Genomic DNA, 57,318 nt, shown 5'->3' on the forward strand with positions numbered 1-57,318 from the left:
CTGAAGGACAAATTAAAAAGTGGCCAACTTAAGAAACAGGCGCAAGCCGAAGTTTCTGAGTAACCACGATCAGGGGTGGGTCCGTTTTACTTTGGCAGGGTGGGTCACAATTCGATCGGTATTGACAAATAGGCACTTAAAGCCAATTTATTGCGTCCGGAAATTCATACGTTTTACGGACAAAAAAAAGCCCACCGAAGTGGGCATTTCGCGACAAAATGCAGGTCTCAAGGCTCCGAATCAGTCCTTGAGGCGGGGCTTCCTGATTGTCCACTCATCGATCATGTCCGCCCAATCCTGAAGCATTGCCCGGCGCTGATCGCGGTACTCAGCCTTGTTGTAGACGGCTCGAACGCCCTTCTGTTCGTGCGCAAGGCACTTCTCGATCCAGTCAGTGTTATAGCCCGCCTCATGCAGCAGCGTGCTGGCTGTGCGCCGCAAGTCGTGCGGTCCGAACTTGCCAAGCGACTGCCCTTCCTTCTGAGCCAGACGATAGGTCAGTGTGAGCACCTGATTGAGCGTGGCGCTGCTCATCGGCAAGTCCGAGTCATAGCGAGATGGCAGCACATACTCCGAACCGCCTGCGAAGGTTTTCAGGGCAATGAAAATGTCCAGCGCCTGCCTAGACAGGAACACCAAATGGGGATTGCGGCGCTTCATCCGCGCCTTGGGGATTGTCCAGAGCGCCTCGGTGAAATTGATTTCGCTCCATGTTGCGTTGGTCAGTTCGCTTTTGCGTACCATCGTCAGCAACAACAACTTGGCGGCCGCGCGGATCGAAGGTGTGGTGCCAATGCGCTCCATGTACTGGTACATCAAGCCGATTTCATCAGGCGTCAGTGCTCGATCTCGCGGCTCGAACTTTGCAATAGTCGACGGGCGCACCAAATCGGCCGGGTTCTCAACCTTCTGGCCGCGTTCTATAGCCCAACGGAAGACTTGCATCACAATTTCGCGGCAAAGCACGGCCGTTGCCGGTGCCCCGCGCTCCACAATCGCATCAGTCAGCGCCCGTAAATCCTCATGGGTGATTTCTGTCAGCTTCTGATTACCGAACTTCGGCTTAAGCTCGCGCTCGAAGGTAGCTCGACGCATATCGCGGGTAACGTCAGCCATTTGATAGCCGCGTAGCCACTTTTCGCCCCAAGCACCAAAGTTTTCAGCGTCCTTAACGCGGGCTTTGTCCCGCGCCTTCTCTTTGGCTGGAGATTTCCCTGCGGCGATCATCTTCTTGGCTTCGCCCAGCCGTTCGCGGGCTTCCGCTAGCGTGATCCCTCCGACACCGTAGCGGCCGAAGGTGATTGTCTCCTGCCTGCCATGGATCGAGTAGTTGTAGCGGAATGAAATCGAACCCGCTGGCGTGATGGCCACGTAGAGGCCGTCACGGTCATTCACTTTGTAGAGCTTGTCCTTTGGCTTGAGGTTGCGCAGCTTGGTATCAGTCAGCACGGTCGGGTTGGGTTTCCTCTAAAAAATACCATGCTCAAAAAGCCTTGCATTTTCTATAAAAATACCTACAAAACAATAAGTTACAAGAACTTAATACCATGCTCACCCCATCAGGAGCAACATGGTATCGAGCGCTGAACATGGCATCAGGTTCAAATCGTACCATCTACCATGCCATAGAAATCGGGTGCTTGGCGATGCGAAAATTTGCCAGACCGTGCCAAGCCAATAATGAAAAAAGCCCGTAATTACGCGGGCTTATAGGTATTCCAGTGCTCTTTGATGCCGGTCTATGCCGGACGCGGGATCATTCCCACTCAATCGTCGCCGGCGGCTTGCCGCTGATGTCGTACACCACGCGGGAGATGCCGTTCACTTCGTTGATGATGCGGTTGGAGACGCGGCCGAGGAAGTCATACGGCAGGTGCGCCCAGTGCGCGGTCATGAAGTCGATGGTTTCTACCGCACGCAGGGAGACGACCCAGTCGTATTTGCGGCCGTCGCCCATCACGCCGACCGAACGCACCGGCAGGAACACGGTGAACGCCTGGCTGACTTTGTTGTACAGGTCGGCTTTGTGCAGCTCTTCGATGAAGATGGCGTCGGCGCGGCGCAGCAGATCGCAGTACTCTTTCTTCACTTCGCCCAGCACGCGCACGCCCAGACCCGGGCCCGGGAACGGGTGACGGAACAGCATGTCGTACGGCAGGCCCAACTCCAGGCCGATCTTGCGCACTTCGTCTTTGAACAGCTCTTTCAGCGGCTCGACCAGGCCCAGCTTCATCTCTTTCGGCAGGCCGCCCACGTTGTGGTGCGACTTGATCACGTGCGCTTTGCCGGTGGCGGAAGCGGCGGATTCGATCACGTCCGGGTAGATGGTGCCCTGCGCCAGCCATTTCACCTGCTCTTGCTTGCAGGCTTCTTCGTCGAACACTTCAACGAACACGCGGCCGATGATTTTACGCTTGGCTTCCGGCTCGTCCACGCCTGCCAGCGCGGTCAGGAAGCGGTTTTCCGCCTCGACGTGCACGATGTTCAGGCCGAAGTGGTCGCCGAACATTTCCATCACCTGCTTGGCTTCGTTCAGGCGCAGCAGGCCGTTGTCAACGAATACGCAGGTCAGGCGTTTGCCGATGGCGCGGTGCAGCAGCATCGCGGTCACGGAGGAGTCGACGCCGCCGGACAGGCCGAGGATAACGTGGTCTTCACCCACCTGCTCGCGGATGCGCTCAACCGCATCTTCGATGATAGTGGCCGGGGTCCACAGGGCTTCACACTGGCAGATATCCAGTACGAAACGCTCCAGCATGCGCTGGCCCTGGCGGGTGTGGGTCACTTCCGGGTGGAACTGCACGCCGTAGAAGCGTTTTTCTTCGTTAGCCATAATGGCGAACGGGCAGGTGTCGGTGCTGGCAATGGTCACGAAGTCGGACGGGATCGCAGTCACTTTGTCGCCGTGGCTCATCCACACGTCCAGCAGCGGTTTGCCGGCCGGGCTGATGGCGTCTTCGATGTCGCGCAGCAGCGCGCTCTCTTTGACGATTTCCACCTGCGCGTAGCCGAACTCGCGCTCGTTGGAGCCCTGCACATGGCCACCCAGCTGCATCGCCATGGTCTGCATGCCGTAGCACACGCCCAGCACCGGCACGCCGGCGTTGAACACGTAATCCGGGGCGCGCGGGCTGCCGGCTTCGGTGGTGCTTTCCGGGCCGCCGGACAGGATGATGCCGCTTGGGTTGAATTCGCGGATCTGCTCTTCGCTAACGTCCCAGGCCCACAGTTCGCAGTAAACGCCGATTTCGCGCACGCGGCGGGCGACCAGTTGGGTGTATTGCGAACCGAAGTCCAGTATCAGGATGCGATGCTTATGGATATTTTGTGTCATGTGAGGCGAATTCCAGCAACAAGAGAAAAAGAGCGAAAATGTGTGTTTCGGGATGGGGCTTAACGCCCCACCCCGGCCTCTCACTCGGGAGAGGTTAAGGCATTAGCCCATGCGGTAGTTCGGCGACTCTTTGGTGATGGTCACGTCGTGCACGTGGCTTTCCTGAATGCCGGCGCCGCTGATGCGCACGAACTCTGCCTTGGTGCGCAGATCGTCGATGGTGGCGCAGCCGGTCAGGCCCATGCAGGAGCGCAGGCCGCCCATCTGCTGGTGCACGATGGCTTTCAGCATGCCTTTATAGGCCACGCGGCCTTCGATACCTTCCGGCACCAGTTTGTCGGCGGCGTTATCGGTCTGGAAGTAACGGTCGGAAGAGCCTTTGGACATCGCGCCCAGCGAGCCCATGCCGCGGTAAGATTTGAACGAACGGCCCTGATACAGCTCGATTTCGCCCGGGGATTCTTCGGTGCCCGCCAGCATGGAGCCGACCATCACGCAGGATGCGCCCGCGGCGATCGCTTTGGCGATGTCGCCGGAGAAGCGGATGCCGCCGTCGGCGATAACCGGGATGCCAGTGCCTTCCAGCGCTTCCACCGCGTCGGCGATGGCGGTGATCTGCGGTACGCCCACGCCGGTCACGATGCGGGTGGTGCAGATAGAGCCAGGGCCGATACCGACTTTCACCGCGCTCACGCCGGCTTCAGCCAGCGCTTTGGCGCCCGCTGCGGTCGCGACGTTGCCGCCGACGATCTGCAGATCCGGGTATTTGGCGCGGGTTTCGCGGATGCGCTGCAGCACGCCTTCGGAGTGGCCGTGCGAGGAGTCGATCAGCAGGACGTCAACGCCTGCCGCCACCAGCGCGTCAACGCGCTCTTCGTTGCCAGCGCCGGCGCCGACCGCCGCGCCCACGCGCAGACGGCCGTGCTCGTCTTTACAGGCGTTCGGTTTGCGTTCCGCTTTCTGGAAGTCTTTAACGGTGATCATGCCCAGCAGGTGGAAGCTGTCGTCCACCACCAGCGCTTTTTCTACGCGCTTTTCGTGCATCTTCTGCAGCACCACGTCGCGCGCTTCACCTTCTTTCACGGTGACCAGGCGATCTTTCGGCGTCATGACCGCGGTGACCGGCTGGGTCAGATCGGTCACGAAGCGCACGTCGCGGCCGGTGATGATGCCGACCAGCTCGTTGTCTTCGGTGACGACCGGGTAACCGGCGAAGCCGTTGCGCGCGGTCAGCTCTTTCACTTCCTGCAGCGTGGTGGCCGGGGTAACGGTCTGCGGGTCGGTGACTACGCCGCTTTCATGCTTCTTCACGCGGCTGACTTCTTCAGCCTGGCGCTCGATAGACATGTTTTTGTGGATGAAGCCCAGGCCGCCTTCCTGCGCCAGCGCAATGGCCAGGCCGGATTCGGTAACGGTATCCATGGCTGCGGACAGCATAGGGATGTTCAGGCGGATGGTTTTGGTCAGTTGAGTGCCGAGCTCTGCGGTGTTAGGCAGAACCGTGGAGTGGGCTGGAACCAGGAGGACGTCGTCAAACGTCAGAGCTTCTTTAGCGATACGTAGCATGGGCAATATCTCACCAGGGTGGGCTGTGAAAAAGATAAAATATTGCCGCGGCATTATACAGAGCGGAATCGGTTGCCTCCAGCACTTTCTTACAAAAAGTCTTGATTACCTTTTTCAGCCATGTAGTATCGACCAATTAAGTGATTGTTTTGAAATTTGATCTGGGTCACATGTCGCTACCTGTTTCGCCTTCCATTTTTACCGTAAGCCGCCTCAATCAGACGGTTCGCCAACTGCTGGAAATGGAAATGGGGCAGATTTGGCTCTCCGCCGAGATCTCCAACCTCTCCCAACCCGCTTCCGGCCACTGGTATTTCACGCTCAAAGACGACCGCGCCCAGGTGCGCTGCGCGATGTTCCGCAACAGCAACCGCCGCGTCACCTTCCGGCCGCAAAACGGCCAGCAGGTTTTGGTGCGCGCCAGCATCACGCTGTATGAACCACGCGGCGACTACCAGCTGATCGCCGAGAGCATGCAGCCCGCCGGCGACGGCCTGCTGCAGCAACAGTTCGAGCAGCTGAAACAGCGCCTGAGCGCCGAAGGGCTGTTCGATCAGCAATTCAAGCAGCCGCTGCCCGCCCCGGCCAAATGCGTCGGGGTGATCACCTCCGCCAGCGGCGCGGCGCTGCACGATATTCTGCAGGTATTGCAGCGGCGCGATCCGTCGCTGCCGATCGTCATCTACCCCACCTCGGTGCAGGGCGCGGAAGCGCCGATGCAGATCGTGCGCGCCATCGAGACCGCCAACCGCCGCGACGAATGCGACGTGCTGATCGTCGGCCGCGGCGGCGGTTCGCTGGAAGATCTGTGGAGCTTCAACGACGAACGCGTGGCGCGGGCGATCTTCGCCAGCCGCATTCCGATCGTCAGCGCCGTCGGCCATGAAACCGACGTCACCATCGCCGATTTCGTCGCCGATCTGCGTGCGCCGACCCCTTCCGCCGCCGCCGAACTGGTCAGCCGCAATCAGCTTGAGCTGTTGCGCCAGCTGCAGTCGCAGCAGCAGCGGCTGGAGATGGCGATGGATTACTACCTGGCGCAGCGCCAGCAGCAGTTCACCCGCATTCACCACCGTTTACAGCAGCAGCATCCGCATCTGCGCCTGGCGCGCCAGCAGACGCTGCTGTTCAAGCTGCAGCGCCGGATGGAAGACGGCATGCAGCAACAGCTGCGCCTGGCCGCCCGCCGCAGCGAACGCGCCCAGCAGCGGCTGGCGCAGGTGCAGCCGCAAGGCCGCATTCACCGCTACCAACAGCGCGTACAGCAGCAGGAATACCGCCTGCAGCAGGCGATGGAGCGGCAGCTTAACGCCTACCGCCAGCGCTTCGGCGTGGCCTGCAGCCAGCTGGAAACCGTCAGCCCGCTGGCAACGCTGGCGCGCGGCTACAGCGTGACGCAAACCCCGCGCGGCGAGCTGCTGAAAACCACCAAGCAGGCGCAGGTCGGCGAACTGCTGAAAACCCGCCTGCAGGACGGCTGGGTGGAAAGCGAGGTGAAAACCATCACCGTCGCCAAGAAGCCGCGCAAGAAGCGCGCGGCCGAGTAACCCCTACTCCAGCGTAAAACGCTCGCCCGGTTCGCCGTTTACCCACAGCGCGCGCGTCTCGCCTTCCGGCAGGCTGAGCGCCAACGTGCGCCAGGCCGGGCGGTAACGCCCTTCCGTCGCAATATCCAGCATGATGCGCTGATTGTCGCAGCGCATTTCCCAGCGCAGCCACAGCGCATCGCCCTGCCGCCAGCCTTCGCTTTCACCGTCGTCCTCAAACAGCAGCCCGCTGCTTACGCCGCAGCCCTTGAGCGGAAACAGCCGCAGCTCGCGCCGATCGTCGGCGGCCACGTCCACATGCGCCAACCGCTGCGACAGCGGCAGCGCCGCCCCGGCGCGCACCAGCAGCGGCAGACGCTCCAGCGGCGCCGCCAGCGTTACCGTTTGGCCGCCGCCGAACCACTGGCCGCTGTAGAAGCAGTACCAGCCTTCGCCGTTGTCCGGCAGATACACCGAACGCCGGCGCTGCCCCGGTTCCACTACGCTGGCCACCAGCAGATCGCGGCCGATCAGAAAATCGTCGTTCTCGCCGAAGGTGCGCGCATCCTGTTCATGATCGAGAAAGGTCGGGCGCAGCATCGGCTCATCGTCGGCGCAGGCCTGCCACAGCAGGGTGTAGAAATACGGCAGCAGCCGGTAACGCAGGTTGATCGCCTCACGCACCGCCGGGGTGGCGGCCGGGTACATCCAGGGCTCGTTGACCGTGGCGTCGTCGTTCCAGGAATGGATGGTGAAACGCGGATGCATCACGCCGTTTTGCACCCAGCGCACCAGCAGCTCCGCGTCCGGCTTGTCGCCGGAGAAGCCGCCGACGTCGTGGCCAAGGTTATACAGCCCGGACAGGCTCATGCCCAGCCCCATGCGAATGTTGTAGCGCAGCGTCTGCCAGCTGGTACGGTTGTCGCCGCTCCAGGTCTGCACGTAGCGCTGCATGCCGGCGCAGCCGGAGCGCGAGATCAGGTACGGCCGCTTCTGCGGCGCGAAGCGCTGCTGGGCCTCCATCGAGGCGCGCATCATCAGCAATGGCATCACCGGGCGGATGTGCTTGATGGCGATCGGCCGCCCGAAGCCGTGGCAGCGCGCCTCGCCGTCCCACACTTCGTACTCGTTGTTGTCGTTCCAGGTCGAATCGATGCCCATCTCCAGCAGCTGCTGCGTGACGCCCTGCTGCCACCAGCGCACCGCCGCCGGGTTGGTGAAGTCGAGGTGCGATCCCTCATCGTCCCAGAAGCTGGAGCGCTCGGGCGCGTCGCTTTGCGAATCGCGGATAAACAGCCCCTGCGCCGCCACCGCCTGATACTGCGGGTGATCCTGCAGCAGGCACGGCTTGATGTTGGCCGCCAGCCTGAGGCCGGCGTCGTGAAACGCCTGGCTCAATTGCCTGGGCTGCGGCACCTTGTCGTAATTCCAGTTGAACACGTAGCGTTTGTGGTTGATCGAGGTGTAGCCCGACGACAGCTGGAAGGAGTCGCAGGGAATGGCGTGTTGGCGGCACAGCGCGATGAACTGCTGCAGCTGCTGCTGGGCGTCCGGCGCGTCGGTGTAGTGCATGGTCGAACCGCTGTAGCCCAGGCTCCACTTCGGCCCGAAGTGGGTGCGGCCGGTCAGGCGCACGAAGGCCTTGGTGACGTCCACTACCTTCGGCCCGAGGAACAGGTAGTAATCCAGATCGCCCGCTTCGGCCTGATAGCGGCGATAGGCCGCGTGGTAGTTGTCGATCTCGTTGCCCAGATCCAGCCAGCAGCTGCTCAGGTTATCGTAAAACAGGCCGAAGCTCGCCTCCGGCCCGCGGGTGATGGTGAACGGAATGTGCTTGTACAGCGGATCGGTGCTGGCAGCGTTGTAGCCCATCGCGTCCAGGTTACGCATCTCGAAGCGGCGGCCGGTGCGTTCCAGATCGCCGGCTTTCTCCCCCAGGCCGTAATAGCGCTCATCGGCGAAACGGCGCTGATAGTGCGCCACACCGTCGCCGTGCGCATTGAGCAGGTAGGCGCTGGTCGGCCGGTCCGCCGCCAGCGGCCGCCATTCGCCGGCGGCGTTGCAGTACGCCCATTCCAGCCACAGCGGCTGATGCACCGTCACGCGCAGCCGCGGCGTGCTGACCACCAGCCGATCGCCCTCCTGGCGCAGCTGATAGCCCGGCAGGCTGAAGCCGGCGACGCTGAGCCGATCGCGCCCCTCCCAGGGCACATCCTCCTGCGGCGCGATGCTCCAGGTGCGATCCAGCGCCAGCTCGCCCTCACGTTTGATCAACACGCGGAACAGATCGTTTTCCAGCACGTACAGGCAGAAACGGTGGCGTTCATCGACCAGCAGCTCAACGTGGTCGGCATGCTGCGCCGCCAGCGTCCAGTTTTTCAAGGTTTTCATAAGCATTCCACTTAGCTGTGTGAAGGTGTTTTCTTACCGCCGCGTTCGGCGATCAGGGCAATCAGGAACAGGGCGCCGATAAGATCGAAGAAGCCCATGGCGATGAACAGCGGGTTGAAGCCGATAGTGTCGGATACCGCGCCGATCAGCAGCGTGAACAGGAAGCTGGCGATCCAGGCGCTGGAGCCGCGCATGCCGTTGACCGTCGCCATCTGGTTTTTATCGAACGACTCCACCACCAGCGCGCTGAGCATGCAGGAGATCACCTGGTGGCCGAAGCCGCCGATCGAGATCAGCGCGATCGCCACATAGGGATCTTGAGCGATCGCCACGAACGCCAGCGACACCATCAGAAAAGCGCCGGTCACCGAGCTGGCGACCACCGAGTTGACGCGGCTGCAGCCGAACCATTTGCGGTACAGGGTGGTGAGATAGCCGCTGGCGACGCTGCCGATATCCGCCGCCAGGAACGGCAGCCAGGCGAACATCGCGATCTGTTTCAGATCCATGCCACGTTCGGTGGCCAGGTACAGCGGCACCCAGAAGCTAAAGACCGCCCAGGCCGGCTCGGCGAGAAAGGCCGGGATGGCGATGCCGTAAAATTTCTTGTTCTTGCACAGGCTGGCCAGCGAGGTAAGGAACGGCAGCTTCGGCAGCACCGGTTCGTTGTCTTCACGGATCAGATCCAGCTCTTGCTGGCTGAGGTTCGGGTGTTGCTGCGGCGAGTGGTAGAACAGCCACCACAGCACTACCCAGATCAGCGCCAGCCCGCCGGAGAACAGGAAGGCGCCCTGCCAGCCGAAGGAGACGTGAGCGATGACGATGATCGGCGGTGCCAGCATGGCGCCGATGGAGAAACCGACGCCCGCCCAGCCGGCGGCGATCGGCCGCTCCTTCTTCGGGAACCAGTCGGAGATCGCCTTGGCGTTGGCCGGGGTGGCCGCCGCCTCCGCGCCCCCCATGAAGAAGCGCAGAATGGCCAGTTGCAGCCAACTGCCGGCGCCAGCGTGCAGCATGCATACCACCGCCCAAATGCCGGCGCAGATCAGAAAGCCCATCTTCAGGCCGATAACGTCGATCAGCCAGCCACAGATCGGCTGAAACACCGTGTAGGCCAGTTGGAACGACGCCACCACCCAGGCATATTGCTCGGTGCTCATGTTGAGGCTGGTTTTCAGCTCCGGCGCCAGAATGCCCAGCGAGTTGCGGGTGATGTAGTTGACCGTGACGCCCAGCAAGAACAGCGCCAGCATCCACCAGCGCAGCGATTTGAACTTGCGCCGGCCGCTCTGCGCGACCGCCTGATTGATCTCCACACTCATCGGTTCTCTCCCCGCGGCCGCCGGTTACGGCGACACGCGTTTTGGTAGGGTACGTTGTGCTATCAAACAAGGGGCGGTGAAAACGGGTCAGCGCCGTATCGCCAGCCGACAAACAATCACAACCCCATGATTTATTTTTTGTTTTCTTTTTCTTACACCGTTAAAATTGGACTGACAGGTTGCCAAAATTGGTGTGCCAATGCAGACTACTCAGCGAGAGCGCGCAGCGAAACGGGGTTTTTTGCAAAGATTTTCACGGGTGGGTGAAAAAATAATCATAATGACCGGGAAAACCGGTCGAGATGCTGAAAATCGCGGTGAAAATATTCTCATGGACGAATTTGAAGGAGATCACAAAATGAACGGAAAGCTGAAAATCCAGGAGATCGCCCGCCAAACCGGGCTATCGATCAGCACCGTTTCCCGCGTGCTGGCAGGCAAGGCCAACACCAGCGCCGAGGCGCGCCGCAAGGTGCTGGACTGTGCGCAGCAAAACGGCATTCTGCAGGGCATTTCCAGCGGCCGGCTGATGCTGAACAACGTGATGGTGTTCGCGCCGCAGCGCGCGTTCGACGTACGCACCGACATCTTCTACTACAAAGTCATTCAGGGCATCGCCACCGCGCTGATGGAGCACGAGGTGCGCATCCGCTACTGCGGGCTGGAAGAGCAGCACAGCGACGGCGCGCTGTTTCTGGAGAAGATGAGCGATCCGCACACCGAAGCGGCGCTGATCATCGGCATCGACGACGAGCACATCCACACCCTGGCCGCCGACCTGCACAAGCCCTGTGTGCTGATCAACAGCGGCGATCGGCAGATGCGGCTGGACAGCGTCTCGCCGGATCATCAGCTGATCGGCGACTACTCTGCCAGCTACCTGTTCCAGCAGGGACACAGCCATATCCTCAATCTGCAGTGTCTGCGCCGCCACACCATGGAGCTGCGGCTGGCGGGCATCCGGCAGGCCTACGCCCGGCATCATTTGCCGTTCGACGACGGCCGCCATCTGGTCACCACCTCCGGCTTCGGCAGCGAAGAGGCCGAGCAGGCGCTGACCACTTATCTCGACGGCATCCGCGGCCACTCGCCGCTGCCGACGGCGATCCTGGCCGGCGGCGACTATATGGCGGTCGGGGCGGTCAAGGCGCTCAACAAGCGTGGGCTGAGCGTGCCGGGCGACGTCTCGGTGATGAGCACCGACGGTTTCAACCTGGTGGAAATCCACGATGTGCCGCTGACCTCGGTGCAGGTGCCGCGCGACGAGCTGGGCTACGAGGCGATCCAGCTGCTGCAGAGGCGCATGCTGCGCGCCGACGCGCCACCGTGCAATCTGTTGCTGCACGGCCGGCTGGCGGTGCGCGCCTCGGTGCGGCGCATCAGCCCGCACAAGACCGCGCCGGCGGTGAGCACGCATGACCACAGGCTTTATGACGAGTAGACTACACTTAGGCACAGTGCATTCATTCGATGAGGTAAAAATTTTGCCTAAGGAGAGCCACTATGCCAGCCCAGCGCATGCGTTCCGTCATTCCTCCCTACATGCTGCGCCGCATCATTGAACACGGCAACGCCCCGCAGCGCGACTGCGCGCTGCACACGCTGAACCACGTGCAAAGCCTGCTCGGCAACAAGCCGCTGCGTTCGCCGACCGAGAAAAACGCCCGAGCCGGCGAAGCGCTGCGCGATATCTACGACGCCCAAAACGGCACCCAACTGCCCGGCAAACAGGTGCGTAAAGAGGGCCAACCCAGCAACCACGACGTGGCGGTGGACGAAGCCTACGACTATCTCGGCGTCACCTACAATTTCTTCTGGCAGGCCTACCGCCGCAATTCGCTGGATAACCAGGGGCTACCGCTGGTCGGCAGCGTACACTACGGCAAGGAGTACCAGAACGCCTTCTGGAACGGCCAGCAAATGGTGTTCGGCGACGGCGACGGCGAGATCTTCAACCGTTTCACCATCGCCATCGACGTGGTTGGCCACGAGCTGGCGCACGGCGTGACCGAGAGCGAAGCCGGGCTGATCTACTACCAGCAGTCCGGGGCGCTCAACGAGTCGCTGTCCGACGTGTTCGGCTCGCTGGTCAAGCAGTTCCACCTGCAGCAAACCGCCGATAAAGCCGACTGGTTGATCGGCGCCGGGCTGCTCGCCAAGGGCATCAAAGGCCAAGGGCTGCGTTCGATGTCGGCACCCGGCACCGCCTACGACGATCCGCTGCTGGGCAAAGATCCGCAGCCCGCCAGCATGAAGGATTATATCCAGACCAAGGAAGACAACGGCGGCGTGCACCTCAATTCCGGCATCCCCAACCGCGCTTTCTACCTGGCGGCGACGGCGCTGGGCGGCTTCGCCTGGGAGAAAGCCGGCTACGTCTGGTATGACACGGTGTGCGACAAAGCGCTGCCGCAAAACGCCGACTTCGCCACCTTCGCCCGCACCACGGTGAAACATGCGCTAGCGCGTTTCGACCAGAGCGTAGCGGACAAGGTGCAGCAAGCCTGGCATCAGGTGGGGGTGGAATAATGAAACCGCTGCCGACGCTCAATCAGGATACGGTCATTGAGCTGGCGCGCGAGGGAGGCTTCGCCTACATTCCCAAACTGGCGGGCCAGCGCCGCATCGCGCTGGCCGATATCACGCCGGAGCAGCGGCAGCGCCTGAATCAGTTGCTGAACCAGACGCTGCCCTATGCGCAGGAAGAAGGCCAGCCCACCTCCCCCGGCTGCGGTGACCAGCGCTACTACCGCGTGCAAATCAACTACACCAGCCCCACCCTAAGCACTGAGATCGTGCTGTTAATCCCGGAAAGCAGCGCGCCGCAGGCGCTGGTGGATCTGTGGAAAACCGGTCAGGTGGATGAGTGAGGGCTTACAGCGGCTGATAGCTGAAATTCACCCGTTTTTTGGAGATCAGCCCGTGCCCGTTCTGGCACAGGTAATCCACCGCCCCGCAGGCTTTCAACTCTTGCAGCGGCTGCCCGCACGCCGGGCAGCTCGCCAGCTGCCGATAATCGCGGAGGCAGGCTTCACAATGGTAGTGACCCGCTACCCACTTCATGGTCTGACTGCATTGCGGACAGTGCGCTTCCATAACGACTCCAGGTTAAATCGCGCCCCATGAGCGCAAGAAATAGATCCCCAACGCGGTGGTGAAGAACGAACCGACGGTGGTGATGGCGATAATGTTGGCCGCCAGCGTGGCGTTGCCGCCCATGGCGCGCGTCATCACATAGCTGCCCGAAGCGGTCGGCGTGGCGGAAAACAGGAAAATAATGCCCAGCGCCGCCCCCTGAAACCCGCACAGCCAGCCGGCCAGCGTCATCAGGCACGGCACCAGAAACAGCTTGGCCACCGACGACAGCGCCGCCACGTTGGACGAACGGAACATGGCGCGAAAATCCAGGCTGGCGCCGGTGCACAGCAGCGCCAGCGGCAGCGACAGCGCGGAGATATAGCTGCCGGTCTGGCGGATCACGGTCGGGATGCCCAGCCCGGTTTGCGCATACAGCAGCCCGCACACCAGGCCGATGATCAGCGGGTTGGTAACGATGCTGCGCAGCAGCGACAGGTGGCTGATTTTCTTGCCCTGCCCGCCCTGCAGGCTGCGCGTGAGGGTGATAACCGACAGCACGTTGAACAGGATCACCGTCACCGTCAGGTACAGCGAGGCGAGCGCAATGCCTTCGCTGCCGTAGGCGGTCATGGCATAGGCCAGGCCGACGATGGCGGTATTGGCGCGGAAACCGCCCTGTACGAACACCCCGCGCTCACGCGGCTCTTTCACCAGCCACTTGGCGGCCAGCTCCAAGAGCAGGAAGGTCGCCAGCGTGCCGACCGCGCCAAACAGCACCAGCGGCAGGTTGCCGAGCAGCTGCGGGTGGTTGGTGGCAATGCTGAAAAACAGCAGGCACGGCAGCGCCAGATTGAACACCAGGCGGGTCGCGCCGTCGACAAAGCGGTCATCCATCAGGCGCCAATGGCGCAGCAGGATCCCCAGCAGCATCATCAACAGATTCGGCACGGTGACGTTGAACGCAAAACTCCAGGTTTCCCAGGACATGGTGTTCCTTCAGGCAGGCGAGGTAATCTTCAGATAATAAAACGATTTCGGGCCAATAAAAAAGGGGCGCGGCATCACTGCCGCGCCCCTCATGAGCGATTACTTGCTCTTTTTCAGGTGGCTCATCAGGCGCTTGCGCTTACGCATCTGGGTCGGCGTCAGCAGGTTGCGTTTGCCGGCGAACGGGTTGTCCCCCTCTTTGAACTGGATGCGGATCGGCGTCCCCATCACGTTCAGCGAGCGGCGGAAGTAGTTCATCAGATAGCGCTTGTACGAATCGGCCAGATCGCTGACCTGGTTGCCGTGGATCACCACGATCGGCGGGTTGTAACCGCCGGCGTGGGCGTATTTCAGCTTCACGCGGCGGCCGCGCACCAACGGCGGCTGGTGATCGTCAACCGCCATCTGCATGATTTTGGTCAGCATCGAGGTGTTTACGCGACGAGTTGCGCACTCGTAAGCTTCCTGCACCGATTCGAACAGGTTGCCGACGCCGCTGCCGTGCAGCGCGGAAATGAAGTGCACGCGCGCGAAGTCGACGAAGCCCAGACGCAGGTCGAGCATCTCTTTCACGTGCTCGCGATCTTCTTCGCTCATGCCGTCCCACTTGTTGACCGCAATCACCAGTGAGCGCCCACTATTGAGGATAAAGCCGAGCAGCGAGAGATCCTGATCGGAGATGCCTTCACGCGCGTCGATCACCAGCAGCACGACGTTGGCGTCTTCAATCGCCTGCAGGGTTTTGATCACCGAGAACTTCTCGACGGTTTCGGTCACCTTGCCGCGTTTACGCACCCCGGCGGTGTCGATCAGCACGTATTCACGCTCGTCGCGCACCATCGGAATGTAGATGCTGTCGCGGGTGGTGCCCGGCATGTCATACACCACCACGCGCTCCTCGCCGAGGATGCGGTTAGTGAGCGTAGACTTACCGACGTTCGGGCGACCGACGATCGCCAGCTTGATCGGCAGATCCTGCGGGTTGAACGCTTCTTCCGGCTCTTCGTCTTCTTCGCCTTCCAGCGTTTCGCCGTTTTGCTCGGCCCAGTAAGCGGCGTTGGCCTCTTCCTCGGTCAGCTCGACGTCTTCCGGTTTTTCCGGCACAAACGGCACCAGCACGTGTTCGATCAGTTGGGTCACGCCACGGCCGTGAGAAGCGGCGATAGCGAACACTTCGCCCAGGCCGAGCGAGTAGAAATCGGCGGTGGCGGTGTCCGGATCCAGACCGTCGGTCTTGTTGGCCACCAGGAAGGTCGCCTTCTGGCGGCTGCGCAGGTGCTGGGCGATGCCCTGATCCGCCGGCATCAGGCCGGCGCGGGCATCGACCATGAACAGCACGATGTCCGCCTCTTCGATCGCCAGCAGCGACTGACCGGCCATGCGCGTTTCGACGCCGTCTTCGGTGCCGTCGATACCGCCGGTATCGACGATGATGAATTCATTGCCTTCGATTTCAGCACGACCATACTTGCGGTCACGCGTCAGCCCCGGGAAATCCGCCACCAGCGCATCGCGCGTATGGGTTAAACGGTTGAACAAGGTGGATTTACCCACATTCGGGCGCCCGACCAGCGCGACGACAGGTATCATTGTTGAAGCCTCATTACTTAATAATCAATGCGTTACTGCACTGTGGATAGACACCAGCGGTGCAGCTTATAAAAATACGAAACGGCCCCTGAACATTCAGGAGCCGTTTTCAAGCCTTGCGACGAGCGGCGTTAGCGGGTGAAAGCGTAAACTTTCCCGCCGCGAGCCTGGATGACCAGCTTGTCGCCGGCCACCATCGGCGCAGACAGGAAGCCGGAGCTGTCCACTTCCTGCTGGGCGACAAAACGGCCATCGGTGATGTTGATCCAGTGCAGATAGCCTTCGGCGTCACCGGTCACCAGATAACCATTATACATCACCGGCGGCGTCAGGTTGCGGTGCAGCAGATCGCTCTGCGTCCACACGGTCACGCCGCCTTCGGTGCTGAGCGCGACGACGCGGTCGTTCTGGTCGATCAGGTAGATGCGGCCCGCGTCAACGATAAAATCGTTCACCGAACCCAGCTCGCGTTTCCAGATGATCTGGCCGGAGCGCAGATCGAGCGCCGTCAGGTTGCCATTGTAACCCAGCGCGTAGACCACGCCGTCAACGATCACCGGCGTGGTGTCCACGTCGTTCAGGCGATCGATTTCGGTTGCGCCACTCGGCTGAGAAATGCGTTGTTGCCAGATCAGCTGGCCCTGCTGCATCAGCACGGCGCTGACGCGGCCGTTGTCACCGCCGACGATGGCGGCGCCAAAGGCGACGGCCGGCGCGGACTCACCGCGCAGCGACAGCGCAGGCATGTCCAGGTTAACCGTCCACTTCACCGCACCGTCGGCTTCGTTCAGCGCCTGCAGCATGCCGTTGGAGGTGTGCACCAACACCATGCCGTCGCTGACAACCGGACGGGAGATCGCTTCGCCGGCCACTTTGGTCTGCCAGGCGATGGCGCCGTCGGCGGTGTTCAATGCGTAAACCACCGCTTTTTCGCTGCCGACGTAAACCTTGTCACCCGCGACCGTCAGGCCGCCCGACAGCAGCGCCGACAGGTTGCTGGAGAAGAAACCGGTCTTCTCGGAGAGGTTGACCTTCCACTTCTCGTTGCCGCTGTCAGCGTCCATCGCTTTCACGATGCCGAAGCGATCGGCGGCGTAAATGGTGCTGTCCTGATAGGCCGGACGCAGGTGGGAGTAATACTCACCGATGCCGTCGCCCACCGAGGTGCTCCACGCCTTGTTCGGCGTAAACTGATTTTCAACTTTCGGCAACGGCGACATGGTAACCACGTCTTCTTCGCTGTTAAACAGCGAGCAACCACTCAGCAAGGCAGCGGAAACCAGTCCGACCAAGAGTGTTTTACGCAATTGCATGGGAATTCCCCTTAGCTGGACAAGTTATTCAATTTCATGCGCAGCAGAACCTGCAGCGCCTGAGAAGCGTTGGACTCAATGCCTTTGCTGTAAGCTTCACGCGCGCCCTTGGCGTCGCCCTTGGCCACCAGCACATCGCCGCGCACATCCTGCATCATCGCCGCCCAGCCTTCGCCTTTCACGCCATCCAGCGTTTTCAGCGCGTCATCCAGCTTTTTCTCCTGCAGCTGGACGCGCGCCAGACGCAGGTCGATCATCGCCAACAGGTTGTCGTCTTTGGTCTGGCCCTGTGCCAGCGCCAATTGCTGTTCCGCCTTGGCGAAATCATTTTGTTCGACAAAGTGTTTGGCCAATTGCAGCGCGGCCAATACGCCGTAGCTGTTGCCGTTAGCCTGGACAAACTTCTCCGCGGCAGCCACGTCATCCGGCTTGCCGGCCGTCAGACGATCGCTGGCTTCCTGATAGGATTGCGACGCAGCCATCATGTTGGCGTTTTCATGGCTCTGCCAGTAACGCCAGCCAACCAGGGCACCAATTCCGAGCACCACGCCCACCGCCAGCGCTTTGCCGTTTTCGGCAAAGAACCGACGCAGTGCGTCGACTTGTTCGTTTTCAGTGGTATAGACTTCCACGGTGTCCTTCTCCTTAACCTAACATCAAAGCCAGACGCGCAGCGACTTCGCTTTGCGCCAGCGTTTCTTGTTCACCACTGCGCAGGTCTTTCACCACCACCTGCTGCGCCGCCACTTCGCTCTCACCCAGGATCAGCGCGATGCGCGCGCCCCATTTGTCCGCACGGGTGATCTGTTTCTTGAAGTTGCCGCCGCCGTAATTGGTCATCAGCTTCAGCTGCGGCGCCGCGTCGCGCACCTGTTCAGCCAGCTGCATCGCCGCGCTCTGGGTGCCCGCGCCGGAAGAGATGACGTACACGTCGATAGCCGACGGTGCCTTGAATTCCGGATTGACCGCCTGCACCAGCAACACCAGGCGCTCGAGGCCCATGGCGAAACCGACCGCCGGGGTGGCGCGGCCGCCCAGCTGCTCGACCAGGCCGTCATAACGGCCGCCCGCGCAGACGGTGCCCTGCGCACCCAGGCTGGTGGTCACCCACTCAAACACGGTGCGGTTGTAGTAATCCAGGCCGCGCACCAGGCGCTCGTTAACGGTATATGGGATACCTGCCTGCGCCAAAAGTTCACACAGACCGGCGAAGTGAGCACGGGATTCTTCGTCCAGGTACTCGGACAGGCGCGGCGCGTCGTTCAACAGCGCCTGCACCTCAGGATTCTTGGAGTCCAGCACGCGCAGCGGGTTGCTGTACATGCGGCGTTTACAGTCTTCGTCCAGCACCTCGACGTGCTGCTCAAGGAACGCCACCAGCGCGTCGCGGTAGTTGGCGCGCGCCTCCAGCGAACCGATGGAGTTCAGCTCCAGGTTGACGTGCTCGGCGATGCCCAGCGCTTTCCACCAGCGGGCCGTCAGCAGGATCAGCTCGGCGTCGATGTCCGGGCCTTGCAGGCCGAACACTTCCGCGCCCAGCTGATGGAACTGACGGTAGCGGCCCTTCTGCGGGCGCTCGTAGCGGAACATCGGGCCGATGTACCACAGACGCTGCTCCTGATTGTACAGCAGACCATGTTCGATGCCGGCGCGCACGCAGCCGGCCGTCCCTTCAGGACGCAGCGTCAGGCTTTCGCCGTTGCGGTCTTCGAAGGTATACATCTCTTTTTCCACGACGTCGGTCACTTCGCCGATCGCGCGTTTGAATAACGGGGTCTGCTCTACAATCGGCAACCGGATTTCGCTGTAACCGTAGCTGCCCAGCACCTGTTTGAGGGTGCCTTCAATACGCTGCCATAATGCCGTTTCTTCCGGCAGGTAGTCGTTCATGCCGCGAATGGCTTGAATGTTCTTTGCCACGTGAGTTCTCTGTCCGTTGTCTGTAAAAATGAACCCGATTATAGGGACTTTGCCGCCCGGTATTCAACGCGGATGCGGTTTTCTGCCCTTCAGGTTCATAAACAAGCGGGCCAACAGGCCCGCCGTGTAGCGATAACGCTTATTTTTCCAGCAGGTTGACCGTGATGCGGTTGCTTTCGTCCATCATCGCGGCCTTGGCGCGAATCTTCGCTTCCAGCTGGTCGATCATCTGTTCGTTGTCGAAACGCTCTTTCTGGCGCACGCCGTCTTCATAGAAGCCGCTCTTCTTGTGGCCGCCGGTCACGCCCATGGTGGATACCAGCGCTTCGCCCGGGCCGTTCACCACGCAGCCGATGATCGAAACGTCCATCGGCGTGATGATGTCTTCCAGGCGCTGCTCCAGCGCGTTCACCGTGCCGATCACGTCGAACTCCTGACGCGAACAGGTCGGGCAGGCGATGAAGTTGATGCCGCGCGCGCGGATGCGCAGCGACTTCAGAATATCGAAACCGACCTTCACCTCTTCGACCGGATCCGCCGCCAGCGAGATGCGCAGGGTGTCGCCGATGCCTTCAGACAGCAGCATGCCCAGGCCGATGGCCGATTTGACCGACCCGCTGCGCGCGCCGCCGGCCTCGGTGATGCCCAGATGCAGCGGCTGATCGATACGCGACGCCAGCAGACGGTAGGATTGCACCGCCAGGAACACGTCCGACGCCTTGACGCTGACTTTAAACTGGTCGAAGTTGAGGCGATCGAGGATGTCCACATGGCGCATGGCGGACTCCAGCAGCGCTTCCGGCGTAGGTTCGCCGTACTTTTCCTGCAGGTCTTTCTCCAGCGAGCCGCCGTTGACGCCGATGCGAATCGGGATGTTCTTGTCGCGGGCGCAGTCCACCACCGAGCGAATGCGCGATTCGTTGCCGATGTTGCCGGGGTTGATGCGCAGGCAGTCTACGCCGTATTCGGCAACCTGCAGCGCGATGCGATAATCGAAGTGGATATCGGCGACCAGCGGCACGTTGACCTGCTGCTTGATCAGCTTGAACGCCTCGGCGGCGTCCATGGTAGGAACCGAAACGCGGACGATGTCGACGCCCACGCGCTCCAGCGCTTTGATTTGATTAACCGTTGCTTCAACATCGGTGGTACGGGTGTTGGTCATCGACTGCACGGCAATCGGCGCGCCATCACCAATAGGCACCTTGCCGACGTAAATGCGCGTGGATTTTCGACGGTTGATGGGCGCTTGGTTATGCATTACTTACTCTCCATTGCTGCTCTGACATCACGACCGGGGCCGCGCGATTACTGCGCGGCGACGGTCAGGCGAGCAACACGGTTTGACTTAACGAACCGGCTTAAATCCACCGGCTTACCCTGATACTGGATCTGTACTGCCGCCGGTGCGCCAATGGTCAATTTATACGGCGCAGTGCCGGCCAGGTTCAGCTTGCCGCCCTTCTTCTGGGTGCCGCTGAACAGCGTTTTACCGCTCGCGTCGCTCACCTGCAACCAGCAGTCGGCGGAAAAATCCATCACCAGCGCGTTCGGATCGGCCACCGGCGCAGCCACGCCCGCATCGGCGGTCGGCAGCGGCGTTTGTGCCGCCGGCGCCGTTTCCGGCAGGGTGGTCTGACTTGGCGACACCACGGCAGGCTGCTGCTGAACCGCGCCTGGCGCCTGGGCGGTCGCCGCCGGCGCCTGAGCCGCCGCGCCGGCATCGGCCGGCGCAGCGCTGTTGTCGGTCAACGGCACGTTGGTGCCGGCGTCGGCGTTGCCGTCGGTCAGCGGCACGGACTGCCCTTCGTTATTCTGTGAAAGCTGCGCGGAGGACTGATCCGCCATAGTGGCGATCTCTTCCTGCTGCGCCTTGTGGTTTTGCCACCACCAGGCGCCGGTCAGGCCGATCACCACGAACACGATAAGCCAGGTGAAGCTCATCAGCCAGCCGTCGCGTTTCTTGCGGCGCTTGCCCAGCGAGAAGCTTTGCATCGGCGCCACTTTCGCCATCTTCAACGGCGCCTGCTTGGCCAGCATCGGCAGCAGTTCGTCTTCCGGCAAATGCACCAGCTTGGCGTAGGAACGGATGTAGCCGCGCACGAAGGTAGACGCGAGGTCAGCAGACACGCTGTCTTCCTCGATATCGCGCACGGTGGACATTTTGAGACACAGGCGTTCTGCAACGGTCTGTTGGCTCAGCCCGAGTTGCTCACGGGCCTGACGCAGGCGCTGGCCCGTCGTCATGGATACGGTTTTATCTTGGGAGGCTTCAGTATTCATTAGCTAAGAACTGCTGGTACTGTTTGGATTGTGGAAAACTTCGCGCTAGCTGCTTGCCATAGCGTTGAACGCTATCCTGGCGGCCGGCTAACGCGGCGAAACGAATCTGTAACCATAAGCTGCTGGCGCTGGCCGGCAGAACATGCTGATAAACATCCAATAAAAGTTGCGACTGGGCGCGCTTCCCTTCTCCAAATTGCTTTTCGGCCTCCGCCAACAGCGGCGTGCCTTTATCCGGATCGGCCTTCAGCGCGCGGCTCAACAGCGTGCGCGCCTCATCGTTTTGTCCGGCCTTGAGAAAACAGTAACCTGCGTTTTCCAGGCTGTCGGCGACCTGGCCATAATCGGGCACCAGCGCCGCAGCGCTAAACTGCTGTTGCGCCGGTACATACTGCCCTAAACCGCAAAGAAACGCACCGTAATTATTCAATACGGTGCCATTGCCTGGCGCAAGTTTGAGCGCTTGCCGATAGCGCTGTTCGGCCGCGGCGTTCTCACCGTTCCGCTGCGCGTAGAGCGCCATGCCCAACTGCGTGCGGTAATCCTGCGGGGCCGCGTCCAGCGCCTTTTCCAGGTTCTGGCGTGCGGCGTCCATGTCGCCTTGCTGCAGGTACTCCAGGCCCAGTTGCAACCGCGTCTGGCCCGCCTCAGAGACTTGTGCTTCCTTTTCCGGCGCTGAACCGGAACACCCGGCCAACAATCCGGCCGCCAGCCACACACCCCACCGTTTCAGCTTCATGCCCGCATTCATTTCCTTATCGGCCGTCAGCTAACGCCCGTTAGCGACACGCTTTCGCATAACAGGCTGTTAGATAACATAAAATGGTGCTATAGGATTCAGACCGCCCGTACGTTGATAGGTTCCCCGGCCATTTTCTTCTTCAGGGTACGCTTGGTACGGTCGATCACTTCACCCGCCAGTTGCCCGCAGGCGGCGTCGATATCGTCACCACGGGTTTTACGAACAATAGTCGTAAAGCCGTATTCCATCAACACCTTGGAGAAACGATCCACCCGGCTGTTGGAGCTGCGGCCGTACGGAGCGCCCGGGAACGGGTTCCATGGGATCAGGTTGATCTTGCACGGCGTGTCTTTCAGCACTTCCGCCAGCTGATGCGCATCGTCGGTGCTGTCGTTGATGTGATCCAGCATCACGTACTCGACGGTGACGCGGCCCTGGTTGGCGTTGGATTTCTCCAGGTAGCGACGCACCGCAGACAGGAAGGTCTCGATGTTGTACTTGCGGTTGATCGGCACGATCTCATCGCGGATGGTGTCGTTCGGCGCGTGCAGCGAGATCGCCAGCGCCACGTCGATCATGTCGCCCAGCTTGTCCAGCGCCGGCACCACGCCGGAGGTAGACAGGGTCACGCGGCGTTTGGACAGGCCAAAGCCGAAATCGTCCAGCATGATTTCCATCGCCGGCACCACGTTGTTCAGGTTGAGCAGCGGCTCGCCCATGCCCATCATCACCACGTTGGTGATCGGACGTTGGCCGGTCACCTTCAGCGCGCCGATGATTTTCGCCGCGCGCCACACCTGGCCGATGATTTCCGACACGCGCAGGTTGCGGTTGAAGCCCTGCTGCGCCGTCGAACAGAATTTGCACTCCAGCGCGCAGCCTACCTGCGAGGAGACGCACAGCGTCGCGCGGTCGGCTTCCGGGATGTACACGGTCTCGACCTGCTGATCGCCGACTTTAATCGCCCACTTGATGGTGCCGTCGGCCGAACGCTGTTCTTCCGCCACTTCCGGCGCGCGGATCTCCGCCACGCGCTGCAGCTTGCCGCGCAGCACTTTGTTGATGTCGGTCATCTGCTCGAAATCGTCGCAGCAGTAGTGGTAAATCCACTTCATCACCTGATCGGCGCGGAACGGTTTCTCGCCCATTTCGGCGAAGAACTCGCGCATTTGCTGGCGGTTCAGGTCCAACAGGTTGATTTTGGCCGCAGCCGGTTGCTCCACGTTAACGGAGGGGGTAGTCAGCGAATTATTTTCAGACACGGTGTGCTCGGACGTGATGGGTTCTAACATAATGATCTCTGGCCTCGTTATTACACGTTATGGCGCTAAAGAATGGACAGTAAGTTGTGCATTTCAGCCCGCATGATTCGGGTGGCGGCACTAAAAACACGCCCCTGACAAGTCGTCTTATCAGGGGCGCGGCATTGTACAAATTTTAGTAGCGGGTGGCTACGGCTGAAAGGCATTCAGGGCATTTTTATTGTTTCAGCCGGTGAATGCCTGGTTATCAGCCAAGAAACGGCACGATTAACGTGCGCAGATTTCGCTTTCGTTGAAGAAGTAAGCGATTTCACGCTGTGCGGATTCAACGGAGTCGGAACCGTGAACGGCGTTAGCGGTGAAGCTGTCCGCGTAGTCGGCACGCAGGGTGCCGGCCAGCGCGTTGTCCGGGTTGGTTGCGCCCATGATGTCACGGTTGCGCTGCACGGCGTTTTCAGATTCCAGAACCTGCACCATGATTGGGCCGGAGGTCATGAACTCAACCAGACCGTCGAAGAATGGACGGCCTTTGTGCTCAGCGTAGAAGCCTTCAGCTTGTTCGCGAGTCAGACGCAGCATTTTAGCGGCGATGATTTTGAAACCGGCGCGCTCGAAACGCGCATAGATAGCGCCGATGTCGTTGTTGGCTACAGCGTTTGGTTTAACGATGGAAAAGGTACGTTCTACGGTCATGATGGCCTCTGTATGACTTCCAAAACAGGCCGGTCTGCAATGTTGCCGGCCTTCTCAAGTGGCGCAGATTATATGTGCGCCGTTAACGCTTGCCTACGGGAAAATCAACATTTCATTAAAAAAATATGATCTTCATTGGCCATTTTCGACAACGCGACGGCGCTACTGGGTCTTGTCGGTAGACGGGATCAAATTGCGCAGCCAACTGCCCCAGCGGCGCTGATAAAACGGCTGCGTATGGGAGATCAGATAGTGGCTGATGCCGCGCTCTTTCTCCGACACCAGGCAGAAATCCACCGGTTCGTCATTCGGCGCCGTTTCGCTGGCGACGCTGCCGGCCTCGTTGATCAACGCCTCGATCTCCGCCGGCTCGGCGTCCACTTCCAGCCCGATCAGCAAATTCGGCTTCTCATCCGCCGCCTGGTCGTGCATCAGCGCCAGAAACGCGCGGCGCACCGGCTTGCGCTGGCTGAACAGCGTGGTCAACGCATCCACCATCGCCGACGGGTACTCTTCGGGCTGCCCCAGCAGGATTTGGGTCTCTTTGTCGACGTAATACTCCACCGGTTTGACGACGCCGCCAGTCGCCAGCAGCATCGCCACCTCTTCCGGGTAGAACTCCTTGCCGTACTCCGCCTTCGGGTTGAGGAACAGATCCGCACCCTGGGTGATTTCGAACAGCACCCGCGCCGGCATGGCGATGAACGGCTGTTCGTCCTCCACCGCTTTCTGCAACGCCTCCAGCGAGGTGAAGAACGGAATGATGCTGCCGCCGTCCTGCTTCTCCCAATGCTGGATATTGACCGGCGTATCCGCGTTCAGCGCGATGTCGCCGTCCTGCTGCACCTGCTCGCTGTCGCCGAGGATCAGCACCGTGGCGTCGAGCAATTCACGGAAGAACGCCGGGCGGTGGGCCGGCTCCGTCACCGCCAGCTTCAGCAGGCGTTCAAGTTCGTTCTCGCTCGGGGCGGCATCGTGATGATGGGCACTCATGGCAAACTCCAGGGATCAAATAGCGAGGCCCAGCATGCTGGGCCCCGAAGATAATGCGCATTCTAGCGCCCGACGCGGCGGGCGTTCAATTATTTGGCTTTGCTCAGCAGCAGATTGGCCAGGGTACGCACGCCCAAACCGGTCGCGCCGGCCGACCACTGCTCCACCGCGCCTTTGCGGTAGGTGGCGGAACAGTCGATGTGCAGCCAGCCTTGCTGGTAGTTCTTGACGAAGTGCGACAGGAAGGCCGCCGCGGTGCTGGCGCCGGCGGTGTAAGCCGGGCCGGCCACGTTGTTCAGCTCGGCGAAGTTGGACGGCAGCTGGCTGCGGTGGAACTCGGCCAGCGGCAGACGCCAGAACGGCTCTTGCTCGGCGGCGGCGCTGCTCAGCAGCGCCTGCGCCAACGCGTCGTCGAAGCTGAACAGCGCATGGTAGTCGTTGCCGACCGCGGTTTTGGCCGCGCCGGTCAGGGTGGCGCAGTCGATAATCAGCTGCGGGTTCTGCTCAGAAGCGTCGATCAGGCCGTCGGCCAGCACCAGGCGCCCTTCCGCATCGGTGTTCATCACCTCAACGGTTTTGCCGTTGCGGTAGCGAATGATGTCGCCCAGTTTAAAAGCGTTGCCGCTGACCATGTTGTCGGCGCAGCACAGGTACAGCTTCACACGTTGCTTCAGGCCGCGCGCCGCCGCCAGCGCCAGGGCGCCGGTGATGGTGGCCGCGCCGCCCATGTCAGCCTTCATCGAATCCATAAAGGCGCTCTGTTTCAGGCTATAGCCACCGGTATCGAAGGTGATGCCCTTGCCGACCAGGCAGGCGAACACCGGCGCGTCCGGGTTACCGGTCGGGTTGAAGTCCAGCGCCAGCAGCACCGGCGGGCGCTCGGAGCCGCGGCCGACGGTGTGGATGCCGGCATAGTTCTGCTCGCGCAGATCTTCGCCCTTGGTGATGCGGTAGCTGACGGCATCGCAGCCGACGTCGCACATCAGATCAACGGCGCGGGTCGCCAGTTGCTCCGGCCCCAGCTCTTCCGCCGGCATGTTGATGGTGTCGCGCACCCAATCTACGATCTTCAGGCGCTTATCCAGCTCCTGACGTGCGGCTTCCGGCAGCTCGGCCCATTCGACGTTGCGCTGCCCTTTCGGCCCGCGGTAGCCCTGCCAGAACGCCCAGCTGTTTTCCAAGTCCCAACCGTCGCCGGCCAGCTTGACGTTTTTGATACCCTGGCCGTCAATTTTGCGGCCCGCACGCTGGATCGCGCCCAGTTTGTCGGCGCCGGTCAGGTGGATGGTCATCCCTTCGCCGTTGGTGCTGAGGAGCGCTTTTTCGCCCCAACGGGCGTCGGCAGGTTGTTGCGACAGCGTGACCTGCATGAATTCTGTTGTCATAGCCTTCTTACTCCGGATGTTCCCTTTATTAATTCATTAGGGCTTTATTGCATACCCTATGGATTTCAAATTGCAGCTAGGCGCCCAGCGATCGCATCCCCAGGAGCTTACTCAGGTAAGTGACTGGGGTGTGATCGTGCAGGTAACAACGCTGCGGTTTGAAAGACGACGGGTATGTCGGATACAAAATAAACGGGCCGCCCATGGCAGCCCGTTACGCTATTTACTCCGCTTCATCTAACCAGACCAGCAGGATCGCTTCCAGTATTTTTTCGTTGGAAGCCTGCGGATCGTCGTCGAACTCTTCCAGATCGCAGATCCACTGATGCATGTCGGTAAAACGCACGGTTTTCGGATCGGTGTCCGGGTATTGGTCGTACAGGGCTTCGCCGATTTCTCGGCTGTCGGTCCACTTCAGTCCCATTATGATCTCCGGGTTGGCGCTGCGGCTAACAATTAATGCTCACGCGCGTGGTTGACGGTATAACGCGGCATTTCGACCACCAGATCTTCGTCGGCGACCAGCGCCTGGCAGCTCAGACGGCTTTCCGGCTCCAGCCCCCACGCTTTGTCAAGCATGTCGTCTTCCAGCTCGCTGCTCTCTTCCAGCGAATCGAAACCTTCACGCACGATGCAGTGGCAGGTAGTGCAGGCGCAGGATTTCTCGCAGGCATGCTCGATTTCAATGCCGTTGCGCAGCGCAACGTTGAGGATCGACTCCCCTTTTTCGGCTTCCAGAACCGCCCCTTCCGGGCAAAGATCTTGATGGGGCAGGAAAACAATTTTAGGCATGGTTAAACCTCATCCACAGAATGGCCAGCCAGCGCGCGGCGAATGGAAGCGTCCATGCGGCGCGCGGCAAAATCTTGCGTTTGTGCATCTAATGTTTTGATGGCGTCTTCGATAGCGGCGGGATCTTCCCCCTGCACCGCCTGCTGCAACGCCTGGGTCGCGGCGGCGATCGCCTGGCTTTCCGCCTCGCTCAGCAGCGCGGCGTCGGTGGCCAGCGCGCCCTGCAGGCTTTCCAGCACCCGCGCGGCTTCCACGCGTTGCTCCGCCAGCTTGCGCGCGCCCACGTCGCTTTGCGCGTTGGCCATCGAATCCTTGATCATGCCGGCGATTTCGCTGTCAGACAGGCCGTACGACGGCTTGACCTGGATCGACGCTTCAACGCCGGTGGATTTCTCCATCGCAGTGACGCTCAGCAGACCGTCGGCATCCACCTGGAAGGTGACGCGAATGTGCGCCCCGCCGGCAGGCATCGGCGGCAGGCCGCGCAACGTGAAGCGCGCCAGCGAACGGCAATCCTGCACCAGCTCGCGCTCGCCCTGCAGCACGTGGATCATCATCGCGCTCTGGCCGTCTTTGAAGGTGGTGAACTCCTGCGCGCGCGCCACCGGAATGGTGGTGTTGCGCGGGATCACTTTCTCCACCAGGCCGCCCATGGTTTCGAGGCCCAGCGACAGCGGGATCACGTCCAGCAGCAGCATGTCGCTGTCCGGCTTGTTGCCCACCAGAATGTCGGCCTGGATCGCGGCGCCGATGGCGACCACTTTATCCGGATCGATCGACGTCAGCGGCGTGCGGCCGAAGAAGGCCCCCACCTGCTCACGCACCAGCGGCACGCGGGTGGAACCGCCGACCATCACCGCTTCAAGCACCTCGTCGGCGGCGACGCCGGCGTCTTTCAGCGCGCGGCGGCAGGCCATCAGCGTGCGTTTCACCAGCGGGGCGATCAGCGCTTCGAACTGGGCACGGGTCACCTCGCCCTGCCAGCCGGCCACCTCAACGCGCACGCTGTCGGCATCGCTCAACGCGATTTTAGCGGCGATGGCGGCGTCCAGCAGCTGGCGCTGCACGCCGTGGTCGCTGCGATCGGCCACGCCGGCCTGCTCGCGCAACCAGTCGGCCAGCAGATGATCGAAGTCGTCGCCGCCCAGCGCGGAATCGCCGCCGGTCGCCAGCACTTCGAACACGCCGCGGCTGAGGCGCAGAATGGAGATATCAAAGGTGCCGCCGCCCAGATCGTAAACCGCGATCACCCCTTCCTGGCCGGAGTCCAGCCCGTAGGCGATCGCCGCTGCAGTCGGTTCGTTCAGCAGGCGCAGGACGTGCAGGCCGGCCAGACGCGCCGCGTCTTTGGTGCCCTGGCGCTGCGCATCGTCGAAGTAGGCGGGAACGGTGATCACCACGCCATCCAGCTCGCCTTCCAGCGCCGCTTGCGCGCGCGCGGACAGGGCCCGCAGGATATCGGCGGAGACGCCGACCGGGTTGACCGGGCCGGCGGCGGTGACGATCAGCGGCAGGCCGTTGTCGCTGGCCTGGAATTGATACGGCAGGTTCGGGTAACGCTGCTGCACGTCCGCCAACGAGCGGCCCATCATGCGTTTGATGGAGCTGACGGTATTGGCCGGATCCTGCGCCGCCTGTTGGCGCGCCTCCCAGCCGACGCGCTGCGCGTCCGCCTGATAATGCACCACCGAAGGCAGCAAATGGCGGCCCTGTTCGTCGGCCAGCGTTTCCGCTTGCCCGCTGCGCACCGTGGCGACCAACGAGTTGGTGGTGCCTAAGTCGATGCCGGCGGCCAGACGCCGCTGGTGCGGCGCGGCGCTGAGGCCAGGCTCACTAATTTGTAATAAGGCCATGTTGAAGCTTCCACAATCAGAATCAGAAGGTGTTACTCAAAACCCAGCAGTTTTTCTTCGAGTTGTTCAACCTGTTGCTGGAGTTTGTCCAAAAAGCGCAGCTTGCGCACGGTGTCGGCGGCGTCCGCCCACTGCTCGCCGTCCAGTTGCTGTAGCATCAGCGCGCTGCGCTGTTTGATGGAGGCGGCGAGCCGCGCGCCGAAATCGGCCAGCAGGCGCTCGGCCTCCGGCTTGCGCTCAATGGCGTCGAGCTCTTCGCGCAGTTCCAGCTGTTCCATCAGGAACGCGGTATCGCGCATCGTATGCTGTTCGTTGCCCAGATCGAAGCCGTGCAAAGATAGCATATACTCCGCGCGTTTTAACGGGTGCTTCAGCGCCTGGTAGGCTTCATTGATGGTCGCCGCCTGCTGCAACGCCATCAGGCGTTCGCGCTCCGGCTGGTTGGCGAAACGATCGGGGTGGAATTGGCGCTGCAGATCCTGGAAGCGGGACGCAAGCAGGCTGCCGTCCACGGTGTAGCGAACTGGCAGCCCGAATAAAGTAAAGTAATCCATAGCGTGCTCTGGGCGTTAGCGGATGAAGTTCCCCCGCCGAAACGGGGGAGCACGATGGACTGTCAGACGTTGAAACTCTCGCCGCAGCCGCATTCGCTTGAGACGTTCGGGTTGTTGAACTTGAAGCCTTCGTTCAGGCCTTCCTTAACGAAATCAAGCTCGGTGCCGTCAAGGTAGACCAGGCTCTTGCCGTCGATGATCACCTTGATGCCTTTGTCTTCAAACACGATGTCGTCATCGTTGGCTTCGTCAACAAATTCCAGCACGTACGCCATCCCGGAGCAGCCGGAAGTTCGCACTCCCAGACGCAGGCCGAGACCCTTGCCGCGGTTCGTCAAAAACGCCTGAACACGCTGCGCAGCGCTGTCGCTCATGGTAATAGACATCACAACCTCACACTTCACATCAAAGCCCGGCGCAGCCGGGCCGACTCAGACAAATTACTTGGCGCTATGCTTGCTCTTATAGTCGGCAATCGCTGCTTTGATGGCGTCTTCAGCCAGGATCGAGCAGTGAATTTTGACCGGCGGCAATTCCAGCTCTTCGGCGATCTGGGTGTTTTTGATCGCTTCAGCCTGATCGAGCGACTTGCCTTTCATCCATTCGGTCACCAGCGAGCTGGAGGCGATGGCGGAACCGCAGCCGTAAGTTTTAAAGCGTGCGTCTTCGATGATGCCTTCATCGTTAACCTTGATTTGCAGCTTCATGACGTCGCCGCAGGCCGGCGCCCCTACCATGCCGCTGCCGACGGTCGGATCTTCGTTGTCGAAAGAACCCACGTTGCGCGGGTTTTCATAATGATCGATTACTTTTTCGCTGTAAGCCATGACCTTGCTCCTGAAACCTGAGAATTAATGATGCGCCCATTCGATGCTGTTGATGTCCACGCCCTGCTTGAACATCTCCCACAGCGGGGACAGATCGCGCAGACGGCCGATGGATTTACGCACCAGTTGAATGGTGTAGTCGATCTCTTCTTCCGTGGTGAAACGCCCCAGGGAGAAACGGATCGAGCTGTGCGCCAATTCATCGCTCATGCCCAGCGCGCGCAGCACGTAGGACGGCTCGAGGCTGGCGGAGGTACAGGCTGAACCGGAGGAAACGGCCAGGTCTTTCAGCGCCATGATCAGCGACTCGCCTTCAACGTAGTTGAAGCTGACGTTCAGGATGTTCGGTGCGCCGTGCTCCAGATCGCCGTTCAGATACACTTCTTCCATATCTTTCACGCCGTTCCACAGACGATCGCGCAGGGTGCGCAGACGCGCCATCTCTTCGGTCATCTCTTCTTTGGCGATGCGGTAAGCTTCGCCCATGCCGACGATCTGGTGGACAGGCAGGGTGCCGGAACGCATGCCGCGCTCGTGACCGCCGCCGTGTACCTGCGCTTCGATGCGGATGCGCGGCTTGCGGCGCACGTACAGCGCGCCGATGCCTTTCGGGCCATAGATTTTGTGGCCGGAGAACGACATCAGGTCGACTTTCAGCTTGCTCAGATCGATAGGCAGTTTGCCCACGCTCTGGGTGGCGTCAACGTGGTAGATGATACCGCGTGCGCGGCACATTTCGCCGATCGCTTCGATATCCTGCACCACGCCGATTTCGTTGTTGACGTGCATGATGGAGACCAGAATGGTGTCATCGCGCAGCGCCGCTTCGAGATCCTGCAGGCTGATAATGCCGTTGCTCTGCGGCGCCAGGTAGGTCACTTCAAACCCTTCGCGCTCCAGCTGACGGCAGGTGTCCAGCACGGCTTTGTGTTCGGTTTTGCTGGTGATGATGTGCTTGCCTTTTTTCTGGTAGAAATTGGCAGCGCCTTTGATCGCCAGGTTGTCGGATTCGGTCGCCCCGGAGGTGAAGACGATTTCGCGTGGGTCGGCGCCCACCAGTTCGGCGATTTGGTTACGGGCGATGTCTACCGCCTCTTCCGCCTGCCAACCGAAACGGTGGGAACGGGAAGCCGGGTTGCCGAAAGTGCCGTCCAGGGTCAAAAACTGCATCATCTTCTCAGCAACGCGCGGGTCGACCGGCGTCGTTGCTGAGTAATCCAGATAAATCGGTAATTTCATTGCTCTTGTGCTCCGTACATCACTTCCAAAAACTAAAAAAATTTCGCCAGCTGCTTATGCGCGCAGATTAACGTTGATAGTTTCTTGCGGACGACCGTTGGCCGTGCGGCGCGTATCGTTGTTTTGACGATCCGCCACCACCAGCACTTCCTGGTTATTGACCAGTTCTGCCAGCGTAATGTTGTTCAGGAACCCGCTGATGCGCTCGCTCAGATCGCGCCACAGGGCGTGGGTCAAGCAGCGATCGCCGCCCTGACAGCCTTCTTTGCCCTGGCAACGGGTTGCATCTACCGATTCATCGACGGCAGTGATGACAGCGCCAACGGCGATCTCACCCGCGTCTTTACCCAGCAGATAACCACCGCCCGGACCGCGCACGCTGGCCACCAGGCCATTCTTGCGCAGACGGGAGAATAATTGTTCCAGATAAGAGAGCGAAATACCCTGGCGTTCGGAAATGTCCGCCAGTGGCACCGGCCCTTCCTGGGAATGCAGCGCTACGTCGAGCATAGCGGTTACGGCATAACGGCCTTTGGATGTCAGTCTCATAGCTCAATGGTTACCTGTTGGTCAAATATGGCCGAAAGTCTGACATTCCTGAGTAAAACAGTCAACTATTTAACCCAGTAATTGACTCAAGTATTAGCACGTTTTGAACTTAGCAAGAACAAAGGTATATAAAATACATGTTATAACCTTTGGATAACTAATACTATTGTCGCCCACCGTTATGCCACATCAATTAATTACCTTGCTGTTTATCCTGTTTCTCGATCGACGTCAGCATGCCGCGCAGGATATTCAGCTCCTGTCCTTCCGGGCGCGCGCGGGTGAACAGCCGACGCAGGCGGCTCATCACCTGCCCCGGATGGGACGGGCGAATAAAGCCGGTGCGCTGCAGCGTCTGCTCCAGGTGCTGATAGAAACGCTCGAGGTCGTCCACCAGTGGATACGGCGTCTCTTCCAGCTGCGGCGCCCCCGCCTGTTGGCGATCGAGGTAAGCCACGCGCACTTCGTACGCCAGGATCTGCACCGCCATCGCCAGGTTCAGCGAGCTGTAGTCCGGGTTGGCCGGAATGGCGACGTGGTAGTGGCACTTCTGCAATTCATCGTTGGTCAGCCCGACGCGTTCGCGGCCGAACACCAGCGCCACCGGCGCGTGTTCGCCTTCGTGCACCGCGCGCACGCCGCATTCACGCGGCTCCAGCATCGGCCACGGCAACGTGCGGGAGCGCGCGCTGGTGCCCACCACCAGGCTGCAGCCGGCAATGGCGTCATCGAGAGTGTCGACGATCGTGGCGTTGCCGATCACGTCGCTGGCGCCGGCGGCCAGGGCGATGGCCTGAGAATCGGGTTTGATCAGCGGATTAACCAGATAAAGGTTGGTTAAACCCATGGTTTTCATGGCTCTGGCGGTCGAGCCCATGTTGCCGGTATGTGAAGTCTCTACCAGAACAATGCGGATATTGTGCAGCATACAAACTCTGAGCGTGGCGGAAAATCGCAGCATCTTAACACAGCCGTAGGCAATTTGCCGAACAGCTGCTATACTTCGCGCCGTTTCCTGTTCTTTAACATCCTAGTTGGAAGATACCCATGCATCCGATGCTGACTATCGCCGTGCGCGCTGCGCGCAAGGCCGGTAACCTGATTGCCAAAAACTACGAAACCCCGGACGCTGTAGAAGCGAGCCAGAAAGGGACCAATGACTTCGTCACCAACGTCGATCGCGATGCAGAGCATCTGATCATCGACGTCATCCGCAAGTCTTATCCGCAACACAGTATCGTGAGCGAAGAACGCGGTGAGCTGATCGGCGAAGATCGCGATGTGCAATGGGTGATCGATCCACTGGATGGCACTGCAAACTTCATCAAACGTTTCCCTCATTTCTCCGTTTCCATCGCCGTACGCATCAAAGGCCGTACTGAAGTGGCCGTGGTCTACGATCCGATGCGCAACGAACTGTTCACCGCCACTCGCGGCCAGGGCGCACAGCTCAACGGCTACCGCCTGCGCGGCACCAACGCCAAAGATCTGGATGGCACCATCCTGGCGACCGGCTTCCCGTTCAAGGTCAAGCAGCACGCAACGCCTTACATCAACATCGTCGGCAAGCTGTTCACCCAGTGCGCAGACTTCCGCCGCACCGGTTCCGCCGCGCTGGATCTGGCCTATGTGGCCGCCGGCCGCGTGGACGGGTTCTTCGAAATCGGCCTGAAGCCGTGGGATTTCGCCGCGGGCGAACTGCTGGTGCGTGAAGCCGGCGGCCTGGTGACCGACTTCGTCGGTGGCCACAACCACTTCAGCTCCGGCAACGTGGTTGCAGGCAACCCGCGCGTAGTGAAAGCCATGCTGGCCACCATGCGTGAAGAACTGAGCGAAGCGCTGAAGCGTTAATCGCCAGAAGCGAATCAAAAAAAAGCGCTGCCGATGCAGCGCTTTTTTTATGCCCGTTAGCGGGAGAAGGGCCGGATGCCGCCGCCGAATTCCGGCTGCGCGCTGACGTACAGCAACAGCCCCGCAGCCAACAGGATCAGGCCGCCGGCCAGTGCCAACGCCCCCCAGGCCACCGCGCGCCAGGCGGCGGGCGCGCGCGAACGGCTGAGGCGCACCGCCAGCCGGCGGCTGTAATGCACCAGCAGCGCCAGCATCGAGATGGTCAACGAGGTGCCGAACGCCATCGCCAGCGCGGAGATCACTCCCCAGCCGAACACGCCGATCACCTTGGAGAACAGCAGCACCAAAATCGCCCCCGAACAGGGGCGCATGCCCATCGCCAGCACGATGGCGGCCTGAGTGCGCCAGTCGCTTCCCGCCTGCAGCTCGCTGTCGCTCGGCAGATGCCGGTGGCCGCAGCCGCAGTGGGCGCTGTGCACGTGATCCGCCGCCAGCGGCGTCAGGCTGTTGATGCGCAGTGCCAGTGCCGGGCGCATCGCCTTGATCGCCGCAAACAGGCGTTTCAGCGCGCGCCAACTCAGCAGCACGCCAAGCAGCATCACCAGAATAAAGCTGCCCTTTTCCAGCCAGAAGCTGCTTTGGTGCAGCTGGCGCGAAGAGAGCTGCAATACCACCAGCATCAGCGTAACCAGCGCGATCGCTACCCCACCCTGCACCAGCGAGGCGGCGAAGGTCAGCTTCAGGCTGCTTTTCAGCCGCGCCGGATGGGTGGCCAGGTAGGTGGCGATCACCACTTTGCCGTGGCCGGGGCCGAGCGCATGCAAGACGCCATAGCCGAGGCTGAACAGCATCAGCGCCAGCCCGGCCTGCTGCGGCGCAGCCTTCACCTGCTGCAACAGCCCCGCCATCTGCTGGTGCAGCGCTTTTTGCCATACCACGCTCTGCATCAGCAGCTGCGGCCAATAGTGCCATGCCAGCAGCGCGGCGGCCGCCAGCGCCAGCGTGAACGGCAGCAGCGGCCACAGGCCGAAGGCCCAGTGGCGTCGGCTCGTCGTCGGTTGCGAGAGATTCAGCGACATTGCAGCGTCACCCGCTGAGCGAACTGCTGCCCCAGCGCCAGGTCTTCGCCGGGCGAGTCGCTCTTGTCGAGCGACAGCGCATAGGCCTGCAGCGATGCATTCGGCTTCGGCGTCATCAGCTTGTAGCTGCACAGCTGCGCCATCTCCGGCGGCAGGTGCAATGCATTTTGGTCTTTATAGGTCATATCCACGAAATAAGTTGGATCGTAAGTAGAAAGTTCGAACGGCTTGCCCGCCAGCGGCTGCGGCTCGGCCAACGGCAGCACGAACTCCAGCACCGCCTGATTGCCCTGGCGTGACAGGTGATATTCGCTGGGCAAGTTCAGGTATTTCACCGGCTTGCCGTCGCGGTAAAGATCGGTGAAATAGTGCTGCCCCAGCACGTTGGCCATCACTTGCGCCGCCAGCTTTTTCCACACTTCCGAATCGCTCTTGGCGTTTTTCGCATCGTAGAGCAGATCCGCCGAGGTGATTTCATCCATCACCCACACCATTTTCAGGCCGACCAGCCGCTGGTCTTTGGCGACGAAGGTGGTATTCATGTCGATAAAGCTGTGCGGATGCGCGATCGCACCGGCGCTGAATACGGCGCCGAAGGCAGCCAAAAGACGACGTAACTTCATCATTATCCTGTCTTACCAGTATTTGTTATAACGTAACACAAATAAATGCCGAACGGCCCGCCTCTCCCGGCGATATTTGTGACGAAAGTTGTAAGCCGAAGTAAAAGCCGGGCAGTAACCCTGCCATTACAAAGCCTTTTGCTATGCTTAGGCATAATCGCAACCTTTTATGCCGGAAGGTGATAATGAGCCTGGACACCTCTCCCGTGCCCGAGCTCTCCGGACAACAACGGCGCTGCCATCTGCTGCTGATGCTGTACACGCCGGAGCCCGAGTTGCAGCTGGAGACCCTAAGCCAAATCAACGGCGTCGCCCCCCCGATAACCCGGCAAGATATAGCCGAGGTGGCCAGTGAAATCCAGCGTTTCCACCACCTGGAGATCGCCGTCGATCCCGATCGTGGTTACCAGCTGCGGGGCAGCGCGCTCGACCAGCGCCTGTGCCTGATCCATTGGCTGCGGCGGGCCCTGCGCTGCAGCCCGCAGTTCGTTGCAGGCGATTTCGCCCCGCGTCTGCGGCACGCGCTGGCGGCAGATGCCGCGCTGACCTCGCTGCTGGCAGAGGCGATCGATGCCTGCGAGCCGCTGCTCAACCGCCGCTTCGATGCGCGCGACCGCCAATTCCTGCAACACTACCTGCTCTACTGCGCCTGGCAAAATCGTCTGCAGCAGCATCCACGTTTCGACGCCGTTCAGCGCGACTGGCTGCGGCAAAAGCCGGAGCAGCAGGCCGCTGCCTGGCTGCATCAGGCCTGCAACCGGCTGTTTAACCAGCCGCCACAGGCAGACGAGCGCGATTTTTTGGCGTTGACCTTCACCATGTTGAAAAATCACAGCTACCACAGCAACGACTCCGCGCAGGAACAGCGGCTGATGGCGGCCATCGACAGCATGGTCGAACGCTTCCAGCAGCTCTCCGGCATGGCCTTCAGCAGCAAGGCGGAGTTGGTCAGCCAGCTGTTCGCCCACCTGGCGCCGGCGCTGGAGCGCTGCCGTTTCGCCATCGGCATCGACAATATGCTGCTGGAAGAAGTGGTGCGCAAATACCCGCGGCTGATGCGCACCACGCAGGAAGCGCTGAAACCGCTGGAGCAGGAGTACGGCGTGCATTTTTCCAACGAGGAGGCGGGCCTCGTGGCCATCAGCTTCGGCGCCTGGTTGATGCAGGCCAACGCGCTGCAGGAAAAACAGGTACTGCTGCTGACGCTGGACAACCCGCAGCTGGAAGAGGAAGTGGAGTATCAGATCCGCGAGCTCACGCTGCTGCCGCTGAACATCAAATATCTGCCGCTGAGCGACTATCTGCGCGGCGGGGCGCCGCAGGGTGTCACGCTGGTGATCACCCCTTATGCGGCGGTGCACAGCAATCCGCACCCGCCGCTGATCTATACCGAACTGCCGCTGGAAACCCGGCAGCGCCAGGCGATCCGCGCGCTGCTGGAAGCCCCTTAATCAGCGGCTGACGCTGACCGCCGGCGGCCGGATGAACAAGGCCGGCACCGCGACCGCCGCCATCACCCAGAATACCCCGCCCTGCCAATGTTCGAACAGGAACCCGGCAATGACCGTCATGACGGCGATGCCGCCGCCCATCGCCAGCGCCGAATACACCGCCTGCAACCGGATCACCTCTTGCCCCTGGCGCGCGGCGATAAAGCGCATCGCCGCCAGATGGCAGACGGTGAAGGTGCCGCAGTGCAGGATCTGGATCAGCAGCAGCCAGCCCAGCTCGGTGCTGTAGGCCATCAGGCTCCAGCGCAACACCCCGCAGCAGGCGGAGAGCAACAACAGGTTGCGCGCATTCCAGCGGCGGAACAGCACGTTGCTGCTGGCGAAAATAATCACCTCCGCCACCACGCCGAGCGACCACAGATAGCCGATGGTCGAGGCCGAATAGCCGGCTTCCTGCCAGTAAATGGAACCGAAGCTGTAGTAACCGGCGTGCGCCCCCTGCAGCAGCGTGACGCACAGCAGGAAGCGCCAGACCGACCCTTCTTTCAGCAGTGCCCACAGCGAGCGCTCGGCTCCGCTGTGCGTGCGCGCTTCGCCCTGCGGCATGACGCTCGGCTTCAGCAACATGCCCAGCAGCATCGCCAGCACGCTGAGGATCAGGCTGTAGAGAATGGCGTTATGGCCCCACACCGCCACCAGTTGCCCGGTCAGCGCCGAGCCGATGACGAACGCCAGCGAGCCCCACAGCCGCACCCGGCCGTAGTCCATACGGATCTGCTTTTGCCAGGTGGCGGCCAGCGCGTCGGTCAGCGGCACCAGCGGCGAGAAAAACAGGTTGAAACCCGCTATCACCAGCATCAGCCAGCCCCAGCCGTTGCCGAAGCAAAAGCCGACCGCGAAGGCCAAGGTCAGCAGCGCCAGCAGGCGCAGGGCGGAGACCAAATGAGAGGGATCTTTAACGCGGGGTGCAATCAGTAAACTGCCGAGGAAGCGGGCCACCAAGCCGGCGCCGAGCAACATGCCGATAGTTTCGGGCGCGATGCCCTCGCCTTTCAGCCACACGCCCCAAAACGGTAAAAAGATGCCATAGGAAAAGAAGTAGGTGAAATAACTGAGCGCGAGCCAACGCGTTGATTGCAGAACCATGATCCCTCCGGAGTGAGGGCAATACTTTGACAGAGCTCACACCGCCCCGCAATCGTCATTCCACTTCAATGCGTTAGAGTGCCAGACAGTTCACAGTTTGCTGCAGGCGGGCATAAAAAAACCCGCCGCAGCGGGTTTTGTTGGGCGAAAGCGGGATTATGCGTAAACCGGCAGGCGGGCGCAGATATCCAGCACTTTCTTCTTGGTGCGCTCGATGGTGGCTTCATCGTTGATGTTATCCAGCACATCGCAGATCCAACCGGCCAGTTCGCGCACGTCGGCCTCTTTGAAGCCGCGACGGGTCACGGCCGGGGTGCCGATACGCACGCCGGAGGTGACGAACGGGCTCTTCGGATCGTTCGGCACGCTGTTTTTGTTGACGGTGATGTTGGCGCGGCCCAGGGCGGCGTCAGCTTCTTTACCGGTCAGATTTTTGTCCACCAGATCCAGCAGGAACAGGTGGTTATGGGTGCCGCCGGAGACCACTTTGTAGCCACGCTGCAGGAACACCTCCACCATCGCCTTGGCGTTGACCGCAACTTGCTGCTGGTAAACCTTGAACTCAGGCTCCATCGCTTCTTTCAGCGCCACCGCCTTGCCGGCGATCACGTGCATCAGCGGGCCGCCCTGGCCGCCTGGGAACACGGCGGAGTTCAGCTTTTTATACAGCTCTTCGTCGCCGCCCTTCGCCAGGATCAGGCCGCCGCGCGGGCCCGCCAGGGTTTTGTGGGTGGTGGTGGTGACGATGTGCGCGTGCGGTACCGGGTTCGGGTACACGCCGGCGGCGATCAGGCCCGCCACGTGCGCCATGTCGACGAACAGGTAAGCGCCGATGCTGTCGGCGATTTCGCGCATTTTGGCCCAGTCAACCACGCCGGAATAGGCGGAGAAGCCGCCGATGATCATTTTCGGCTTGTGGGTTTGCGCCTGCTTGGCCAGATCGTCATAGTCGATTTGGCCTTTGTCGTCGATGCCGTAAGGCACCACGTTATACAGTTTGCCGGACAGGTTGACCGGGGAACCGTGGGTCAGGTGGCCGCCGTGCGCCAGGTTCATGCCCAGAATGGTGTCGCCCGGCTGCAGCAGCGCGGTATACACGGCGAAGTTAGCCTGAGAGCCGGAGTGCGGCTGCACGTTGGCGTAATCGGCGCCGAACAATTCTTTGGCGCGATCGATAGCCAACTGCTCAACGATATCCACGTATTCGCAGCCGCCGTAGTAACGCTTGCCCGGATAGCCTTCAGCGTATTTGTTGGTCAGCTGGGAACCCTGAGCCTGCATCACGCGCGGGCTGGTGTAGTTCTCAGACGCGATCAGCTCGATGTGCTCTTCCTGACGCACCACTTCCTGCTCCATGGCACGCCACAGTTCCGCATCGTAATCGGCAATGTTCATTTCACGCTTTAACATCCGGCATCTCCTGACTTAAATCAGCTAACTAAAAAATCACCAAATAACTACCCGTTTGGGTTCTGGGCCACAGTGTAAACCGTTTCGCCCTACCGAAGATAGGTCTTGACAGAGGTTTTTACGCAAACGATTGGCATAAGGTGGCGCAAGGCTTTGATCCACGAAACACCGCCGTTTATCAACGGACATTTCCTCATGCGAATCCCGCGCTTTTTTCATGTTCTGTGAACCCGATCGACGCCCGAAGAACACCGCAACGAAAACAAGGGTATTTACAAGCGGCGCGGAACCCAATAAGATGCATTTAAAATACATCATTATAATTCTTGTCAAGATCCCAACCCAAGGAGCGCTTCCATGCTGGATAGCCAAACCATCGCCACCGTGAAATCTACCCTTCCCCTGCTGGCTGCGACCGGGCCGAAGCTGACCGCCCACTTTTACGATCGCATGTTCGCGCATAACCCGGAATTGAAAGACATTTTCAACATGAGCAACCAGCGCAACGGCGATCAGCGTCAGGCGCTGTTCGACGCCATCTGCGCCTATGCCGCCAACATCGAGAACCTGGCGGCGCTGCTGCCGGCGGTGGAGCGCATCGCGCAGAAGCACACCAGCTTCAATATCCAGCCGGAGCAGTACCACATCGTCGGCGGTCACCTGCTGGCGACCCTGGACGAAATGTTCAGCCCGGGTCAGGAAGTGTTGGACGCCTGGGGCAAAGCCTACGGCGTGCTGGCCAACGTATTTATCCAGCGTGAAGAGCAGATTTATCAGCAGAGCGAAACCGACAACGGCGGCTGGCGCGATCTGCGCGCGTTCCGCATCCTGAAGAAACAGCCGCAGAGCGACGTGATCTGCAGCTTCGTGCTGGCGCCGGTGGACGGCGGCCGGGTGGCGGACTTCAAACCGGGGCAATACCTGGCGGTCTACATCAAGCACGATAGCCTGGAGCATCAGGAAATTCGCCAGTACTCGCTGACCACCTCGCCGAACGGCGAGTTCTATCGCATAGCGGTGAAGCGCGAAGATCAGGGGAAAGTGTCCAACTATCTGCACCAGCAGGCGCAGGAAGGCGACGTGATCTACCTCGCCCCGCCGCACGGCGACTTCTTCCTCGACGTGGCGCCGACCACGCCGGTGGCGCTGATCTCCGCCGGCGTCGGCCAAACCCCGATGCTCGGCATGCTCAACACCCTGCACGACAACCAGCATCAGGCGCAGGTCCACTGGCTGCACGCGGCGGAAAACGGCAGCGTGCACGCCTTTGCCGATGAGGTGGCGGATATTGCCGGGCATATGCCGAATCTGAGCCGCCATGTGTGGTACCGCGAGCCGGGTGCCGATGACGTGGAAGGCCGCGACTACCACAGCCGCGGATTGATGGATTTGAGCGCGCTGCAAGGCAGCCTGGCCGATCCGCAGATGCACTATTACTTCTGTGGCCCGGTGGCCTTCATGCAGTTCGTGGGCAAACAGCTGCTGGAGATGGGCGTAGAGGCCGAACGCATCCACTACGAATGCTTCGGCCCGCATAAGGTGCTGTAATGCTTGCGGAGCGCGGCCGTCGAGCCGCGCTCCCCTCTCATTTCGCCTGCAGCTGGCGCGCGTCCTGCACCTGCTGCACCGTCACCGGCGCCGCCTGGTTGCCCCAGCTTCCCCGCAGATAGCTCATCAGATCGGCCGCCTGTCGATCGTTCAACGCCCAGCCGTAAGCCGGCATGTCAAACGCCATCGCCTGCTGCGTGATCGGCGTATGCGCCCCTTCCAGCACCACCCGCAGCGCGGTCAGCGGATTGTCCGCCGTTACCGTGGCATTGCCCGCCAGCGCCGGAATGGCAAAATCGGTGCCTTCGCCCTTGTTGCCGTGGCAGGTCGAGCAGTACATCGCGTAGGTCGCCTTGCCGCCCGGGTTATCCGCCTGCACGGCAGGCGCAGCGGCTTTGGCGGCGGTTTCCGGCGCCAGGCTGCGCAGGTACACCGCGATGGCGTTCAGATCGCCGTCGCTGAGATACTGCGTACTGTGGGTCACCACCTCGCTCATCGGCCCGGCGACCGCCGCATGGCGGCTGCGGCCGGTTTTCAGCAGCGCCGTCACCTCTTCCGGCGGCAGGCCGCGCAGATTGGAGGCGTACCAGCCATCCAGCTCGGCGCCGCTCAGGAACACCGGCTCCTTACCGTCCAGCCCCTTCTCCTGCATCGCCCAGCCGCGCGGCGTGTGGCAGCTGCCGCAATGGCCCGCGCCCTGCACCAGGTAGGCGCCGCGGTTCCACTCGGCGCTTTGCTGCGGATCTGCCTGATACGGCTGGTCGTCGTGGAACAGCTGGTTCCACACCGCCAGCGGCCAACGCATCGACAGCGGCCAGCTGATGTCGCTGGCGCGGTTGGCGACGTTCTGCGCCGGCACTTCATTCATCAGATAGTCATACAGCGCGCGCATGTCTTCCGCGCTCATTTTGGCGTACGAGGTGTACGGCATCGCCGGGTAGAGCCGGTGACCGTCTTTGGCTACCCCCTGGCGCATGGCGCGATCGAACTCCTCGAACGAATAGGCGCCGATGCCGTGCAGCTTGTCCGGCGTGATGTTGGTGGCGTAGATAGCCCCGAGCGGCGTCGGGAACTTCATGCCGCCCGCCAGTTCAGCGCCGCCCGGCGCAGTGTGGCAGGCGGTGCAGTCGCCGGCTTTGGCGACGTATTCCCCGGCCGACATCGCCTGGGCCGAGCCGCCGGCCGCCAGCAGGCTCAACAGGTACAGCGAACGCAGACTCATGCTCCCTCCTTGGTGGCAACCTTGCCGTAGGCCAGTTCGTTCACCGCGCGCCACGCCTGATCGATCGCCGAGTTGGCGTACGGGCTCCAGTCAGAATCGGAGTTGGCGATAACGATCTTGCCGATCGGCTGCCGCGCCGTTTCGATGATTTTCTTGGCTTCTTCTTCGTCGTCAAACAGCCCGTTGAGGAAGTAGGAATAACCGTGCGACCAGCGGTTGACGGTGATCGCCTGAATGTCGCGCTGATGGTCGAAACCGGCCTCGCCCAGCATGCCCTGCAGCTGTTCGCGGATCATCTGCTCGTGCACCTCGAACGGCGTGCCCAGCAGCAGCGCGCGCCCTTTGCGCGACTGCTCGCGCGTGCTGAGGCCGCTGCCCGGCAGCGTCGGCACGTAGACCATATGCAAGCCTATCGGACGATCCGGATCGCGCGGGTGCTGATACCCGCCCATGCTCACCGGGTAGTCCAGCTTCACGCGGCTGTACGGCGCAGCCGGCGAATAAATTTCGTGTACGCCCAGCTTGATGAACGGCTGCCAGTTGCGGATCACCACCTTGCTGTACACCAGCGGCGCCTTGACGTTCTGCTTCAGCGCCTCCTGCTGCTCGTGCGACATCTCCGGCACCAGGTACGGGATCATCATGTTGTAGCCGGCCATCACCACCTGCCCGGCGCGCACCTTGGTCATTTTCTCGCCGGTCATGTAGGTGACTTCCACCTTGTCGCCGACGTTGGCCGCGTGCAGTCCGGTGCTGTTCAAACGCAGCTTCACCGGCGACTCGGGCCGATCGAGCTGGCTGTAGTCGAATTTGGCCAGCACCACGTCGTTCATGTCTTTGCCGGCCGGCGCCACCGCCGGGATCAGCTTGCGCACCATCAGGCGCGTCAACGTGGCGTTGCCGTCCGGGAAGTGGAACACGTAAGGATCGTCGAGATCCGCCTGCGACTCTTCGTCCAGCGGCGGCAGATTCATGCCGCCGAGGCCCGGCAGATCGCAGATGCGCGCATCGCTGCACGAGGTGCCGTCGATGCCCACCGCCTGGAAGTCGTTGGTGGTCTGCTGGAAATAACGGATCGCCAGCTCGCTCAGGCCCACTTTTTCACGCAGGAACTGGGTGTAGCTGTGGGAATCAAGCCATTCGACCTTCTGCTCCAGCGTCATCTCCGGCAGATAATCTTTCTCCACCGTATGCAGCGCGATCAGCGCCTGGCGATCGCTTTCCGGCAGCGGGAAATCACCGATGAATGCTTCATAAGAGCGGCCGTTGAGGCGATCGCGCGGAATATCGTCCGCCACCGTGCGGCCCGGATCGCCGCTCACCACCTTGTCGACGCCGAAGTTTTTACGATCGAAGTAAACCCCGCGGCTCAGGTTCAGATCCGGGTAGAAGGTGGTGTCAAACGCCTGCTCCAGTTGGTCGATATCGACGCCGATCTTGCGTAGCAACCCCATCGCTACCGGGCTGAAGTTGGAGCGCGGCGACTGCAGCGACTCGCTGCCGCCGTAGCCGAGCAGCATACCGTCGTCGGTGTTGAATTCGTTGCGTTTGGCGTGGCCGCCGAAGTCGTCATGGTTGTCGATCAGCAGAATGCGCTGCTGCTCGCCTTTCAGCTGCTGCCAGAAGCAGGCGGCCGCCAGCCCGCTGATGCCGGCGCCGACCACCACCAGATCGAACTCTTCAACGGCGGGTACGCTGCCGAAATCAAAGGTTTTACCGTCGCGCCCCAGCTGGTGCGCATGCTCGAACGAGCCCGGATGGTTACCCCGCAGCCCGGTCAGCGCCGGCGGGTAGTACAGGGTTTGATTGGCGGTTTGCGGCGACGCACGCAAGATTTGCAGCGGCGTCAACCCGGCGGCGATGGTGATCGCCACCCCGTTGAGAAAATCGCGTCTGGTGATACCCATATAGGCTTCCTTTCAATTTTTATTATCATCGGCCGGCCGGGGCCGGCCCGAAGGCCGCGCTATTGTGCGGATAATTATTGTAAAATCAATGTTTGAACATCACATGACGAATGGCGGTGTAATCCTCCAGCCCGTACATCGACATGTCCTTGCCGTAGCCGGACAGTTTCTGGCCGCCGTGCGGCATTTCGCTCACCAGTATGAAGTGGGTGTTCACCCAGGTGCAGCCGTATTGCAGGCGGGCGCTTAAGCGATGCGCACGGCCCACGTCGCGGGTCCACACGGACGACGCCAGCCCGTAATTGGATTCGTTCGCCCAGGCCAGCACCTGCTCTTCGTCGTCGAACGGCGTCACCGTCACCACCGGGCCGAATACTTCGCGCTGCACGATCTCATCCTCCTGGCGCGCGCCGGCCAGCAGCGTCGGCTGGAAGTAGTAACCCGGTCCCTTCACCTTCTCGCCGCCGGTCACCACCTGCACGTGCGGCAACGCTTTGGCGCGCTCGACAAAACCGACGACCCGCTCCAGATGCTGGGCGGTAATCAATGGCCCCAGCTCGGTGCTCTCGTCGTCCGGCGCACCGATCTTCAGGCTGGCCACCGCCTCGCCCAGCCGCTTCACCAGCTCGGGATAAATGCTTTTCTGCGCGTAGATGCGGCAGGCGGCGGTGCAATCCTGCCCGGCGTTGTAGAACCCGAAGCCGCGAATGCCGTCCACCACCTGCTGCAAATCGGCGTCGTCGAACACCAGCACCGGTGCCTTGCCGCCCAGCTCCATATGGGTGCGCTTAATGCCGGCGGCGGTATGGGCGATGATGTGCTCGCCGGTGGCGATCGAGCCGGTCAGCGACACCATACGTACCTTGTCATGCCCGGTCAGCCGATCGCCGACGCCGGCGCCGCGGCCGAACAGCACGTTGAGTACGCCCGGCGGGAACAGCCCGGCGGCCAGTTCGGCCAGTTTGAAAGTGGTCAGCGGCGTCTGCTCCGAAGGCTTGATCACCACGCAGTTGCCCGCCGCCAGCGCCGGCGCCAGTTTCCAGGCCGCCATCATCAACGGGTAGTTCCACGGCGCGATCGAGGCCACCACGCCGAGCGGATCGCGGCGGATCATCGAGGTATGCCCGGCCAGATACTCGCCGGCCGCCATGCCGGTCAGGCAGCGGCTGGCCCCGGCGAAGAAGCGAAACACGTCGGCCACCGCCGGCAGTTCGTCATGCAATACGCAGTGATAAGGCTTGCCGCAGTTGAGCGACTCCAGCCTGGCGAAAGTCTCGGCATGCTCGTCGATCAGATCCGCCAGCTTGAGCAGATGCTCGGCGCGCTCCTTCGGCGTGGTTTGCCCCCAGGCGGCAAACGCGGCATCCGCCGCAAGCACCGCGCGATCGACCTGCTCCGGGCTGGCCTCCGCCACCTGCGCAATCACTTCGCCGGTCGCCGGGTTATACACCGGCTGGGTCGCGCCCTGGCCATTCACCAGGTGGCCGTCAATCAACAGTTGGCTTTGCATAGGGTTATCCTTTAATCAGAGGTCGGGTAAGGAAATTATTTGCCGCTGCCGGCGACGCTTTCCCCACCTTTGGTCAGGTAGTAAGCGCCGAGGATCGGCAGCATGGTCAACAGCATCACCGACAGCGCCACCACGTTGGTGATCGGCACGTCGCGCGGGCGACCGAGCTGGTTCAACAGCCACAGCGGCAGCGTACGCTCGTGGCCGGCGGTAAAGGTGGTCACGATGATTTCATCGAACGACAGCGCAAACGCCAGCATGCCGCCGGCCAACAGCGCCGAGCCGAGGTTCGGCAGAATCACGTAACGGAAGGTTTGCCAGCCGTCGGCGCCGAGATCCATCGATGCTTCGATCAGGCTGTACGAGGTGCGGCGGAAGCGAGCGATGACGTTGTTGAACACGATCACCACGCAGAACGTCGCATGGCCGACGACGATAGTCAGGATGCCCGGCTCGATGTTCAGCGCCTTGAACGCGGCCAGCAGCGCCAGACCGGTGACGATCCCCGGCAGCGCGATCGGCAGCAGCAACAGCAGCGAAATGCTGTCCTTGCCGAAGAAATCGCGCCGATACAGCGCCGCCGCCGCCAGGGTGCCGAGCAGCAGCGCGATGGCGGTCGCCAGGCAGGCGATCTGCGCCGACAGCAGCACCGCATCGATGATGTCCTGCCGCCCGGCGGCGACGTTGAACCAGTGCAGCGTGAACCCCTTCGGCGGGAAGCTGAAAGCCGCGTCCTCGGTGTTGAAGGCGTAGATGGCGATGATCGCCAACGGGAAATGCAGGAAGATCAGGCCGCCCCAGGCGGCCAGCTTCAGCCCTAAGGGCGCGCGTTCAGAGTGCATCGAAAGCCCCCAGACGTTTGACGATGGAAAGGTAAATGGCGATCAGGACGATCGGCACCAGCGTAAAGGCCGCGGCCATCGGCATATTGCCGATCGCGCCCTGCTGGGCGTACACCATGCTGCCGATGAAATAGCCCGGCGGCCCCACCAGCTGCGGCACGATAAAGTCGCCCAGCGTCAGCGAGAAGGTGAAGATCGATCCGGCGGCGATGCCCGGTACCGCCAGCGGCAAAATGACGTGGCGAAAGGTCTGCGCCGGTCGCGCGCCCAGATCCGCCGAGGCGTGCAGCAGCGAGGGCGGCAGGCGCTCCAGCGCCGCCTGGATCGGCAGGATCATGAACGGCAGCCAGATATAGACGAACACCAGAAAACGCCCCAGCCCCGAGGTCGACAGCGTGTTGCCGCCGACGCCGGGCACCGTCAGCAGCGACGCCAACAGCGGCTCCAGCCCCAGGTGCTGCAGAAACCACTGCGCCACGCCGTCTTTCGCCAGCAGCAGGGTCCAGGCATAGGCTTTAACGATATAGCTGGCCCACATCGGCATCATCACCGCGATGTAAAAGAACGCCTTGACGCGGCCGCTGGTGTAACGCGCCATGTAATAGGCGATCGGGAACGCCAGCGCCGCACTGGCCAGCGACACCAGCACCGCCATGGTCAGCGTGCGCAGGATGATGTCGTAGTTGGCCGGGTTGAACAGCGCCGCCAGGTTGGCAAAGGTCAGATCCGGCGTCACCGCCATGGTGAAATCGTCGAAGGTGTAAAACCCTTGCCACAGCAGCGTCAGCAGCGAACCGAGGTACACCGCGCCAAACCACAGCAGCGGCGGCACCAGCAGCAAAAGCAGATACAGCGTCGGCCGGCGATAGAGCCAGGTCGACAGCGCGCGCACGCTACCGCCGCGCGCCGGGGGGGAATCGATGCTCATGTCCATCTCACCTCTCCTCCAGCAGCGGTACCATCGCCGCGCGCGGCCAGCAGGCGACGATCGGCTGGCCGATCTGCCGCTGTTGTCCTGCGGCGCTCCACTGCGGATTGGCCTGGCTGACCAGCAGCTTTTCGCCGCCGTTCAGCGCGATTTCATACCGCGTGGCCGCGCCCTGGTAATGGATTTCCTGCAGCGTGCCCTGCACCTGGATCTCGTCCTGCGCCGCGCCGCCGTGCTCCAGCAGGCGGATATGCTCCGGCCGGATCGAGAAGGTCCGGCTTTCGCCGAGCAGGCGCTGCGCCAGCTCGCTGCGCACCACGTTGGAGGTGCCGACGAACTCAGCGACGAACGGCGTCTTAGGCCGCATGTAAAGCTCGCGCGGCGTATCCACCTGTTCGATGCGGCCGTTATTGAACACCGCCACCCGATCGGACATCGACAGCGCTTCGCTTTGATCGTGGGTAACGAAGATAAAGGTGATGCCCAGCTGGCGCTGCAGCTTCTTCAGCTCGCCCTGCATCTGCTCGCGCAGCTTGAGATCCAGCGCGCCGAGCGGTTCGTCCAACAGCAGCACCCGCGGCCGATTGACCAGCGCGCGCGCCAACGCCACGCGCTGCCGCTGGCCGCCCGACAGGTGCGCCGGCTTGCGTTCGGCAACGAAACCGAGCGCCACGCTCTCCAGCGCCTCTTGCGCCCGCGCCAGCCGCTCGCGTTTGACGACGCCCTTCACCATCAGGCCATAGGCGACGTTTTCCAGCACCGACATGTGCGGGAACAGCGCGTAATCCTGAAACACGGTGTTCACGTCGCGCTGATACGGCGGCAGGTTGGCGGCTTCCTGGCCGTGGATGCGAATCGAGCCGGAAGTGAGCTGTTCAAAGCCGGCGATCAGGCGCAGGCAGGTGGTTTTGCCCGAGCCGGACGGCCCGAGCATGGAGAAGAATTCCCCGTCCTGAATGTCGATGGATACCCGATCCACGGCGCGAACATCGCCGAAAGTCCGCGAAACATCGATGAATTGCACGGCAATGGTCATTTTCTGTGCTCCATACTGATGTAATTCGGGCGCAGCGGGCTGCGCCCTGCGGCTTAGCGGCCGCCCATGATGGCGATGTAATCCTGGGTCCAGCGGCTGTACGGCACGAATTTGCCGCCCTGCGCCTGCGGCGTTTTCCAGAAGGCGATTTTGTCGAACTGGTTGAAGCCGTTGGTTTCGCAGCCCTTCTCACCCAGCAGCGCGCTGGCCTTGCAGCCCGCCGGTGAAGCCGGTACCGACCCGAACCAGGCCGCCACGTCGCCCTGCACCTTCGGCTCCAGCGACCAGTTCATCCACTGGTAGGCGCAGCTCGGGTGCTTGGCGTCGGTATGCAGCATGGTGGTGTCCGCCCAGCCGGTCACGCCCTCTTTCGGGAACACGGTGGCGATCGGCTGCCCCTCGCCCTTCAGGGCGTTGGCCTGATACGGCCAGGCGCTGGAGGCCACCACGCCTTCGTTTTTAAAGTCGCTCATCTGCACCGAGGTGTCGTGCCAGTAGCGGTGGATCAGCGCGTGCTGGCTGCGCAGCAGCTTCAGCGCCGCCTGATACTGCTCTTCGTTGAGCTGATAAGGATCGCCGATGCCGAGCTGCGGCTGGGTAGCCTTCAGGAACAGCGCCGCGTCGGCGATGTAGATCGGACCGTCGTAAGCCTGCACCCGACCCTGGTTGCTCTTGCCGTCCGGCAGGTTCTGCTGCTGGAAGATCACCGCCCAGCTGTCCGGCGGCGTCGGGAAGGTTTTGGTGTTGTACATCAGCAGGTTCGGCCCCCACTGGTACGGCGTGCCGTAGGTTTTGCCGTCCACGGTGTACCAGGCGCCGTTCAGCAGGCGTGGATCGATGTTCTTCCAGTTCGGGATCAGCGCGGTGTTGATCGGCTGCACCCGCTTGCCGAAGATCAGGCGCAGCGAGGCGTCGCCGGAGGCGGTCACCAGATCGTAGCCGCCCTTGGCCATCAGGCTGACCATTTCATCGGAGGTGGCGGCGGTCTTCACGTTCACCGCGCAGCCGGTTTGCTTTTCAAACTGGGTGACCCAGTCGTAGTTTTTGTCGGACTGGCCGCGTTCGATGTAGCCGGGCCAGGCGATGATATCCAGCCGGCCTTCGCCTTTGCCCAGCGACTGCGGCAGATCGGCCGCCTGAGCCAGGCCGCACAGCACGGTGAGACAGAGCGCGGAGACGGTGGTGGTGACTGCGGTAGTTTTTCTCATCGTAATTACCCCTGTGTTGCGTATCTGTGTGCGGCAGGGAACGGCTGCCGCCTGATTTTGCTTTATAGAACCGCTAGAAGCTGGCTTTGAACTTCGCCATTACGTGCCTGACAACGCTGTAATCCTGCAGTGAATCGCTGGACAGATCCTTGCCGTAGCCGGAGCGTTTCAGGCCGCCGTGCGGCATCTCGCTCGCCAAGGTGAAATGGGTGTTGATCCAGGTGCTGCCGTACTGCAGATGGGCGGCGATGTGCAGCGCCCGGTCGATATTTTGCGTCCACACCGACGAAGCCAGGCCGTATTCCGAGTCGTTGGCCCATGCCACCGCCTGCTCCAGATGCTCGAAGCGCGTGATGCTGACCACCGGGCCAAACACCTCGCGCTGCACGATTTCGTCGCTTTGCAGGCAGCCCGCCAACAGGGTCGGCTGGTAATAGAACCCCGGCCCGGAGTGAGCCGCGGCACCGGTAATCAATTCGATATGCGGTTGGCTGAGCGCGCGCTCGACGAAGCTGGCGACGCGATCGCGCTGGCGGCTACTTATCAACGGGCCGATCTCATTGTCCTGATCGCGCTTGCGGGCGAAGCGCAGGCTGGCGACCGCCTCGCCCAGCGCGTCCACCAGCTTGGGATAGATACCCGCCTGCGCATAGATGCGGCAGGCGGCAGTGCAGTCCTGGCCGGCGTTGTAATAGCCGTAGGTGCGAATGCCGTTGACCACCTCGTCGAGATCGGCGTCGTCGCAGACGATCACCGGCGCCTTGCCCCCCAGCTCCAGGTGGGTACGCTTGACGCTTTTGGCCGCCGCCTGAAGAATTTTTTGCCCGGTGACGATATCGCCGGTGACCGATACCAGCCGCACCTGCGGGTGCCCCACCAGCTGGCTGCCGACCCCTTCGCCGCCGCCGTAGACAATATTCAGCACGCCCGGCGGCAGGATCTCCTGCAGCGCCGGCACCAGCGCCAGAATGGTCAGCGGCGTATGTTCGGAGGGTTTAAACACCACGGTATTGCCCGCCGCCAGCGCCGGCGCGATCTTCCACGCCGCCATCATCAGCGGATAGTTCCAGGGGGCGATCGAGGCCACCACGCCGATCGGATCGCGGCGGATCATCGAGGTGTGGCCCGGCACATACTCGCCGGCCAGTTGCCCTTGCTGCGTGCGCACCGCGCCGGCAAAGAAGCGGAACACGTCGATCGCCGCCGGCAGATCGTCGTTGAGCGCCTGATGCAGCGGTTTGCCGCAGTTGAGGGCTTCCAGCTGCGCCAGCTGCGGCGCCTGCCGCTCGATGGCGTCGGCGATGCGCAGCAACAGAGCGGCTCGCTGGGCCGGCGTGGTGCGCGACCAGTGGCCGAACGCCTGCTGCGCGGCTTTCACCGCGCCGCCGACCTGCGCCGAAGAGGCTTCGCTCAGGACGATGAGCGTCTCGCCGTTGGCCGGATTGACGATGCACTCCTGCTGGCCTTCGCCGTCGACCATCTGACCGTTAATGAACTGCTGACAGGACAAACCTGAGAGAACCTGCACATCTGCCATCGCCTGACGCCCCTAAGTGACAAAAACGTTAACCAAATGTGAATAAGTTAGTTTTAATCAGCCTAAGCGAGCCTCTGGCGGGCAACAAATTCTAAATACTGAACGCCGCGTTCGATTAAATCGAATGCTTAAGCCCGGCGGCGTGTTTGCTGCCGTTCTCGCGCGCGATGGTCAGGAACGGCGTCACCAGCTCCGGCCGCGCGCTGCCGCGCCGCCACGCCAGCCCGATATCCAGCGGCTCCAGCAGATCGTCCAGCTTGCGCGCCTCGATCATGTTGCCCTCGAGCGACCAGGCGCGGTACGCCATGTCCGGCTGGATGGAGACCCCCATCCCCGCCGCCACCAGGCTGCGCACCGCCTCGGTCGAGGCGGTCTTCATGGCGATCTCCGGCTTCAGCCCGGCGCGCGACCAGATGCGCCGCGCGTGCACGTCCATTTCATCGGCGTTGAGCTGGATCAGCGGCTGTTTGGCCACGTCCGCCAGGCTGATGCTCTCGTGCTCCAGCAGCGGGTGCAGCGGCGGCAGCCACAGGCGATACGGCGAGTGCATCAGCACCTCGGTTTGCAGCGCGTCGCGGTCTTCGATGTTCGACAGGATCAGCACGCCGATGTCGATCTCGCCGCTGACCAGCAGATGCTCGATATACGGGCGTTCGTCTTCAACCACCTGCACGGTGACGTTGGGATAGGCCGATTTAAAGCGCGTGAGCAGCTCCACCAGGAAGTAGCCAGCCACCAGGCTGGTGACGCCGACGGTCAGTTTGCCGGTCAGGCTTTCGGTGCCGATCTGCAGGCTGCGCTTGGCGTTGTCCACCGTCGCCAGGATCAGATACGACTGGCGCAGGAACTGATGCCCCTGATGGGTCAGCGTCATGCCCTTGGCGTGGCGATCGAACAGCCGCACGCCGATCTCGGTTTCCAACTGCTGGATCGCCAGCGTCAGCGAAGACTGGGAGACAAACACCGCCTGGGCGCCGGCGGAGATCGACCCGGTTTCCGCCACCGCGATAAAGTGGCGGATTTGGCGTAACGTCATCATCCCCATCGCCTTTCAAGCCGCTGCGTTGTTGTCTGCGTGCGCTTACCCCAGTCACTTACTTGAGTAAGCTCCTGGGGATGCACGCCCTTGCCGCCTAGCCGCAACTTGAAATTCATTGGGGATCACCTCAATCAAGATAGTTAGATTGATTGTAGATCCCGCGAGAAAAGCGATCGGGAAAAGTATCAAAAACGCGATAGCGTTCGCTTTTTTAGAATGCCGACGAGCAAAAAGGGGAAACAGCGAGGCGAAGAAGCATGATGCGCGGGGGGGCAGAAATGACAAGGGCGCAGCACGCTGCGCCCTGATGGCCGATGACCCTGCGGAGGATCAGATCGCTTCTTCGTCCTGCTCGCCGGTACGGATACGCACCACGCGCGCCACGTCGAAGACGAAGATTTTGCCGTCGCCGATCTTGCCGGTCTGCGCGGTCTGCATGATGGTTTCCACGCAGGTGTCGACGATGTCGTCGGCAACCACGATCTCGATCTTCACCTTAGGCAGAAAATCGACCATGTACTCGGCACCGCGGTACAGCTCGGTGTGGCCCTTCTGGCGGCCGAAGCCTTTCACTTCGGTGACCGTCATGCCGGTGATGCCCACTTCGGCCAGCGCTTCGCGGACGTCATCCAGTTTGAACGGCTTGATAATCGCGTCGATCTTTTTCATCTTCTTTCCTTTTACCAATTTTTGCGGCCAAAACCGGATGTGATGGGGTAGCGGCGGTCTTTGCCGAAGTTACGGGCGGTGATGCGCGGCCCGACGGCGGCCTGACGCCGCTTGTATTCGTTGATGTCCACCAGGCGGATCACCTTGCGCACGATCGCTTCGTCGAACCCTTCGGCCACCAGATCGGCAACCGACTTGTCGCGCTCAACGTAGCCTTCCAGGATCGCGTCCAGGATATCGTACGGCGGCAGGCTGTCCTGATCGACCTGATCCGGCGCCAGCTCGGCGGACGGCGGACGATCGATCACCCGCTGCGGGATCACGTAGGAGACGGTGTTACGGTATTCGGACAGCTTGAACACCAGCGTTTTCGGCACGTCCTTCAGCACGTCGAAACCGCCGGCCATATCGCCGTACAGCGTGGCGTAACCCACCGCCATTTCGCTCTTGTTGCCGGTAGTCAACACGATGCTGCGGCGTTTGTTGGACAGCGCCATCAGCACCACCCCGCGGCAACGCGCCTGCAGGTTTTCTTCGGTAGTGTCGCGCTCGGTGCCGGCGAACATCGGCGACAGCTGGCCCATAAAGGCGTCGAACATCGGTTCGATGGAGACGATATCGAACTCCACGCCGAGGATTTCCGCCTCTTCCTTGGCGTCGGCGATGCTGATATCCGCGGTATAGCGGAACGGCATCATCAGCGCCTGCACCTTGTCTTTACCCAACGCATCCACGGCGATCGCCAGCGTCAGCGCCGAGTCGATGCCGCCGGACAGGCCCAGCACCGCACCTTTAAAGCCGTTTTTGGTCACGTAGTCGCGCACCGCCAGCACCAACGCCTGGTACACCTGCGCCAGCTGCGGGAGTTCAGCGGCCGGATCGGCCATCGGCACCACGGCCAGCTCGTTGAATTCCAGACGAGTCACCTGCTCGTCGAAGGCCGCCAGACGGTGGGTCATGGTGCCGGCGGCGTCGAATACCTTGGAGCAGCCGTCGAAGATCAGCTCATCCTGGCCGCCGACCTGATTGAGGTACACCAGCGGCAGCTGGGTGCGCTGGCAGTGGCCGGCCATCAGCGTTTTGCGGATATACGGCTTTTCGCGGTTATACGGCGAGGCGTTGATCGACAGGATAATTTCCGCGCCCGCCGCCCTGGCGGCGTCGATCGGCTCAGGGAACCACAGATCTTCGCAAATCAGCAGACCCAGACGGTAGCCTTTCAACTCCACCACGCAGGTGGCGTTGCCGGCGTGGAAATAGCGCTTCTCATCGAACACGCCGTAGTTCGGCAGCTGCTGCTTGAAGTAGCGGGTCAGCAGGCGGCCTTCGGCAAACAGCGACAGCGCGTTATACAGCTTGTCGCCCTCGCGCCACGGGTGGCCGACCAGGATCGCCGTCTCGGCGGAGGCCTGCTGCAGGCGCAGCAGCTGCGCGTCGCAGCGCTGATAGAAGTCGTTGCGATACAGCAGATCTTCCGGCGGGTAGCCGGACAGCGCCAGTTCGCTGAACATGACCAGATCGGCTCCCGCCTTCTGCTGCTCCTGCACGATTTGCAACATGCGTTCGGTGTTGCCTTCAATGTCGCCGACCAGCAGGTTCAGCTGGGCCAGGGCGATGGAAAGTGATCTGCTCATTTGTGTACGATCCCGCTTAATACGTTCCATGGTGCTCTGCGCCGGGGCGCGCCGCGGCAAAGAGAACGGAGTGTAAATCATTCCGCCGGATTTGTTGAGAACCTGCGTGGCAGGCGCCGGCGGGAAACTGTCATTCTTTAAAATCGTTGGCGTCCAGCTCGTGGCGCGACAGCAATTTGTAAAACTCGGTGCGGTTGCGGCCCGCCATGCGCGCGGCCTGGGTCACGTTGCCCTTGGTGATCTGCAGCAGCTTGCGCAGGTAGTGCAACTCGAACTGGTTGCGCGCTTCGGCGAAGGTCGGCAGCGCGGTGTTTTCCCCTTCCAACGCCTGCTCCACCAGCGCTTCGCTGATCACCGGCGCCGAGGTCAGCGCCACGCACTGTTCGATGACGTTGACCAGCTGACGCACGTTGCCCGGCCAGCTGGCGGTCATCAACCGCTTCATGGCGTCGGTCGAGAAGCTGCGCACGAACGGCTTGTGCCGCTGAGCCGCCTCGCGCAGCAGGTGATTGGCCAACAGCGGGATGTCTTCGGCACGTTCGTTGAGCGCCGGGATCTTCAGGTTCACCACGTTGAGGCGATAGTAGAGATCCTCGCGGAACTCGTTCTTCGCCATCGCCTTTTGCAGATCGCGGTGGGTGGCGGAAATGATGCGCACGTCAATGTCCAGATCGCGGTTGCTGCCCAGCGGCCGCACCTTGCGCTCCTGCAGCACGCGCAGCAACTTCACCTGCAGCGACAGCGGCATATCACCGATCTCGTCGAGGAACAGCGTGCCGCCCGCCGCCGCCTGGAACAGCCCTTCGCGGCTGCTGACCGCGCCGGTAAAGGCGCCCTTGGCGTGGCCGAACAGTTCGGACTCCAGCAGTTGCTCCGGCAGCGCGCCGCAGTTGATGGCGATGAACGCCTTGCCGGCGCGCGGGCTGGCCGCGTGAATAGCCTGCGCCACCACTTCTTTGCCGGTGCCGCTCTGGCCGTTGATCAAGACGCTGACGTCGGACTGCGCCACCATTTTCACCTGCTCCAGCAGGCGCAGCATCAGCGGGCTGCGGGTGACGATATCTTCGCGCCAGGCCTCGTCGCCGGCCGGGGTGGCCGACAGCGCGAGCGCCTCGTCGATGGCCTTGTACAGCGCATCGCGATCCACCGGTTTGGTCAGGAAGCTGAATACCCCCTGCTGGGTGGCGGCTACCGCATCGGGAATCGAACCGTGCGCGGTGAGAATGATCACCGGCATGCCCGGCTGATGCTTTTGGATCTCGGCGAACAGCGCCATGCCGTCCATCTCGTCCATTCGCAGATCGCTGATCACCAGATCGATCTGTTCGCGCGCCAGCAGGCGCAGCGCTTCCTGGCCACTTTCGGCGGTGGTGACGTGAAAACCTTCACTGGTCAGACGCATGCCCAGCAGTTTCAGCAGGCTGGGATCGTCGTCAACCAAGAGCAGATTGGCCGGTTTGCGTGCGGTCATTGCGCGTGGGACTCCTTATTGGCAGGGTGCGGCGTATAGGTGTCTTCCGGTTCAACCGGCAGCGCGGTGCCCTTTTCCGATTCGTCCTGCGGCTCGGTCCCTTTGGCGGCCGCGCCATTTTTACCGGCGGCTTCGCCCTTTTGCTGGCCCGCGCCGTTTTCCTGGATTTCCCCTTGCAGCTGCTTGCGCGACGAGAGCTGGCGCTCGATGTCGGTCAGGTTTTCCAGCTTGCGCGAGGTGTCCTGCAGCTGCGACTGCAAGCGCGCCTGGTTCTGGCGCAGCGAATCGATCTGACTGTCGCTGCTCTCCTGCAGATGCTGATAGCGCGCTTTCTCATCGAACAGCGTGATCTGCAGCAGCTGCTGCTGGCGCCACAGCTGCGTCAGCGGACGCAGCGAGCCGGGGAACTCCATCCGGTAGCTGTTGATACGGTCAATCATCTGGCGGCGTTCGCCGGAGGTCGGCTGCGCACTGCCCAGCAGGATGCTCTGTTTGAAAACGCCGGACCAGCTGTCGCCAGGCACCGTTTTCGCCAGCGCGCGCGCCTGGGTCGAGCCGATGCGATCGGCGCAATCCATCGCGCGCAGCCAGTAGAGCGCGTTATCCAGCGCGTCCTTATCGTCCAACTGCCACAGGGTATCGCAAGCCGCGGTGCGGTAATCGATCACCTTGCTATCCGGGATCGCCTCTTGCTGCTGAGGGTTCAAACCGCCGCTGACGGCGCGATCGACGCAGCCCGCCAGCAACAGCGGCATAAAGAAGACGGCGCCCAACCAGCTGATCGGGCGTTTGCCGAGCGGCGCTCTGTGCGTGGCACGCGGTGAACGTTCGGTCTGTGAAAGACGAAGGCGTTTAGACCATGTGTACATTATTTATTCATTCTCGGCGGTTAACGGCAGTTCAATGCGGAAGCAGACGTCTGCACCGGCGACCGTCGCCAGTTGCAGCTCACCGCGCATGCGACGGATACAGTCCTGAGCGATGCTCAACCCCAGTCCGCTTCCTTTT

At 61.7% G+C, this 57,318-nt stretch carries 52 protein-coding genes (1 of these 52 only partly in view); 7 read left to right on the forward strand and 45 right to left on the reverse strand.

What is annotated here, in order from left to right; all coding sequences use genetic code 11:
• Positions 1–240: 240 nt before the first annotated feature.
• The 3 genes from M6G53_RS07115 to guaB form a co-directional block, all read right to left on the reverse strand.
• Positions 241–1,449 (reverse strand): tyrosine-type recombinase/integrase, encoded by a 1,209-nt coding sequence (locus M6G53_RS07115; RefSeq protein ID WP_253330107.1) that lies wholly within the window; start codon positions 1,447–1,449, stop codon positions 241–243.
• A 307-nt stretch (positions 1,450–1,756) separates the two neighbouring features.
• Positions 1,757–3,334 carry a glutamine-hydrolyzing GMP synthase gene (gene guaA / locus M6G53_RS07120; RefSeq protein ID WP_019452367.1) on the reverse strand — a complete coding sequence of 526 codons (1,578 nt, stop codon included), beginning with the start codon at positions 3,332–3,334 and terminating at the stop codon, positions 1,757–1,759.
• A 102-nt stretch (positions 3,335–3,436) separates the two neighbouring features.
• Positions 3,437–4,900, reverse strand: a complete 1,464-nt coding sequence (gene guaB / locus M6G53_RS07125) for an IMP dehydrogenase (protein ID WP_004941460.1) — start codon at positions 4,898–4,900, stop codon at positions 3,437–3,439.
• A gap of 170 nt (positions 4,901–5,070) precedes the next feature.
• Between guaB and xseA the strand changes: the two genes are divergently transcribed.
• Positions 5,071–6,447 carry an exodeoxyribonuclease VII large subunit gene (gene xseA, locus M6G53_RS07130; protein WP_253330109.1) on the forward strand — a complete coding sequence of 459 codons (1,377 nt, stop codon included), beginning with the start codon at positions 5,071–5,073 and terminating at the stop codon, positions 6,445–6,447.
• Between the two features lie 3 nt (positions 6,448–6,450).
• Here xseA and M6G53_RS07135 read toward each other — a convergent pair whose 3' ends face one another.
• Positions 6,451–8,817, reverse strand: coding sequence for a glycoside hydrolase family 31 protein (locus M6G53_RS07135; RefSeq protein WP_253330111.1), 2,367 nt, complete (start codon positions 8,815–8,817; stop codon positions 6,451–6,453).
• A gap of 11 nt (positions 8,818–8,828) precedes the next feature.
• On the reverse strand, positions 8,829–10,139 hold the full coding sequence (locus tag M6G53_RS07140; protein ID WP_033648908.1) for an MFS transporter: 1,311 nt from the start codon (positions 10,137–10,139) through the stop codon (positions 8,829–8,831).
• A 358-nt stretch (positions 10,140–10,497) separates the two neighbouring features.
• Here M6G53_RS07140 and M6G53_RS07145 point away from each other — a divergent pair, with 358 nt between their 5' ends.
• The 3 genes from M6G53_RS07145 to M6G53_RS07155 all read left to right on the forward strand — a co-directional run bounded on the left by M6G53_RS07145 (position 10,498) and on the right by M6G53_RS07155 (position 13,009).
• Positions 10,498–11,580 (forward strand): LacI family DNA-binding transcriptional regulator, encoded by a 1,083-nt coding sequence (locus M6G53_RS07145; protein WP_253330113.1) that lies wholly within the window; start codon positions 10,498–10,500, stop codon positions 11,578–11,580.
• Positions 11,581–11,642: 62 nt separating this feature from the next.
• Entirely contained in the window at positions 11,643–12,668 is a 1,026-nt protein-coding gene (locus M6G53_RS07150; protein ID WP_253330115.1) for a M4 family metallopeptidase, read from the forward strand.
• Positions 12,668–13,009, forward strand: a complete 342-nt coding sequence (locus M6G53_RS07155; protein ID WP_033635587.1) for a protealysin inhibitor emfourin — start codon at positions 12,668–12,670, stop codon at positions 13,007–13,009. The genes M6G53_RS07150 and M6G53_RS07155 overlap by 1 nt, the downstream gene beginning before the upstream one ends.
• 4 nt (positions 13,010–13,013) lie before the next feature.
• Here the strand turns inward: M6G53_RS07155 and M6G53_RS07160 are convergent, their stop codons facing one another.
• The 22 genes from M6G53_RS07160 to trmJ all read right to left on the reverse strand — a co-directional run bounded on the left by M6G53_RS07160 (position 13,014) and on the right by trmJ (position 33,127).
• A complete protein-coding gene (locus tag M6G53_RS07160) occupies positions 13,014–13,235 on the reverse strand; it encodes a zinc ribbon domain-containing protein (protein WP_253330117.1) in 222 nt (73 codons plus the stop codon).
• A gap of 12 nt (positions 13,236–13,247) precedes the next feature.
• Positions 13,248–14,204 carry an AEC family transporter gene (locus M6G53_RS07165; protein WP_253330119.1) on the reverse strand — a complete coding sequence of 319 codons (957 nt, stop codon included), beginning with the start codon at positions 14,202–14,204 and terminating at the stop codon, positions 13,248–13,250.
• 99 nt (positions 14,205–14,303) lie between these two features.
• On the reverse strand, positions 14,304–15,794 hold the full coding sequence (gene der, locus M6G53_RS07170) for a ribosome biogenesis GTPase Der (RefSeq protein ID WP_004941442.1): 1,491 nt from the start codon (positions 15,792–15,794) through the stop codon (positions 14,304–14,306).
• 131 nt (positions 15,795–15,925) lie between these two features.
• Positions 15,926–17,107, reverse strand: a complete 1,182-nt coding sequence (bamB, locus tag M6G53_RS07175; RefSeq protein ID WP_253330122.1) for an outer membrane protein assembly factor BamB — start codon at positions 17,105–17,107, stop codon at positions 15,926–15,928.
• A gap of 11 nt (positions 17,108–17,118) precedes the next feature.
• Positions 17,119–17,739: a YfgM family protein gene (locus M6G53_RS07180; protein ID WP_253330124.1), complete on the reverse strand. Its 621-nt coding sequence runs from the start codon at positions 17,737–17,739 to the stop codon at positions 17,119–17,121.
• Positions 17,740–17,752: 13 nt separating this feature from the next.
• A complete protein-coding gene (hisS, locus tag M6G53_RS07185; RefSeq protein ID WP_253330126.1) occupies positions 17,753–19,027 on the reverse strand; it encodes a histidine--tRNA ligase in 1,275 nt (424 codons plus the stop codon).
• Positions 19,028–19,166: 139 nt separating this feature from the next.
• Positions 19,167–20,288: a flavodoxin-dependent (E)-4-hydroxy-3-methylbut-2-enyl-diphosphate synthase gene (gene ispG / locus M6G53_RS07190; protein ID WP_016929756.1), complete on the reverse strand. Its 1,122-nt coding sequence runs from the start codon at positions 20,286–20,288 to the stop codon at positions 19,167–19,169.
• A gap of 47 nt (positions 20,289–20,335) precedes the next feature.
• Positions 20,336–21,310, reverse strand: a complete 975-nt coding sequence (gene rodZ / locus M6G53_RS07195) for a cytoskeleton protein RodZ (protein WP_253330128.1) — start codon at positions 21,308–21,310, stop codon at positions 20,336–20,338.
• Positions 21,300–22,049: a type IV pilus biogenesis/stability protein PilW gene (pilW, locus tag M6G53_RS07200; protein ID WP_253330130.1), complete on the reverse strand. Its 750-nt coding sequence runs from the start codon at positions 22,047–22,049 to the stop codon at positions 21,300–21,302. The genes rodZ and pilW overlap by 11 nt, the downstream gene beginning before the upstream one ends.
• 98 nt (positions 22,050–22,147) lie before the next feature.
• On the reverse strand, positions 22,148–23,344 hold the full coding sequence (gene rlmN, locus M6G53_RS07205; RefSeq protein WP_004941426.1) for a dual-specificity RNA methyltransferase RlmN: 1,197 nt from the start codon (positions 23,342–23,344) through the stop codon (positions 22,148–22,150).
• Between the two features lie 237 nt (positions 23,345–23,581).
• Positions 23,582–24,007 (reverse strand): nucleoside-diphosphate kinase, encoded by a 426-nt coding sequence (gene ndk, locus M6G53_RS07210; RefSeq protein WP_004941424.1) that lies wholly within the window; start codon positions 24,005–24,007, stop codon positions 23,582–23,584.
• Positions 24,008–24,169: 162 nt separating this feature from the next.
• Positions 24,170–25,000 (reverse strand): enhanced serine sensitivity protein SseB, encoded by an 831-nt coding sequence (gene sseB, locus M6G53_RS07215; protein ID WP_253330132.1) that lies wholly within the window; start codon positions 24,998–25,000, stop codon positions 24,170–24,172.
• 89 nt (positions 25,001–25,089) lie between these two features.
• Entirely contained in the window at positions 25,090–26,385 is a 1,296-nt protein-coding gene (gene pepB, locus M6G53_RS07220; protein WP_253330134.1) for an aminopeptidase PepB, read from the reverse strand.
• 223 nt (positions 26,386–26,608) lie between these two features.
• A complete protein-coding gene (gene iscX, locus M6G53_RS07225; RefSeq protein WP_006327336.1) occupies positions 26,609–26,809 on the reverse strand; it encodes a Fe-S cluster assembly protein IscX in 201 nt (66 codons plus the stop codon).
• Positions 26,810–26,841: 32 nt separating this feature from the next.
• Positions 26,842–27,177: an ISC system 2Fe-2S type ferredoxin gene (fdx, locus tag M6G53_RS07230; RefSeq protein ID WP_004941417.1), complete on the reverse strand. Its 336-nt coding sequence runs from the start codon at positions 27,175–27,177 to the stop codon at positions 26,842–26,844.
• A gap of 2 nt (positions 27,178–27,179) precedes the next feature.
• Positions 27,180–29,030, reverse strand: a complete 1,851-nt coding sequence (gene hscA, locus M6G53_RS07235; RefSeq protein ID WP_253330136.1) for a Fe-S protein assembly chaperone HscA — start codon at positions 29,028–29,030, stop codon at positions 27,180–27,182.
• A 32-nt stretch (positions 29,031–29,062) separates the two neighbouring features.
• Positions 29,063–29,584 (reverse strand): co-chaperone HscB, encoded by a 522-nt coding sequence (gene hscB, locus M6G53_RS07240; protein ID WP_253330138.1) that lies wholly within the window; start codon positions 29,582–29,584, stop codon positions 29,063–29,065.
• A gap of 62 nt (positions 29,585–29,646) precedes the next feature.
• Positions 29,647–29,970 (reverse strand): iron-sulfur cluster assembly protein IscA, encoded by a 324-nt coding sequence (iscA, locus tag M6G53_RS07245; RefSeq protein ID WP_004941410.1) that lies wholly within the window; start codon positions 29,968–29,970, stop codon positions 29,647–29,649.
• Positions 29,971–30,024: 54 nt separating this feature from the next.
• A complete protein-coding gene (iscU, locus tag M6G53_RS07250; RefSeq protein WP_004941408.1) occupies positions 30,025–30,411 on the reverse strand; it encodes a Fe-S cluster assembly scaffold IscU in 387 nt (128 codons plus the stop codon).
• 24 nt (positions 30,412–30,435) lie between these two features.
• Entirely contained in the window at positions 30,436–31,650 is a 1,215-nt protein-coding gene (gene iscS, locus M6G53_RS07255) for a cysteine desulfurase (protein WP_016929764.1), read from the reverse strand.
• Positions 31,651–31,704: 54 nt separating this feature from the next.
• Entirely contained in the window at positions 31,705–32,199 is a 495-nt protein-coding gene (gene iscR / locus M6G53_RS07260) for a Fe-S cluster assembly transcriptional regulator IscR (protein ID WP_004941404.1), read from the reverse strand.
• Positions 32,200–32,392: 193 nt separating this feature from the next.
• Positions 32,393–33,127 (reverse strand): tRNA (cytosine(32)/uridine(32)-2'-O)-methyltransferase TrmJ, encoded by a 735-nt coding sequence (gene trmJ, locus M6G53_RS07265; protein ID WP_073532799.1) that lies wholly within the window; start codon positions 33,125–33,127, stop codon positions 32,393–32,395.
• A 119-nt stretch (positions 33,128–33,246) separates the two neighbouring features.
• Here trmJ and suhB point away from each other — a divergent pair, with 119 nt between their 5' ends.
• A complete protein-coding gene (suhB, locus tag M6G53_RS07270; RefSeq protein ID WP_004941400.1) occupies positions 33,247–34,050 on the forward strand; it encodes an inositol-1-monophosphatase in 804 nt (267 codons plus the stop codon).
• Positions 34,051–34,106: 56 nt separating this feature from the next.
• Here suhB and M6G53_RS07275 read toward each other — a convergent pair whose 3' ends face one another.
• A complete protein-coding gene (locus M6G53_RS07275) occupies positions 34,107–35,129 on the reverse strand; it encodes a nickel/cobalt transporter (RefSeq protein ID WP_253330140.1) in 1,023 nt (340 codons plus the stop codon).
• Entirely contained in the window at positions 35,120–35,755 is a 636-nt protein-coding gene (locus M6G53_RS07280) for a DUF1007 family protein (protein ID WP_253330142.1), read from the reverse strand. The genes M6G53_RS07275 and M6G53_RS07280 overlap by 10 nt, the downstream gene beginning before the upstream one ends.
• 182 nt (positions 35,756–35,937) lie before the next feature.
• On the opposite strand from M6G53_RS07280, the gene csiE reads away from it, so the two are divergent.
• Positions 35,938–37,203 (forward strand): stationary phase inducible protein CsiE, encoded by a 1,266-nt coding sequence (gene csiE / locus M6G53_RS07285; protein WP_253330144.1) that lies wholly within the window; start codon positions 35,938–35,940, stop codon positions 37,201–37,203.
• On the opposite strand, the gene M6G53_RS07290 is transcribed toward csiE, so the two are convergent.
• On the reverse strand, positions 37,204–38,349 hold the full coding sequence (locus tag M6G53_RS07290; RefSeq protein ID WP_253330146.1) for a 3-phenylpropionate MFS transporter: 1,146 nt from the start codon (positions 38,347–38,349) through the stop codon (positions 37,204–37,206). It abuts the gene before it with no gap.
• Positions 38,350–38,505: 156 nt separating this feature from the next.
• A complete protein-coding gene (glyA, locus tag M6G53_RS07295; RefSeq protein WP_004941389.1) occupies positions 38,506–39,759 on the reverse strand; it encodes a serine hydroxymethyltransferase in 1,254 nt (417 codons plus the stop codon).
• A gap of 357 nt (positions 39,760–40,116) precedes the next feature.
• On the opposite strand from glyA, the gene hmpA reads away from it, so the two are divergent.
• Positions 40,117–41,307 carry an NO-inducible flavohemoprotein gene (gene hmpA / locus M6G53_RS07300; protein ID WP_253330148.1) on the forward strand — a complete coding sequence of 397 codons (1,191 nt, stop codon included), beginning with the start codon at positions 40,117–40,119 and terminating at the stop codon, positions 41,305–41,307.
• Between the two features lie 37 nt (positions 41,308–41,344).
• Here hmpA and M6G53_RS07305 read toward each other — a convergent pair whose 3' ends face one another.
• From M6G53_RS07305 to M6G53_RS07370, 14 genes are all read right to left on the reverse strand, one after another.
• Positions 41,345–42,529 (reverse strand): c-type cytochrome, encoded by a 1,185-nt coding sequence (locus M6G53_RS07305; protein WP_253330150.1) that lies wholly within the window; start codon positions 42,527–42,529, stop codon positions 41,345–41,347.
• Complete coding sequence (locus tag M6G53_RS07310; protein ID WP_253330152.1) at positions 42,526–44,436, reverse strand: NAD(P)-binding protein; 1,911 nt, start codon at positions 44,434–44,436, stop codon at positions 42,526–42,528. The genes M6G53_RS07305 and M6G53_RS07310 overlap by 4 nt, the downstream gene beginning before the upstream one ends.
• An 85-nt stretch (positions 44,437–44,521) precedes the next feature.
• Positions 44,522–45,946, reverse strand: coding sequence for an aminobutyraldehyde dehydrogenase (gene patD, locus M6G53_RS07315; RefSeq protein ID WP_253330154.1), 1,425 nt, complete (start codon positions 45,944–45,946; stop codon positions 44,522–44,524).
• A gap of 35 nt (positions 45,947–45,981) precedes the next feature.
• On the reverse strand, positions 45,982–46,788 hold the full coding sequence (locus tag M6G53_RS07320; protein WP_253330156.1) for an ABC transporter permease: 807 nt from the start codon (positions 46,786–46,788) through the stop codon (positions 45,982–45,984).
• Positions 46,778–47,722 carry an ABC transporter permease gene (locus M6G53_RS07325; protein ID WP_151254614.1) on the reverse strand — a complete coding sequence of 315 codons (945 nt, stop codon included), beginning with the start codon at positions 47,720–47,722 and terminating at the stop codon, positions 46,778–46,780. The genes M6G53_RS07320 and M6G53_RS07325 overlap by 11 nt, the downstream gene beginning before the upstream one ends.
• Before the next feature lies 1 nt (position 47,723).
• Positions 47,724–48,752, reverse strand: a complete 1,029-nt coding sequence (locus tag M6G53_RS07330; protein ID WP_253330158.1) for an ABC transporter ATP-binding protein — start codon at positions 48,750–48,752, stop codon at positions 47,724–47,726.
• A gap of 53 nt (positions 48,753–48,805) precedes the next feature.
• A complete protein-coding gene (gene ydcS, locus M6G53_RS07335; protein WP_253330160.1) occupies positions 48,806–49,960 on the reverse strand; it encodes a putative ABC transporter substrate-binding protein YdcS in 1,155 nt (384 codons plus the stop codon).
• Between the two features lie 73 nt (positions 49,961–50,033).
• Entirely contained in the window at positions 50,034–51,497 is a 1,464-nt protein-coding gene (locus M6G53_RS07340) for a gamma-aminobutyraldehyde dehydrogenase (protein WP_253330162.1), read from the reverse strand.
• Between the two features lie 115 nt (positions 51,498–51,612).
• Positions 51,613–52,536, reverse strand: coding sequence for a LysR substrate-binding domain-containing protein (locus M6G53_RS07345; protein ID WP_038874511.1), 924 nt, complete (start codon positions 52,534–52,536; stop codon positions 51,613–51,615).
• A 330-nt stretch (positions 52,537–52,866) separates the two neighbouring features.
• Positions 52,867–53,205, reverse strand: a complete 339-nt coding sequence (gene glnB, locus M6G53_RS07350) for a nitrogen regulatory protein P-II (RefSeq protein ID WP_004847623.1) — start codon at positions 53,203–53,205, stop codon at positions 52,867–52,869.
• 11 nt (positions 53,206–53,216) lie between these two features.
• Entirely contained in the window at positions 53,217–54,839 is a 1,623-nt protein-coding gene (locus M6G53_RS07355; protein WP_253330164.1) for an NAD+ synthase, read from the reverse strand.
• Positions 54,840–54,969: 130 nt separating this feature from the next.
• Entirely contained in the window at positions 54,970–56,310 is a 1,341-nt protein-coding gene (gene glrR, locus M6G53_RS07360) for a two-component system response regulator GlrR (RefSeq protein ID WP_025303931.1), read from the reverse strand.
• A complete protein-coding gene (gene qseG / locus M6G53_RS07365; protein WP_253330167.1) occupies positions 56,307–57,179 on the reverse strand; it encodes a two-component system QseEF-associated lipoprotein QseG in 873 nt (290 codons plus the stop codon). The genes glrR and qseG overlap by 4 nt, the downstream gene beginning before the upstream one ends.
• 3 nt (positions 57,180–57,182) lie before the next feature.
• Positions 57,183–57,318 carry the 3' end of a sensor histidine kinase gene (locus tag M6G53_RS07370; RefSeq protein WP_253330169.1) on the reverse strand. The gene runs 1,301 nt beyond the window's last position, so the window shows 136 of its 1,437 coding nt (coding positions 1,302–1,437); the start codon falls outside the window, past its right edge; it ends in the stop codon at positions 57,183–57,185.

Origin of the sequence: Serratia nevei (genome assembly GCF_024160145.1) — a bacterium.
Classification (GTDB): domain Bacteria; phylum Pseudomonadota; class Gammaproteobacteria; order Enterobacterales; family Enterobacteriaceae; genus Serratia; species Serratia nevei_A.

Coding starts and splice junctions, on each gene's coding strand:
- M6G53_RS07290 (WP_253330146.1), bottom strand. CDS start 38,349: ATGGTTCTGCAATCAACGCGTTGGCTCGCGCTCAGTTATTTCACCTAC.
- iscS (WP_016929764.1), bottom strand. CDS start 31,650: ATGAAATTACCGATTTATCTGGATTACTCAGCAACGACGCCGGTCGAC.
- glnB (WP_004847623.1), bottom strand. CDS start 53,205: ATGAAAAAGATCGACGCGATTATCAAGCCGTTCAAACTGGATGACGTC.
- M6G53_RS07140 (WP_033648908.1), bottom strand. CDS start 10,139: ATGAGTGTGGAGATCAATCAGGCGGTCGCGCAGAGCGGCCGGCGCAAG.
- M6G53_RS07135 (WP_253330111.1), bottom strand. CDS start 8,817: ATGAAAACCTTGAAAAACTGGACGCTGGCGGCGCAGCATGCCGACCAC.
- ispG (WP_016929756.1), bottom strand. CDS start 20,288: ATGCATAACCAAGCGCCCATCAACCGTCGAAAATCCACGCGCATTTAC.
- ndk (WP_004941424.1), bottom strand. CDS start 24,007: ATGACCGTAGAACGTACCTTTTCCATCGTTAAACCAAACGCTGTAGCC.
- M6G53_RS07325 (WP_151254614.1), bottom strand. CDS start 47,722: ATGGACATGAGCATCGATTCCCCCCCGGCGCGCGGCGGTAGCGTGCGC.
- rlmN (WP_004941426.1), bottom strand. CDS start 23,344: ATGTTAGAACCCATCACGTCCGAGCACACCGTGTCTGAAAATAATTCG.
- glrR (WP_025303931.1), bottom strand. CDS start 56,310: ATGACCGCACGCAAACCGGCCAATCTGCTCTTGGTTGACGACGATCCC.
- M6G53_RS07340 (WP_253330162.1), bottom strand. CDS start 51,497: ATGGCAGATGTGCAGGTTCTCTCAGGTTTGTCCTGTCAGCAGTTCATT.
- M6G53_RS07165 (WP_253330119.1), bottom strand. CDS start 14,204: ATGTCCTGGGAAACCTGGAGTTTTGCGTTCAACGTCACCGTGCCGAAT.
- hscB (WP_253330138.1), bottom strand. CDS start 29,584: ATGGATTACTTTACTTTATTCGGGCTGCCAGTTCGCTACACCGTGGAC.
- guaB (WP_004941460.1), bottom strand. CDS start 4,900: ATGCTACGTATCGCTAAAGAAGCTCTGACGTTTGACGACGTCCTCCTG.
- xseA (WP_253330109.1), top strand. CDS start 5,071: ATGTCGCTACCTGTTTCGCCTTCCATTTTTACCGTAAGCCGCCTCAAT.
- ydcS (WP_253330160.1), bottom strand. CDS start 49,960: ATGAGAAAAACTACCGCAGTCACCACCACCGTCTCCGCGCTCTGTCTC.
- suhB (WP_004941400.1), top strand. CDS start 33,247: ATGCATCCGATGCTGACTATCGCCGTGCGCGCTGCGCGCAAGGCCGGT.
- M6G53_RS07280 (WP_253330142.1), bottom strand. CDS start 35,755: ATGATGAAGTTACGTCGTCTTTTGGCTGCCTTCGGCGCCGTATTCAGC.
- fdx (WP_004941417.1), bottom strand. CDS start 27,177: ATGCCTAAAATTGTTTTCCTGCCCCATCAAGATCTTTGCCCGGAAGGG.
- guaA (WP_019452367.1), bottom strand. CDS start 3,334: ATGACACAAAATATCCATAAGCATCGCATCCTGATACTGGACTTCGGT.
- iscX (WP_006327336.1), bottom strand. CDS start 26,809: ATGGGACTGAAGTGGACCGACAGCCGAGAAATCGGCGAAGCCCTGTAC.
- glyA (WP_004941389.1), bottom strand. CDS start 39,759: ATGTTAAAGCGTGAAATGAACATTGCCGATTACGATGCGGAACTGTGG.
- patD (WP_253330154.1), bottom strand. CDS start 45,946: ATGCAAAGCCAACTGTTGATTGACGGCCACCTGGTGAATGGCCAGGGC.
- M6G53_RS07150 (WP_253330115.1), top strand. CDS start 11,643: ATGCCAGCCCAGCGCATGCGTTCCGTCATTCCTCCCTACATGCTGCGC.
- iscR (WP_004941404.1), bottom strand. CDS start 32,199: ATGAGACTGACATCCAAAGGCCGTTATGCCGTAACCGCTATGCTCGAC.
- qseG (WP_253330167.1), bottom strand. CDS start 57,179: ATGTACACATGGTCTAAACGCCTTCGTCTTTCACAGACCGAACGTTCA.
- M6G53_RS07160 (WP_253330117.1), bottom strand. CDS start 13,235: ATGGAAGCGCACTGTCCGCAATGCAGTCAGACCATGAAGTGGGTAGCG.
- M6G53_RS07155 (WP_033635587.1), top strand. CDS start 12,668: ATGAAACCGCTGCCGACGCTCAATCAGGATACGGTCATTGAGCTGGCG.
- trmJ (WP_073532799.1), bottom strand. CDS start 33,127: ATGCTGCACAATATCCGCATTGTTCTGGTAGAGACTTCACATACCGGC.
- hscA (WP_253330136.1), bottom strand. CDS start 29,030: ATGGCCTTATTACAAATTAGTGAGCCTGGCCTCAGCGCCGCGCCGCAC.
- M6G53_RS07145 (WP_253330113.1), top strand. CDS start 10,498: ATGAACGGAAAGCTGAAAATCCAGGAGATCGCCCGCCAAACCGGGCTA.
- M6G53_RS07355 (WP_253330164.1), bottom strand. CDS start 54,839: ATGAGCAGATCACTTTCCATCGCCCTGGCCCAGCTGAACCTGCTGGTC.
- M6G53_RS07330 (WP_253330158.1), bottom strand. CDS start 48,752: ATGACCATTGCCGTGCAATTCATCGATGTTTCGCGGACTTTCGGCGAT.
- der (WP_004941442.1), bottom strand. CDS start 15,794: ATGATACCTGTCGTCGCGCTGGTCGGGCGCCCGAATGTGGGTAAATCC.
- pilW (WP_253330130.1), bottom strand. CDS start 22,049: ATGAAGCTGAAACGGTGGGGTGTGTGGCTGGCGGCCGGATTGTTGGCC.
- hmpA (WP_253330148.1), top strand. CDS start 40,117: ATGCTGGATAGCCAAACCATCGCCACCGTGAAATCTACCCTTCCCCTG.
- M6G53_RS07305 (WP_253330150.1), bottom strand. CDS start 42,529: ATGAGTCTGCGTTCGCTGTACCTGTTGAGCCTGCTGGCGGCCGGCGGC.
- pepB (WP_253330134.1), bottom strand. CDS start 26,385: ATGACAACAGAATTCATGCAGGTCACGCTGTCGCAACAACCTGCCGAC.
- iscA (WP_004941410.1), bottom strand. CDS start 29,970: ATGTCTATTACCATGAGCGACAGCGCTGCGCAGCGTGTTCAGGCGTTT.
- bamB (WP_253330122.1), bottom strand. CDS start 17,107: ATGCAATTGCGTAAAACACTCTTGGTCGGACTGGTTTCCGCTGCCTTG.
- M6G53_RS07345 (WP_038874511.1), bottom strand. CDS start 52,536: ATGATGACGTTACGCCAAATCCGCCACTTTATCGCGGTGGCGGAAACC.
- iscU (WP_004941408.1), bottom strand. CDS start 30,411: ATGGCTTACAGCGAAAAAGTAATCGATCATTATGAAAACCCGCGCAAC.
- sseB (WP_253330132.1), bottom strand. CDS start 25,000: ATGAGTGCCCATCATCACGATGCCGCCCCGAGCGAGAACGAACTTGAA.
- M6G53_RS07320 (WP_253330156.1), bottom strand. CDS start 46,788: ATGCACTCTGAACGCGCGCCCTTAGGGCTGAAGCTGGCCGCCTGGGGC.
- rodZ (WP_253330128.1), bottom strand. CDS start 21,310: ATGAATACTGAAGCCTCCCAAGATAAAACCGTATCCATGACGACGGGC.
- csiE (WP_253330144.1), top strand. CDS start 35,938: ATGAGCCTGGACACCTCTCCCGTGCCCGAGCTCTCCGGACAACAACGG.
- M6G53_RS07310 (WP_253330152.1), bottom strand. CDS start 44,436: ATGGGTATCACCAGACGCGATTTTCTCAACGGGGTGGCGATCACCATC.
- M6G53_RS07275 (WP_253330140.1), bottom strand. CDS start 35,129: ATGTCGCTGAATCTCTCGCAACCGACGACGAGCCGACGCCACTGGGCC.